This is a genomic window from Actinoplanes sp. NPDC021490, from assembly GCF_055562135.1.
On the sequence record NZ_JBVHFW010000025.1, the window covers coordinates 56,774 to 111,442 of the forward strand.

Consider the following 54,669-nt stretch of genomic DNA (forward strand, 5'->3'; position numbering starts at 1 on the left):
CCAGGTATCGCACACAGGTCGTCGGCGAGAACGTGAAGCCGGTCGGCACGTCGAACATGTGCGCGGCCGCGGCCTGCTTGACGTCCATCTCCTGCACCGAGGTGCCCTCGGGTTGCTGGGCCGGCGGCACGAGCACGGCCCTCATCCGGTCGGTCGCCGAGACCTGCGGCTGGGCGACAGCCGGCTTCTCCTCGGTCCGCAGGGCGTAGAACAGCCCGGTACTCACCAGCAGGGCCAGGCCGGTGAGCCCGGCCGCCACGAACAGCACTATCCGCTTGGCTGACATCGTCGTTCCTTTCGTTCCGGCCGAGAACGGGTCCCGGCCAACGGGGGTAACTCCGATATTGGCTTTCAACTATGTATTTATCAAGCGGAACGATCCTTTGGTTGCAGCAGGCGCTAATTGCTATATATTACTTAAGCATGAAGGGGATCGTATTGGCTGGTGGGACCGGAAGCCGGTTGTTCCCGCTGACCCGGGTGACGTCCAAACAACTGCTCACCGTCTACAACAAACCGCTCGTCTACTACCCGTTGTCGGTTCTGATGCTGGCCGGCATCCGCGACATCCTGATCATCTCGACGCCGTCGGCCATGCCACTCATGCAACGGTTGCTCGGTGACGGATCCCAGCTCGGCCTGCACATCGCACACGCCGTCCAGGACGAGCCGCGCGGCATCGCCGAGGCCCTGACGATCGGCGCCGGGCACATCGGCAACGAGCGGGTCGCCCTCATCCTGGGCGACAATCTGTTCCACGGCGCCGGCTTCGCCCAGATGGTGCAGCAGTGCGCGGCGTCCACAGCGGGCTGCACCCTGTTCGGTTATCCGGTCTCCGATCCCGAGCGTTACGGCATCGGCGAGATCGACCAGGCCGGCAATCTGGTCTCCATCGAGGAAAAGCCGCTCCGCCCCCGCTCCAACCACGCCATTACCGGGCTCTACTTCTATGACCACGAGGCCGTCGAAATCGCCCGCGCCCTGACCCCGTCGGCCCGCGGCGAACTGGAAATCACCGACGTCAACCAGGCGTACCTGAAGCAGGGCCGGGCGCGGCTCATCCGGCTGAGCCGCGGCACCACCTGGCTCGACTGCGGCACCCACGACTCCCTCCTGGCCGCCGCCCAGTACGTGCAGATCATCGAGAAGCGGCAGGGTGTCCGGGTGGCCTGCCTCGAGGAGATCGCCCTGCGGATGGGCTTCATCGACGCCGACGCCTGCTACCGCCTGGGCGAGCAGATGAGCCAGTCCGACTACGGCCGCTACCTCACCGAGATCGCGTACTCCCTGGGCTGAGCTCCTCGGGCTCCCGATACCGCCACCGGCGCGCGGCCGCCGTTCCGGTGCGGGGCCGCGCCCAGAGCAGGAAGACGACAACGAGCAGCGCGGCGCCGTCGATCACCAGCAGTACGGCGCTGGCCGTGTCGACCTGATGCACGTGCTGCTGAACCGACGCGGTCGCCGCGCTCCGAGCCGCCCCGGACAGCGGCGCCGGGGCCGACCCGGTGCCGGCGCTGAACCGGTACGCACCGGTACTGCTGCCGCCGTCGAGGAAGATGACGTGATAGGCGACCGTGATGTCGCCGGGCGCGGCCGGGCGCACCGGGAGCCGCAATTCGAACGGCCCGGACTGCTCGGCCTCGCCACCGGCCAGGTCCTGCCCGCCGGGGCCGGAGACACCGATGTGAGAGTCGGCCCGGGAAACCCGCTCGGCGAACCGGAGGACGACCGTGCCGGGCATCGCGTCCAGCACCTGCCCCGGCCCGGGTTGCGCCGAAACCGGACCGGAATCGGCGGAGGCGGCGCCCGGCAGCGACACCACGGCGATCAGCACCACCAGGGCGAGCCTCAGCGCATGCCGGCCCAGCCGTCCGCTGCCCGGTCGCGGGTCACGCCGCACGGGACGCAAGAGGAAACGCCGTACTCGGGCGTGCGGCACAGGAACAGCGCATGGCGTCCTGCTCGGCCGGGCTCGGACGCAGGTGCAGATACACCGCGACGATCATCGGAAGGAAGACGACCGAGTTGTAGAACAGGTGCAGCTCGACCCGCGCGAAAACCAGCTGCAGCAGGCTCGTCGGCACCGGCTGACCCCAGAACGCGTGCCCGCTCTGCGCCTGGATGAGCAGCAGCAGGTGTTCGATGTGATGCCAGAACTGGATGGCCAGCGCCACGGTCCACCACGTACGGGCCCGGCCGGTGAAGCCAGGAAGAAGCAGGAACAGGAAGGCCAGCATCACGATCGCATATCCGTAGTGCAGCCACTCCGAGGAGACCAGCCACGGATAGAACTGGCCGAGGATGCCGCGGGCCTGCGGGCGGGGCCGGCCCAGCACCCAGATCTGGTAGGCCTGCACGAGGTGCTCCGCCCAATGGGCCAGGGTGACCGCCATGAAGACACCGAGCGCGGCCCGGTGATGGCGTTCGTTGAGCCGGGCGAGCACCCCCGGCTTAGATACCGCGGCAGCCTGAGTCATGTCGGAATCCCTCCGGGAGGACGGCGGAAAACGGATCCTCCCGAAGCTATGCGAACGCCGGTCACGTTTCTGACTTCCACGTTGCGCAGTCGCTGCCATGTGCCGCCAGGCGCTCACGCCTCGTGGGCCTCAGGCGGTGGCGTTCGGGTTGCCGGCAGTTGCGTTCCGGGTCTTCTGCTCGCCGCGCTGCGCATCGACAGCCGCCTCGTCGCTGCCGCCCGGGCGCACAGCAGCGACATGGTCGCGCGGAACTTCTTCAGCCACACCGGGTCGGACGGCAGCAACTTCGTTACCCGCGAGGCCCGGGCCGGTTACACCACCGGCGCCTCGGCCGAGAACATCGCCTACGGCTACCGCACGCCGCAGGAAGTCGTCACCGGCTGGATGAACAGCGCCGGCCACCGCGCCAACATTCTCGACTGCTCGAGCGTCGCCGTCGGCGTGGGCGTGGCCCGCACCTCCGACGGAACCATCTATTGGACCCAGAACTTCGGCCGGATCTGAATCGGCGGCGTCGCCTGATCCAGGTCCGGCCGAAAGGTCACCGGTGGTCGTCGACGATGGACGTGGCGACGGCCTGCAACTGGCCGGCGTCCGGCTCGAAGGCGGCGGCGATGTCGGGGTGCAAGCCGTCCTTCGTCTCTTCCAGGAGTTCCTGAACCACTTCGGGAACGCTCTCGCCGGTGTAGTTGTCGTCGACGGTGTGCGTGGCGTTCTGCAAAGCCGAGGTGAGCTGCTCTTCCAGGGGCTTCTGCAGCTTCTGTGCTACCGGGCCGAGAGATTCGGCGTCGAGCGTCACGCGCGGGTTGATCATCGTTTCTCCTGATGAGATGGTGAGCCGGCGAGCTAGTGCCCAGACGTCGGGCCCGGCAATCACCGTACGGGGAAATAATGGCTCGGATCGCCGGGAAGTCCGGCCGGATCACCCGATCAAGCGCTCGTACAGCCGCAGATACTGGGCCGCCATCACCGCGGGCGTGAAGCGGCGAGCCGCCTCCTCGCGGCACTCGCGCTCGTCGATGACGTCCGCGGCCCCGACCAGATCGCCGAGTTCGTCCTCGTCGGTGGTGAGCAGACCGGTGCGGCCGTGCTCGACCAGTTCCGGCAGGCAGCCGCGGGCGATGCCGACCACGGGCGTGCCCAGGGCGAGCGACTCGACCACGGCCGTGCCGCCGGGCTCGTTCCAGCGCAGCGGGAACAGCGCCACCCGGGCGCCGGCCACCAGCTCGTCGCGGGCCTTGCCCATGACCGACCCGACCCACCGCACCCGGGTGCCGTCCACGTGCGGCGCGACCTTCTCCCGCCAGAAGACGACGTCCGGGTTCTGCTGGTCGGCGGCGGCCAGGTCCTCCGGGTTGTGGCAGGGCCCGACCGGGCCGGCCAGCACCAGGTCGAACCCCTTCTCGTGGGCCAGGCGGGCGGCCAGATCCTGGCCTTTGCCGGGGGTGACGCGACCCAGGACCACGGCGTACGGCTCCTTGCGCAAGGCCTGCCTGCGGTCGGCGCCGACGGCGAGCGGGGTGGCCAGGTGCACGTGACCGACCGAGTGCCGGCGCAGCGCTTCCGGGGCGTGGCTGAGCTGATCGGCGGAGACCCCGTTGACCCGGACGTGACTCTCGAACGTCCCGTACAGCTCGGGGTGCTTTTGCAGGTCCCAGTGCAGCGTGTGCAGCGACGGAAGGCTCAGCGAGGCCAGCGTGGTCAGCCCGGCCGCCTCGACATGGTCGTGCACCAGGTCGATGTCGCCGGCCGCGACCCGCCGGAGCACGGCGTGCTGGTGGGCCGGCACGACCCCGCAGACCTGGTTGTACGGGCGTTGCAGCTGAGGGAACTGGCCCTGCGGGAAGACCGCGACCCGCTCGTCGACCGGGAGCTCGCTGTCGGCGACCGTCGCCAGGACCACCTCGACGCCGAGTTCCCGCAGCTCGGGCACCAGCGTGGCGATGACGTTCTCGATTCCGCCGTAGCCACGCGGCGGCACCGGCAGCCACGGCCCGGCGTTCATCAGGACTCTCATGCCGCGCGTACCGCCTGCCGGGGCAGGGTGACCAGCGGCGGCCGTTCGTCGACGCCGACATCGGTCACCACGATGTCCCGGTTCAGGTGCGGCAGCCCGTCGCCGGCGCCGCGCTGGAACTGGGTGAGCAGGGTGTTCGGCGGCAGCGGCTCGGTGACCAGGCCGCGGCGGTGCAGCCGGCTCCACGCGGTCACCATGATCTGGGCCGACATCCGGCCCAGGGCGTCGATGCTCTGGTGCCGGTGGTGCCGCTCGCCCAGGTCGACCTGGGCCAGCGCGTCCAGGCCGACGAGGTCGAGCAGGTCGATGAGCATGGCGATCTCGACGCCGTAGCCGGAGACGAACGGGATGCGCTCGAGGGTGGCCCGGCGGCCGGCGTATTCCCCGGCCAGGGGCTGGACGAAGCCGGCCAGCTCGGGCCAGAACAGGTTGAGCAGGGGCCGGGCGCCGAGCTCGGTGACCCGCCCGCCGCCGTCGGCCTCGACGCCTTCGGCCTTGACGAGCGGCCGGTGATAGAAGCCCTTGACGAACTCGACCGACCGGTCGGTGAGCAGCGGGCCGAGCAGGCCCGTGACGAAGGACTGGGAGAAGTCGCGCAGGTCGCCGTCGACGAACGCGACGATGTCGCCGGTGCTGGCGGCCAGCCCGGCCCAGAGCGCGTCGCCCTTGCCCTCCATCCGCGGCAGTCGGCGGGTGATCTCGTCCTGGGCGACGACGCGGGCGCCGGCCGCGCGGGCGACCTCGGCGGTGGCGTCGGTCGAGCGGGAGTCGACCACGACGATCTCGTCGACCAGCGCCACCTGTTCGACCAGGCCGTGCCGGATGACTCGGACAATGTCGCCGACTGTCGCCTGCTCGTTGCGGGCCGGGATGACGACGCTGACCCTGGAGCCCTTCTTGCCGCGAGCCAGTTGCCCCGCCGTCCACTGGGCCGCGTTGCTGGTTCGATAAGTCGCCCAGGCCTCGACCACGGGCAGCGCGCTGACCTGCACCTGCTGCATGAAACCCCCGAACGTCCGTGATGGAAGACCATGCACTGCCCGATCGAAAGCGTGGTCAATCTTGATGTGAGATGGCGATCAAGTAACGGCGAGATGCCGGAACATGGTCTGAGGTTTCGGCGCGAGCCGAGCGGGGAGTTTGTCCGCTGGTCGATTGCCTTTTCAGGGCTGGGGGATCAATGACGGTGGTACGGGTCGGACTGGTGGGCGCGGGCGGGGTCGCTCAACGGCATGCGCGGGTGCTTTCGGGATTGCCGGATGTGCAGGTGGCCGGGGTGACCGACGTTGCGCCCGCCGCCGCGCAGGCGCTCGCGTCGGCGTACGGGGCCAAGGTCTTCCCGGACGTGGAGGCGCTTCTCTCGGACGGGGTCGATGCGGTGTACGTGTGCGTGCCGCCGTTCGCGCACGGACCGGCCGAACGAGCCGTGATTTCCGCGGACGTGCCTCTGTTCGTGGAAAAGCCCATTTCCCTTGATCGGGACATAGCAGCGGCCCTGGCCAAGGAAATCGCTGACCGTAACCTCCTCACTGCGGTAGGCCATCACTGGCGTTATCTGGCCATTGCCGACAAAGCTCGCGCTTTGCTCGCGGGCCGTGAAGTCCGGCTGGTCAGCGGCGCCTGGCTCGACAAGGTGCCGCCGGTGGGCTGGTGGCCGCACCGCGACCGGTCCGGCGGGCCGGTGGTGGAGCAGGCCGCGCACGTGCTGGACCTGGCGAGATATCTGGTCGGCGAGGTCACCCAGGTCAGCGCCGTGGGCAGCGGCATTCCCCCGGCGGTTCCGGGGGCCGACATCGACGGCTCGACCGTGGCCACCCTGCGCTTCGCCGGCGGCGCCATCGGCACGATCGCCGCCACCTGCGTGCTGGGCTGGAAGGAACGCGCCGGACTGGAGATCTACGCCGACGGGCTCGCACTCTCCGTGGCCGAGGATGGGCTCACCATCCGTTCCGGCGACGACATCACCACTGTCGACAGTGACCCCGAGTCGGCCCGGGTGGCGGTCGACGCGGCGTTCATCCGCGCGGTCCGCGGCGAGGAGCAGGACATCCGGGTCCCGTACGCCGAGGCCTTGCGCACCCACGAGCTCGCGCTGGCCGTGGCCGCGTCGGCCGCCTCGGGAAAGACCGTCGATGTCTGACCGCAACCTGATCGTCACCGCGCCCGGACAGCTCGGGATCGTCGACGAACCCGTGGCCGACGGCCCCTTCCGGGTGCGCACCCTCTACAGCGGCATCTCGGCCGGCACCGAGCTGAGTTACGTCAAGGGCACCAATCCGGCGCTGCACGAGGGGTTCGACCCGGTGCTGGGTCTGTTCGGCGGCGCCCCCGAATCGGCCTATCCGGTGCGGCGGCTGGGATACATGGAGGTCGGCCAGGTCGTCGAGAGCCGCACCCCGGCGGTCACCGAGGGCACCGTCGTGGCGATGACGTACGGGCACCGGACCGGCTGGACCGGTGACCCGCTGCGCGACCGCGTCGTCCCACTGCCGTCCGATCTGGACCCGCTGCTGGGCATCTACGTGGCCCACATGGGCCCGATCTGCGCCAACGGGCTGCTGCACGCGGCCGCCGACCTGCACGGCCCCGCGGTGCGCGGGCTCGGTGACGGGGTCGCCGGCCGACGCGTCGTGGTGACCGGCGCCGGTGTGGTGGGGTTGCTGACCGCGCTGTTCGCACGCCGGCACGGCGCCGCGTCGGTAGTGGTCGTCGATCCGACGCCGGCCCGGCGCGAGGTCGCCTCGGCGCTCGGGCTGGACGTGCTCGACCCGGCGGCCGGTGACCCGGCCGTGACGCTGAAGACCGCTTGGCGGCACACCGCCGACGACCGCGGGGCCGACGTGGTGTTCCAATGCCGGGGCCAGGCCGCGTCGCTGCACCTGGCCCTCCGGCTGCTGCGCCCGCAGGGCACGGTGATCGACCTGGCGTTCTACCAGGGCGGCGCGGACGAGCTCAGGCTCGGCGCGGAGTTCCACCACAACGGGCTGGCCGTACGCTGCGCCCAGATCGGCCGGGTGCCGCGCGGCCTCACACCGACGTGGGACCGCGAACGCCTCTCGGCCGAGACGATCGACCTCCTGGGCGCCTACGGTCCGGCGATCCGGAAGCACCTGGTCACCGCGGTCGTGCCGTTCGACGAAGGACCTCAGCTGCTCACCGATCTCGCGGCCCGCAAGCGACAGGAACTCCAGGCCGTGCTGCAGTTCTGACTTTGTGTCGTCAATCGGTCGCCCGCCCGCTCCACTGTGTCCGGTAATTTGCCGGGCATGCCTTTCGAATCGCTGCCCGATCCGGCCGAGGCGGTCCACGTCGACGACCTCGTCGAACGGCTGCGGTTGCTCAAGGCGTGGGCGGGCGATCCGTCGTACGGGGTGATCCTGGACCGGGTCAATGCGGCGTGGGCGGCGGCCGGGCGGCCGGCGGGTGAGCTGACGGGCCGGTCGACGGTGGCCGATTGTTTCCGGCCCGGCCGGCGGCGGCTGAACGCCGACCTGGTGCTGGCGGTGGTGTCCGCGCTGCACCCGAACGCGGACAATGTGGACCGCTGGCGGCAGGCGCTGCGCCGGGTCATGGGCGAATCCCAGGCGGTCTCCCAGGTACGCGTGCAGGATTCACTGCCGCAGGACTTGCCGGGCTTCACCGGCCGGGTGGGGGAACTGGACCGGCTGCGGCAAGCCCCGGTGTGCGTGATCGAGGGGATGGCCGGAGTCGGCAAGACCCAGCTGGCCGTGCATGCGGGGCATCTGCTGGGCCCGTTCGACCGGGTGTTGTTCGTGAACCTGCGCGGCTTCCACCCCGATCCGGCGCAGCCACCGGCCGATCCGGCCGCGGTGCTGGACGGGTTCCTGCGGTTGCTGGGGGTGCCGGGCCACCGGATTCCGCGCGGGCAGGCGGCGCGCAGTGTGCTGTTCCGGGAGCTTCTGTCCGGCGTACGGGCACTGGTCGTTCTGGACAACGCGGCCACCGAGGAGCAGGTACGCCCCCTGCTGCCGACCGGCCCCGACTGCCTGACGCTGGTCACCAGCCGGCGGCATCTGCCCGTCGGCCTGCGCCTCGAGGTGGACGTCTTCGCTTCCGACGAGGCGGTGACGTTCCTCGCCGCCGCGACCGGGAGCGTGCCGGTGGGCCCCGATCCCGGCGCACCGGCGCGGATCGCCGAGCGTTGCGGCCGTCTGCCCCTGGCGCTGAGCCTGCTGGCCGGCCACATCTCGGGCATGCCCGGCTGGACCCTGACCGACCACGCCGCCCGGCTCGACGACCGCCACCGCGACCGGCGGCTGGACACCGGCGTCGCGCTCGCCCTCGACCTGTCCTACCGGCACCTGCCGCCCGAGCAGCAGCGGCTGTTACGGCTGACCGCGCTGCACCCCGGTCAGGACTTCGACGTGTACGCGGCGGCCGCGCTCACCGGCACCGGACTGCCGGCCGCCCGGCAGCAACTGGAGGAGCTGCGCCGCGACCACCTGCTCCAGCCGGCCGCCGAGGGCCGGTACGTCCTGCACGACCTGGTCCGGGCCTATGCCGCCACCCGGACCCACGACGAGGACCCGCCACCCGCGCGGCGCGCCGCCCTGACCCGTCTGTTCGACCACTACGTCGCCACCGCGGCGGCCGCCGTGGACGTCCTGTATCCCGCGGAGACCTACCGCCGGCCGGAAGCCGCCCCCGCCGCGACGCCGGGCCCGGAGCTGACCGGCCCCGAAACCGCGCTGGCCTGGCTGGACATCGAACGGCAGACCATCCTCGCCGTCGCCGCGCATGCCGCGACACAAGGGTGGCCCGGCCACACCGTCGCACTGGCCAGCAGCTTGTACCGCCACCTCGCCGGCGGCTCTCAAGCCGACGCCCTGACCATGTTCGGTCACGCCGTCAACGCCGCCCGCCAGCGCGGTGACCCCGGCGAAGAGGCGCTGGCCCTCACCCACCTCGGCTTCGCGCACCTGCGGCTGAGCCGTCCCGGCGCGGCCGCCGACCACTTCCGGCAGGCCCTCGATCTGTTCCGGGAGTCCGGTGACCTCGGCGGCCAGGGCCGGGTCCTCTACAACCTCAGCATGGCGGAACAGCGGACCGGCGACTACGCCGACGCCCTCGACCACACGCGGCAGGCCCTGGAGTTGTACCTGCAGGCCGGAGACCCGGTCGGCGAAGTCAACGCGCTGTGCGGCCTGGGCATCTTCCTGGACCGCGTGGGCCGCTTCGCCGAGGCCGCCGACTACTGCCGGCAGGCCCTCGAACTCGCTCGCCGCCGCGGCAGCGCTGACGGTGAGGCGTACGCGCTGAACGTTCTCGGCGACATCGAGACCCGGATGGGCCGTCTGGCCGAAGGCGGCGACCATCTGGGCCAAGCGCTGACCCTCTATCGGAAGCTCGGCAGCCCGGCCGCCCAGGGCAACGCGCTGGACAGCCTGGGCCTGCTGCACACCCGCCTCGGCCGGCCCGGCGAGGCCGCCGACTTCCACCGGCAGTCCCTGCGGATCAACCGCGAGATCGGCTCCGTGATCGGCGAGGTGTGGGCGTTCAACGGTCTCGGCGAAGCGGCCCGGACGGCCGGCCGCCCGGCCGAGGCCCTGGCCCACCACACGGCCGCCCTCGCCATGGCGCCCGACGCCGACGACTTCCAGCAGGAGGCGCGCGCCCACGCCGGAATCGGCTGGGCCCACCAGTCGCTGGGCGACGACGTCCGGGCCCGTCACCACCTCGAGCAGGCCCTGACCATGTACACCGCTTGCGGCGCCCCCGAGGCCGCCGAGGTCCGGGCCCTTCTGGGCTAGGGTCCGGCCGGGTGGGGTGCTTCAGAGGGTGCAGGTCGCGCCCTCGCCGGGCAGTTTCAAGTCGATCAGGTAGTCGGCGGCCGCCTTGTCGACGCAGGGATTCGTGCCGGCCATGACGATGGTGTGCCCCTCGCCGCGGACCGTCAGCAGCGCGCTGCCCAGCGTCTCGGCGAGGCGGACGGCGCCGGCGTGTGGTGTCGTCGGGTCGCCGGTGATCGACACGACCAGCGTGCCGGGGAGGCCCCGCACGTCCTCGGCGTACGGGAAACCGAGGGTGGGCGCGGCCGGCCAGTGCTCGCATCCGTCGCGTGCCCCGGTGGACAAGCCGGCGCCCGGATCCATGAACGGCGCCGCCTTGAAGATCGCGGCCCGCAGCTCGTTGCCCTGCTGCTCACTCAGCCGCTGCTCGTCCATGCAGTTGATGGCGAAGTTGGCCTCGCTGAAGTTGGGCCAGGCGCCCTTGGCGTCCCGGCCGGCGAAGTCGAACCCGATCCGGGCCAGCTCGTCGCCGCGTCCCTGCCGCAGCTGCGTGAGCCCCTTGACGATGCGCGGCCACGCCGTCTGGGTGTACAGCCCGGAGATCACGCCGCCGACCGCGCCGTCGAAGTCCAGCCGGCCGCCCAGGGCCGGGACCGGCCGGTCGTACAGGGGCCGCACGAGCTTCTGGAACTCGGCGGTGGCCGTCTTCGGATCGCGGCCCATCGGGCAGCCGGCCTGCCGTGCGCAGAACGCCGCCATGCGTTCGAAGGCCGCCTGGAATCCGGTGTACGCGAAGATCCGCCGCTCGACGGTGCCCTGCCGGGAGTCGATGGCCCCGTCGAGCAGCATGGCGCGGACGTTGCGCGGGAACTGCTCGGCGTAGACCGCGCCGAGCCGGGTGCCGTAGCTCTGGCCCAGGAAGGTGAGCTTCTCGTCGCCGAGCACCACGCGCAGGACGTCCATGTCGCGGGCGACCTCGCGGGTGCCGACATGCGCCAGCGCCTCCGGGCCGCCCGAGCCCTTGGCGCAGCGTTCGACCACCGCGCGGGTGTCGTCCTCGGTCCACTGCACGGTCGTCCCCTGCGTGGTCAGCGGCACGTCGCCCCGGTCGGCCTCCGCGTCGGTGTAGCAGTCGACCGCCGGCTCGGTGGCGCCCACTCCCCTGGGGTCGAAGCCGACCAGGTCGAACCGCTCGACCAGCGGGCTCTTCGCCTTGTCCAGCCCGAGGACGGTGGTGGCCGCGCCGAACAGGCCCGACCCGCCGGGCCCACCCGGGTTGGTCACTAGCGAGCCGAGCTTGTCACCCTGCGCCGGGCGGCGTGCGACGGCGACCTGGATGGTGCGCCCGCCCGGGTCGTCATAGCTCAGGGGCACCTCCAGGCGGGTGCACTCCAGACCGTTGACCAGCGCCATCACCGCGCTCTCGGTCGCGGTCGAGGTGTAGTCGTCGCACTTCGTCCACTGCAGCGTCTGCTGGTGGAACCGTTCGAGCCCGGCCGGCCCCTCGGAGGTCGCCGGGGCCGGCCGCTCCGAAGTGCAGGCGGCGAGCGGCACGAGAAGCGCCGCGGCGAGCGCCCTGGACAGCTTTCCAGCATTCAGCAAAACCATGCCGGTCAGCACACCAGCCGGACGGCGACGCGATCAGGTCCGTCACGTCACCACAATCGATGACGTGGCGTCACTGGCCGACGGCCGGCGCGGCGCCTTACGCAGGGCCTGCCGGTCGTCACGCGGGGCCGGGCGGCGCGGGCGCCCGTGTGTCGACCCGGGACTTCCACGGGTACGAGCCACCCCCGGGCGTTGCGAGGCTGATGGGAAATCCCGGCTGAAAGGCAGTGCGCGCCATGACCACGATCGAACCGTTCACCGTGCAGTTCCGCAAAGAGGCCCTCGACGACCTGCGTCACCGGCTCACGGCGACGCGCTGGCCGTCCCGGGAACTCGTCGGCGACCGCTCCCAGGGTGTGCAACTGGCCACCATGCGGGCGTTGGGCCAGTACTGGGAGAAGGAATACGACCTGGAGCGGGTGCAGTCGCGGTTGAACGAGCTGCCCCAGTTCACCACCGAGATCGACGGCGTCCGGATCCACTTCGTCCACATCCGGTCGGAGAACCCCGATGCGTTGCCGCTGATCATGACGCACGGCTGGCCCGGTTCGGTCATCGAGATGCTGGACGCCGCCGGCCCGCTCGTCGATCCGGCCGCCCACGGTGGCTCCGCCGCGGACGCGTTCCACCTCGTGCTCCCGTCCCTGCCCGGGTACGGCTTCTCGGACGAGCCGGCCGAGGTCGGGTGGGACCTGGTGCGTACCGCCCGGGCGTGGGCCGAGCTGATGCGCCGGCTCGGCTACGACCGGTACGTGGCCCAGGGCGGAGACGTCGGCGCCGGGGTGACCGACGCGATCGGGCGACTCGGGCCGGAGGGCCTGGCCGGCATCCACACCAACCTGCTCGTGCCCGCGCTCAACGATCCGGCGTCGCTGCCCAGCGCCACCGAGGAGGAACGGGCGGCGCTCGAGGCGATCAAGGTCTTCCAGACCAGCGGGAACGGCTACTTCGTCGAGATGGCGACCCGGCCCGAGACGATCGGATACGCCCTTCTGGACTCGCCGGCCGCCCTCGCCGCCTGGATGATCGACCACGACACCGACGCCTATTACAAGATCGCCGGTGCGTTCGTCGACGACCGGCCCACCGGCAACCTCACCCGCGACCACATCCTCGACAACGTCACGGCCTACTGGCTGACCGGCACCGGGGCATCGACCGCCCGGTCGTACTGGGAGGCGTACGGACCGGACGCCCCCGCCGCGGGCCGGCCGCCCCTTCCGGATCCCCGGGTTCCGGTCGGCTTCACCACGTTCCCCGGCGAAATCTGGCGGACTCCGCGCAGCTGGGCCGAGAAGTCCTACCCCACGCTGGACTACTTCGGGGTGGCCGAACGGGGCGGCCACTTCGCCGCCTGGGAAGAGCCGGAGTTGTTCGCGGCGCAGGTGCGAGCCGCCTTCCGCTCACTGCGCTGACCCCCGATCCCCCCAAGAAAGTGATGCATGATGACTTCCGCGTCTCAACCCACTCGACGTCAACTGCTGCAGGGCACCCTCGCCGCCGGCCTCACGGTCGCCACGCCGGCCGCGCTCGGTGCGGAGCCGGCGAGCGCGGCGCCGTCCGGCGCTTCGGGAATCCGCCCGTTCCGGGTCGCTGTCCGGCCCGAGCAGGTAGCCGCGATGCGCCGCCGCGTCGCCGCGACCCGCTGGCCGTCCCGCGAGCTCGTCGGCGACCGTTCGCAGGGCGTGCAACTGGCGACCGCCCAAGCTCTCGCCCGCTACTGGACGACCCGGTACGACTGGCGCCGGTTCGAGGCCAAACTCAACGCGCTGCCGCAGTTCCGCACCGAGATCGACGGCGTCGACGTGCACTTCCTGCACATCCGCTCGCGGCACCGGGACGCGCTGCCGCTGATCATGACGCACGGCTGGCCCGGCTCGATCGTCGAACTGCTCGAGACCGTCGGCCCGCTCACCGATCCGACCGCGCACGGCGGACGGGCGGCGGACGCCTTCCATCTGGTGCTGCCGTCGATTCCCGGCTACGGCTTCTCCGGCAAACCGCGGCAACTCGGGTGGGACACCAACCGGACCGCACGCGCCTGGGCCGAGCTGATGCGCCGCCTCCGCTATGCCCGATATGTCGCCCAGGGTGGTGACATCGGCGCCGCGGTCACCGACAGCATCGGCCGTCTGGCGCCGGCCGGACTGCTCGGCATCCACCTGAACCTGCTCGTCACGGCGTTGGCCGGCACCGGCAACCTGCCGAAGAACACCGACGAGGAGAAGGCCGCCCAAGCCGCCCTGCAGGTTTTCACAACGACCGGCAACGGCTACCTCGTCGAGCAGGGGACGCGGCCGCAGACGATCGGCTACGCGCTCCTGGACTCCCCGGTCGCCCTGGCCGCCTGGATGCTCGACCACGACACCGACAGCTACCTCAAGATCTCACGGGCCTTCCTCGGCGGCCCGGCGTCGGGCAACCTCACCCGCGAACACGTCCTCGACAACATCTCGGTCTACTGGCTGACCGGCACCGGCGAGTCGGCCGCCCGCACCTACTGGGAGAGGAAACAGAGCGCCGGTACGGGCCAGAGCCCTCCCCCGGTGTCCGTCCCGGTCGCCGTGAGCGCCTTCCCGGGCGAGATCTTCCAGGCGCCGCGGAGCTGGGCTCAGATCGGCTACCCGACCCTCAGCTACTACAACAAACCTTCGCGCGGCGGGCACTTCGCCGCCTGGGAGGAACCGGCGTTGTTCAGCCGCGAGATCCGTGCCGCCTTCCGCTCGCTGCGCTGACCCGGCGGCCCCGCTCAGTCGTCAATGGTGAGGTCGGCGCGGAGGCGGTCGTAGAGGGCGCGGTAGTCGGCTCGAGCCATCAGGGCCCGTTCTTCGCGGGGACGGCCGTACGGCACTTCCACGTCGCTCCGCACACCGCCGGGTCCGAGCGTGACGACCCGATCGGCGAGGACGAGCGCCTCGGTGAGGTCGTGGGTCACGAACAGGACGGTCTTGCGGTGCGCCTCGTTGTCCCAGATGTCGAGCAGCATGTCGCGGATGGACGAGCGGGTGAGGGCGTCCAGGGCGGCAAACGGCTCGTCCATCAACAGCAGTTCGGGGTCGGAGGCCAGGGTCCGGGCCAGCGCGACCCGCTGGCGCATGCCTTGCGACAGCTGGGAAGGATACTTGCCGGCGACCGTGGACAGGTGCACCAGGTCGAGCATCTGCCGGGCGCGCTCGTGCCTGGCGGATGCCGCGCTCCCCCGCAGCTCCAGGCCCAGCTCCACGTTGGCGCGCGCGGTGCGCCAGGGCAGGAGCGCGTCGCGGGCGAACATGTAACACGCCGGCCAGCACGGTCCGGACGGACACCCTGCGGTGGTCCTCGTCGGTGCTAAGCGATGCTGGACCCGAGGGCGATCTTGGAGCTCTGCCCGATGCCGAACGCGACGAGGAAGACCGGTGCGAGCGCGATGCGCGGCATGCTGTTGACCGCGTTGAGGTACGGCGCCAGCACGGCCCACGTACGGGGCAGCATGCCGAGCAGAATTCCGAGCGGGATGCCGGCGACGGCCGACAACGCGCCGGCAGCAGGACGCGACTGGTCACGTCGAGCTGGTACACGAGCTGCCACAGGCCGACCACGACGGGCGGCACGGCGACGCGCCACAACCAGACGCGGTGCGCGGCCGCCCCGGCCGTTCTCATCGTGCCCGCCTCCGACCGACGTACGACCCGATCATGCCGTCGAGCAGCCGTCGACCACGTATTCGGAGAAGTCCGGCGCCACACCACCGGAGGCGGATCTCGCCTGATGGTTCCAGTTCCGCTCGGTGAAGGGCGGGATGTCCACGACCGCGGTCCGGTACTTCCGCCACGCCGTCCTCACCTGGTCGTGATCCGATCCGAGACCGAGCTGGGCGAACGCCCGTGGCCCCGCCTCCGGTTCCCGCCCGAGTGCCTGGAAGCCCTGGTTGAGCGCATGGCAGAACGTCACACCGTGTCGTGATGGTCGTCGGCCCAGGCGCAGTTCGCGACGGCGACCGACTGCCAGAACGGCCCCAGCGGGCTGTCCCGGCCGGCCAGATCCACCAGCCGGTCGAAGGCGGTGCCGCCGGCCGCGAGGTTCATCTCCAGCTGCGAATAGGACAACGCCGCGTCCACCCTCCCGGAGGCGAAGGCGGTCGCGGCGGCGGCACCGGCACCGATGGCCACCCATGTGACATAGGTGTCCGGGTTCAGCCCGGCCTCGGCCAGCACCGACCGGAACACGAGCTCCTGGGCGGCGCCGCGGGTGGGCACACCGACCGTGCGGCCGCGTAGCTGGGCGAGGGTGCCGGGGTAGGGCCGGGTGCTGTCGAGGCCGAGGCCGGGCCGGGCGATCACCCCGTACGACGCGCCCTGGGTCGGGCGGAGCACCCGGGCACAGGCGCCGTTGCCGATGGCGTCGTAGAGCTGCGCCGGACCGACGTTGGCCACCTTGAAGTCCCCGCTCACCAGCCCCTGCAGGATCACCGTCCCGCCCGTCGCCCAGGTCGGCGAGAACGTCAGCCCCTGCGCTGCGAAGAAGCCCCCAGATCGGCCGCGACGAACCCGGTCGAGCCCTGATCCCGCACGCCTCCATAGGAGACGGCCGTGATCCCGCCGGGCCCGCCACATGCGGCGAGCCCGATCAGGGCCGGCAGCGCCAGAAGCAGGACGACCGGGATGGTAGTCATGACCCGGCTCCTCACACGCCCGGTCCGGTCGGGCGGCGGCTCGGCAAGGCGCTCTTGAGGCCGCGTCGTGAGCTGATTCCCAGCTTGGTGAACACCTTGCGCAGGTGCCACTCCACCGTGCGGGAGCTGATGTACAACTCCGCCGCTATCTCCGGGTTGGTGTGACCGTCGCGGGCGAGCTGGGCGATGTGCAGTTCCTGAGGGGTCAGTTCCGCACGGTTGCCGTCCGGCCGGCGACGGACGTGTTCCCCGGTCGCGAGAAGCTCCCGGCGGGCCCGTTCGGCGAAACCGTCGGCCGGCATCGCCACGAACATGTCGTGGGCGGTCCGCAGATGTTCCCGGGCCTCGCCGCGCCGGTTTTCCCGGCGGAGCCATTCCCCGAACACCAGCTGGGCGCGGGCCAGTTCCCCGCGGACCCCGGCCCGGCCCAGCTCGTCGATCGCCTCCCGGAAGAGACCGTCGGCAACGTCGCCGTGGCTGAGCATGGCCCGCGAGCGCGCCGCGATGCCGCGGCCCCAGCCGTGCGCGCCGGGGTTGGCCGTGGACTCGAACTCCTCGAGCGCCGCCACGGCCACGTCCCGTTCCCCGCAGCGGATCGCCGCCTCGATGCGTTCGGGCAGCATCCAGGTGGAGACCAGGAGTCCGGGGGCGCCCGGGTCGGCGGGATGAGCGGCCGCCATCGCCTCCGGGTAGCGCCCGACGCTGTTGTTCAGGATCGCGGCGCTCCACCGTGCGTGGTCCACACCGAGCCCCTCGCCCCGGCTGATCGAGTCTTCCGTGGTCGCCGCGATGAGGGCGGACGCCTCCTCCACGCTCCCCCGATAACCGGCGAGCAGCAAGGCCCCGTACGGGGCGATGCGGGTCCCCGTCGCTTCCGTGACCGTGTGGTGTTCCGCCGTCAGCCGGGCCGCTGTCTCGAAGTCGCCCCGCCACGTGGCCACCAGGGCCAACCCGCTCAGCGGGGTCGGAAGCACGGCGAGCGCACCGAGTTCGCGGGCGAGGCTGACCTGCCGGCTGTTCACCGCGCTCCAGGCCTCCAGGTCCCAGATCGCCGCCGCGGCCGTGGCGGCCAGAGCCCCATGATGAAGCCAGTTCTCGACGGGCAGGTCGCTTGCGAACAGGGCGCCGAGCGCGTCGCGGAGCATCGGCTCGGACTTCGCCCGGCCGTCGGTGGCGAGGACGAGGAGCCCTTCCAGGACCCGGCCGAACGGGCGCAACGGAACGTCCGGCCGGGGACCCACGCGCGCCGCCCGGGACACCTCGGGCAGTTCGCCGCCCGGCTCGGCGAGGTGGCCGGCGAACATCGCGGCGCCCCAGGCATCCGAATAGGTCCGGCGGGACAGCGCGGTGTCGAGGCGTTCCAGGCGCCCGGCCGCCTTGAACAGCTGGAGCGGCGCGTCGCCGCCACCGTCGGACGCCGACGCCACCTGCCCCCGCAACAGCGCGACGCGGGCCACGGCCAGATCGTCCGGCGCCTCGGACTCGGCCGCGGCCAGCAACGCCAGCGCCGTGTCGAACCCGCCGGCACGCAGGTGTGACCGTACGGCCGCCAGTCTTCGCTCGAACCGCACGGCCGGCCGCACGGTCAGGCCCGCCGAGCGTTCCAGCAACACCGCGGCCGCGGCGAACCCGCCACGCGCCTGGGCCCGGTCGGCGCTGCGCTCGAGTTCCACCGCGACTTCCTCGTCGGGGCCCGCGCTGGCCTGGGCGCGGTGCCAGGCCCGGCGGTCGGGATCGGTCGCGGCGTTGGTGACCAGCGACAACGCCTGATGGGCGGCTCGGCGCTCGTCCACCGAGGCGGACCTGTACACGGCCGACCGCACCAGGGGATGACGGAACCGGACCTGCGCGCCGATCTCGAACAGCCCATCGGTCACCTCGGGCCGCGCGGCGTCGAACCCGATGCCGAGGATGGCCGCGGCCCGCCAGACGGTCGTGACGTCCCCGGTGCCGTCACAGGCGGCCAGCAGCATGAGCCGCTGTGTCGGTGCGGGAAGCAGACGGAGCCGTCCGGCGTAATGGCTCTCCACGCCGGCCGCCGCTCCGCCGGCGGTCGGCGGCCCGAACCCGGCCGCCAGTTCCGCGGGGCTCATGCCGCGTGGCAACTCCAGCAGGGCCAGCGGATTGCCGGCCGTCTCGGCCACCAGGCGATCGGAGACATGCGGGTCGAGGCGCCCGGGCACCACGGTGGCCAGCAGCGCCCGCGCGTCTTCACCGCTGACGCCGCCGAGGTCCATCACCGGCAAGCCGGTCAGCCGGCCCCGGCCCAAGCCGTCCTGATCGTCACGGACGGCGAACACCATGGCCACCGACTCGGCGGCGAGCCGGCGAGCGACGAAACCGAGGATCTCGCTCGAAGCCCGGTCGAGCCATTGCGCGTCGTCGACCAGGCAGATCAGCGGCCGGTGGCCGGCGACCTCGGCGAGCAGGCTCAGCGTGGCCAGGCCGACGAGGAAGCGATCCGGGGCGGTTCCGTCGGCGAGCCCGAACGCGACGCACAACGCCGACCGCTGAGGCTCCGGAAGCGCCTCGAGGTGGCCGAGCATCGGCGCACAGAGCTGGTGCAGGCCCGCGTACACCAGCTCGGCCTCGGACTCGACGCCGGCGATCTGGGCGATCCGGAAATGCGGCAGGGCGAGCTGAGTCGCATACCGCAGAAGCGCGGTCTTGCCGACGCCGGCTTCGCCGTGGATGACCAGAGCGGCACTCTGACCGGCTCGCACATCGCCGCACAGGCGTTCCAGCGCGCGGATCTCGTTGTTCCGGCCGTGAAGGCGAACAGAGCCGAGCCGAACAGAGCCGAGGTGGTTGGCATCGAGGTGTACGGAGTCGAGGCGTACAGAGTCGCCGGACACCTCCGCAAGCATAGTCGTTGATGCCGGGTTGGTCTGCCCTCGATTTCGTGACGCGTACTGGTCCCGCTCCGACCAGTGCCGTTCCCGGGTTCGCCGGGCCGGCCCCGTGCGCCATGGTCGTCGTATGACCTCGACGGACGCGATGACCAGCTACGACGTCATCGTGCTGGGTGGTGGCGCACCGGGCGGGCACTGCGCGGAGGTGCTGGCCGAGGGCGGCGCACGTGTCGCTGTGGTGGAGCGCGAGCTCCTGGGTGGCACGTGCTGTTACTGGGGCTGCATCCCGTCCAGGACGTTGCTGCGCCCCGGCGAGGCGCTGGCGGCGGCTCGCGAGGTGCCCGGAGCGGCGGAGGCCGTCAACGGATCACCTCTGGACGTGCGGGCCGCGCTGGCCTGGCGCGACTTCATGGTCTCCCACTACCACGACCACCGCCAGGCTCGGTGGGCCCGGGACGCCGGGGTCGACGTCGTTCGCGGACGCGGCCGGCTGGCCGGCCCCCGCGCGGTCGACGTCGACGGCACGACGTACCGCGCCGGCCACATCGTCATCGCGACCGGATCCGACCCCGTTGTCCCCGACATTCCCGGTCTGCGCGAGCTGCCCGGCATCTGGACGAACCGCGAGATCACCGCGCTCACCGAGCTGCCCGATCGGCTGGTGGTGCTCGGCGCCGGGCCGGTCGGGGTGGAAATGAGCCAGGCCCTGGCCCGGATGGGAGCGTCGGTGGTCCTGGTCGACCGGAGCGACCGGGTGCTGCCCGGCGAGCCACGCCCGCTGGCCGAGGCCATCGGGTCGGCGCTGGCCGGTGACGGAGTGGACCTGCGCCTGCGCCAGGAGGCGGCCAGTGTCCGGCTGGACGGCGCGGACTACGTCGTCGGCTTCGCCGACGGCACGGCCGTGCGCTCCGACCGGATCTTCGTCGCCACGGGCCGTCGCCCGCGGGTCGACCTCATCGGGCTGGAAACGGTGGGCATCGAGGCCCGGCCGCAAGGCATCCGGGTGGACGATCGCATGTCCTGCGGAGACGATCTGTGGGCCATCGGCGACGTCACCGGCCTCTGGAATCTCACCCACGCCGGGCAGTACCAGGGGCGGGTCGCGGCCGCCAACATCCTCGGGCGACCGCGGGCCGCCCACTACGAGGCCATGCCGAGGGTGGTGTTCAGCGACCCGCAGGCGGCGTCGGTGGGCGAGACGACCGGCGACTTCACCGCCACGGTCCCGCTGTCCGCGGTGGCCCGCACCGCGACGTACACGCGGGCGTACGAGGCCCACCCGGGCTTCGTCACCCTGGTGTCGGACGGCGAACGGCTGGTCGGCGCCTACGCGGTCGGGCCCGAGGCGGCCGAATGGCTCCAGCAGGCGACCGTGGCCATCCGGGCCCGTATCCCCCTGCTGGAGCTCCTGGACGTCGTCCAGCCGTTCCCGACCTTCTCGGAGGCGCTGTTCCAGGCCCTGCGCGATCTGGAGACCCAGCTCGTGCGACCGGCCTGAGCTCAGCGACCGTGCCGTACGTCGTTGGGCGGGTGTTCCCGCACGTACTCGTCGAGCCGGCCGCCGCGCAGCGCGGCGAACAGTTCCCGGCAGCGCGCCGCGTCGGGCACCATGACCGCGCCGACGCCGGGCACGTTCCGGTTCTCGGCGATCGGCAGGGTCAGGAACGTCAGATCCTTGGCGCGCAGGTGACGAAGCGTGAAGGCGAGGCGCTGCACCGGCATGTGCCGGTCGACGGTGAGCATCCCGGCCGCGGTCCGGACCAGCCGATCCAGCTTCTGCGGGTCGGTCAGCAGGTTCTGGTCGGCCATCTTTTCGGCCAGTGCCCGCAGGTACTGCTGATGCCGCCGGGACCGGTCGAAGTCGTCGTTGGGCAGCCCGCGGCGCTGACGCACATAGAACTCGGCGAGCTTGCCGTCGAGATGCACCCGGCCGGCGGGGAAGACGACGCAGCGGCGGGGCCGGCCCTGCGGGTCGGTGCACGGCGCCGACGGGTACGGGCTGTCCTCGGGCAGGAACCGGTAGGCGTCCACGCTCCTCTTGTCGATGGTCACGTCGACGCCGCCGACCAGATCGGTGAGCTTGCGGATGCCGGCGAAGTCCACGATGAGCGGCCAGTCGACGGTGATGCCGCCGAAGCGGTTGAGCGTCTGGACGAGCCGGGGCGCGCCGCCCCACGCGAAGGCCGCGTTGACCTTGTTGCGCGGCCCGCGCTCCCCGTCGGCCGTGGCGATCGGCAGGTACGTGTCGCGCGGTATGGAAATCACGTAGGCGTGGCCGGTCGAGGCGGGGATGTGCACGAGGATGACGACGTCGCTGCGCCCGTCACCCGGTTCGCCGTTGGTCCGGCTGTCCGACCCGATCAGCAGCAGGTTCATCGGTCCGCGCACCTTGGGCGGCTCGGTTTTGGCGCCCGCGGACCGGGTCGGGGCCGGCGGCAGGAGGTCGGCCCGGTCGACGGCGTCCTCGTAGCGGTGCGAGAGCATCCGCATCCCGGCGACGGCGGCCACCGACCCGGTGGCGAGCACCGCCAGAACCACCGTCAGCACCAGCCACCAGCGGCGTCGCCGACTTCGGCGTTCGGCCATCGCTCACACCCCCACGAATCGGTAGCCGGAATCGAGCAGGACGGGCAGAACACTGCGCAGAGCCTGTACGGTCTGGGACCGCTCGCCGCCACCGTCGTGAGTGAGCACGATGGACCGGTTGCCGACCTGGTCCAGAATCCTCGAACGGATCCGGCCCGCACCGGGATTGTCCCAGTCGCGGGGGTCCACGTCCCAGGCGATCGAGATCTGGCCGAGCGAGGCGCACGTCTGGAAGACCGTGCGCGACCAGCTCCCGTACGGGGCCCGGAAGAGCTCCGGAATCTTGCCGGTCGTCGCGGCGACGGTGTCCACCGCCCGGCCCACCTCGGTCCGCACGCGTCCGGCGGGCAGATGGCTGAGGTTCGCGTGCGACCAGCTGTGGGTGCCGACCGTATGCCCGTCGTCGACGATGGACCGCACCAGGTCGGGGTGGGCGGCGGCCTGCTGCCCGATCACGAAGAAGGTGGCCTTGACGTGATGTTTGCGCAGCAGCTTGAGCACCTGCCGGGTGTACGCCGGATGCGGTCCGTCGTCGAAGGTCAGGGCCACGACCCGCGAGCCCTTGACGGCCGACGCGGCCGGGACGACGTACCGCGGCTCCTTCTGCACCGGAATGCGCGGCAGTCCGGTCGGGGACGGTGGCGGCGGGGGCGGCGAGGGCCGGATCGTGGCCGGTGGCAGTGCGGACGATTCCGGCTGAGGCCGCGGCTGCGGCTCGGCGCAGGCGCTGAGCAGAGACAAACCACCGAGGGCGAGAAGCACTCGTCTGCTGCCGGTCCACTGTTGTTGCGTCATCGACGTCATCACCTCCGGCTCCGCGCGGTTGCCGCAGCGGGAGCGGCAGTTCGATCGCGAAGTATCGAAAGTGTGGTGACGAGATGTCAGGAACTGATGAGGCGCCCGTACGCCGCGGCTTTCTCACAATCGCGCCGCCGGGGTAACCGAATGGCCGGTTCACCACGTCGGCCCGGGAGTCAGGAGCCGATCACCGGTAGCCAGTCCGAGGTGTCGTCGCACCCGCCGAAGGTCATGTTCTGGATCATGCGCTCGAGGGCCGCGTACGGGATCGAAGCCCGGTCCTTGACTATGACGGTGATCCCGCACGAGCCCGCCTGGATCATCATGTGGCTGCCGTCCCGGCTGGGGAAGTTGCCGTCGTCGCCCTCGACGTACCAGGTCCGATGCCCCGCGATGGTGCGCACGGGCCGATCGGCGTAGTCCTCGCCCCACGCGGTCATGATGCCGTTCATCGGCAACGCGCTGACCGTCAGCGGAGTGCGATAGGGCATGGAGAAGAACGGGCTGGACGACTGCGGGACGGATTCCCCGGGGTCACCGAAACCGATGTCGGCCGACACCCCGTTCGCCGCCACGTCTCTGGTCTCGGTATAGGTGACCGGCAGATCGTTCGGCACCCAGCCGAACCGCACCGGGGCTCGCGCGGCGCGCGGCGCGGTCAGACGCACGCTCTCGGCCAGCCTCAGCATCGCGGCGCGATTCGCGCCCTCGTAGACGAGCACCCAGGCCCCGGACGCATCCTGCCAGCCGACCGCCTCCCGGATCCGGTAGGCCGATCCCCCCGGGCTGGGTCCGTCCGAGCCCGCCGAGCCGGCCGGTGCGGGCGGATCAAGCTCGTTGACGTAGTAGGCCGGATGGCCGTTCACGGTCACCTGCTCGCCGCGGCGCAGCCTGGTCGGGTCGAACGTGCCGGGGTCGTGGGCCGCGATGGTGCCGCCCGAGTCGGCTTGGACCGACTTGACCGGCCGGGCGATGAGGAACTGGGTCCGGCCCTGCGTGCCGTGGGTCATGGTGAAGTAGATCGGGCTCGGCGCCAGCTCCAGGGTCAGCTGGAACGGCTCGCGGTAGTAGGTCATCGGGCCGGCCGGGTTCGGCGGCGGCTCGGCCGAGAACGACCGGACGACCGACGGCGCGCTCACCACGAGAGTCACGGCGACGACGACGGCGGCGGCCGCGCGGATCCGGTTGCGGCGGCGCAGGCGTACGGCGCCGGCCCGCGCCTGCTCCACCAGGCCCGTGGCGTCGGGGGCGAGACCGGCGCGCTGTTCGAGGGTGCGCTTGAGCTCGTCGAGGCTCGTCACGAGAGGATCCTTTCGTTGATCGTGGGCTCGTCGAGCTCGATCCGCAGCGCGGCCAGCGCCCGGCTGGCGTTGCTGCGCACGGTTCCGGTGCGGCAGCCGAGCACCTCCGCGATCTCCAGGTCACTGAGGCTCTCGTAGTAGCGCAGGACGATCACCGCCCGCTGCTGGCGCGGCAACCTCATCAGCAGGCGCCACAGGTCGTCGTCGGGTTCCGGCTGCTCGGGCACCCGTGGCGCCGACGCCCCGTCGACCGTCTCCCGCTCCAGCGGCACGGTCCGCACCCGCCGGCGCCGCCGCAACGACAGGAACTCGTTGGTCACCATCCGCCGCACATAGCCGTACGGATCCTGCACCGACCCGATCCGGTTCCACTTCACCAGCGCCCGGGTCAGCACCTCCTGGACGATGTCCCGCGCCTCCTCGCGGTCGCCGCTGAGCAGCACCGCGTACCGCAGCAGCGAGGCCGACCGCGTCGCCGCGAACTCCTCGAAGGTCATCCGTCCTCCCCGTCCGGTGCCCGTAGCGCGTTTCATGGCTGGACCTGACGCGCCGGGCCCAGCCATGAAACGCGCCCTAGTTAAGAACGCATCGGTCGCCGGATCTGCTGCACGGGCCGCTGAGTCGCGTTTACCGGGTGCCCGGCCTCAGCGGTCCAGGGTGATGACCGCCGCCGAGCCCGCGGTCAGCTGGAGGGACAGGGTGCCGCCGCGGACCGGCGCCCGGGTGGGCCGGCCGGGCTGGAGGCGGCCGTCGCTGCCGACCGTCGCGCCCTGCACGGCCGTGTCCACGCCGGTGAGGCTGCTGCCGGTCATGGTGAGCACGTCGGCGCCGCGGTTGGACCCGCCGACCGCGATGGACACGTCGACCGGGCCGGAGGCGGGATCCTCCTTGCTGATCACGGCGAGACGCAGCCGGCCGTCGTCGCCCCGTACCGCGTAGGCCGTGAGGTTCCGGTCGGTGGTGAGGGTGGCCGGCAGGTATCGGCCGGTGCCCAGCCGGCGGGCCATCCACAGGCCGTAATAGATGGGCATCACCTTGTAGATCTGGGCCAGCTCGCCGGCCTTGCTGGCGGCGCAGATCGGCGTGTACAGCTGCCACTTGCCGTTCCAGATGGGCTGGTCGCAGACACCGAGGCCGCCGTGGAAGTTGAGGCCCGCGACACCGGCCTGGCCGAGCTGGAGGCTGTAGTCGAGAGCCCACAGCGCGGAGCCGTGCTTGTTGCTGACGCCGTCGATGCCACCGCCCCAGGCCGAGTTGGTCTCGTCGAGGCGCAGCGGCTTGCCGGCCGCCTTGGCCGCGTCGAGGTTCGGCGTGATGGAACGCAGCTGGCCGGCGTACGTCTCGGGGGACAGCAGGCGGGCCATGGTGCCGGTCGGGTCCATCGCGTACTGGTGCAGCATGACCAGGCCGAGCCGGGACTCGTCGCGGGCCAGGTTGGCCGCCCAGGCCGAGCTGGGCGACGCGGCGTCCGGGCCGGCCAGCGGGATCGACGGGCCCACCGCGGCCGCGCAGGCCTGGAAGTCCTTGCGGTAGTCGGCGTAAGCGAACCCGGCGGGGCGGAAGCCCTTGCCGACCCATTGATCGGGTTCGTTGCCGCATTCGGCCGCGACCAGTTTGCGGCCCAGCACCCTGGTCATGACCCGCGCCTGGTCGGCGGCGTCGGCCGCGTCCCACCGGCCCAGGTTGATGCCGACCTCGGTCTTCCAGCCGGTCTCGCCGAGGAATTCGTCGAGCCGCTCGATGTCCGAGCGGCTCACCACGTGCTGCAGCCAGTCGGGTTGCGGGCTGGGCAGCGCCTCGCCGTCGCGCAGCCAGATGCCGTCGCGGTCCAGGGTGTTGCCGGAGATGCGGACATTGCTGCGGCCGAGGGTCTGGAACAGCTGAGCCAGGTTGCCCTTGCGGGCGTCCAGGTTGCCGATGCCGAGTTCCCGCATCTCGAACGACAAGCCGACGAGGTCGGCCGGCAGGCGTGCGCCGGGGTGGGCGAGATCGACCGAGATGGCGGCCGTCGCCGCCGGCGCGGCCGCTCCGGGACTGGCGATGACTCCGAGGGTGGCCAGCATGGCCAGGCCTATGGCGGCGGCGCAGCTCGTGCGAAGAGTGCGGGTGCGCATGTCAACTCCTGAGGGCGGGACATTGATGACTGACAAAGTAACGCCCGTGACACGGATGCGAAACCCCCATCTGTAAGCCGTCTACATATGTGGACGCGTCTTGACGTCCGGCAGCGACCTCCTTAACATCGACCACCATCATTGGTAAGAGTACTTAACTATTCCCCCGGGACGGACATGAAACGACCCAGAGTGCGTACTCAGATCGCTGCCCTCACCACCGCCGGCCTGGTCGGCGCCGGGCTGGTCTTCATCAGCAGCGCCGACGCCGCGACCACGACCTTCGAAGCCGAATCAGCCACCATCACGGCCGGTGTCGTCGAGTCCAACCACGCCGGGTTCACCGGCAGCGGCTTCGTCAACACCGACAACGCGGTCGGCAGCGCCGTGCAGTGGTCCCCCCAGGCCACCGCCGGAACCGCCACCCTGCGCTTCCGCTTCGCCAACGGCACCACCGTCAACCGGCCGATGCGGATCACCGTGAACGGCGCCGTGGTCAACCAGGCTCTCGCCTTCAACGGCACCGGCGCCTGGACGTCGTGGCAGGAAGCCACCGTCACCGCCACCCTCAAGGCCGGCGCCAACACGATCCTGGCCACCTCGACCACCGCAGTCGGCGGCCCCAACCTCGACCGGCTGACCGTGACCGACGGCGCCACCACACCCCCGGCCACCGGCACCCCGGTCGCCGTCAACGGCCAGTTGCGCGTGTGCGGGGTCAAGCTCTGCAACCAGTACGGCCGTCCGATCCAGCTGCGCGGCATGAGCACGCACGGCCTGCAGTGGTATCCCAACTGTGTCAACAACGCCTCGCTGGACGCCCTCGCCGGTGACTGGGAGGCCGACCACCTGCGCCTGTCGATGTACATCCAGGAGGGTGGTTACGAGACCAACCCGCGGCTGTTCACCGACCGCGTGCACGCCCTCATCGAGCAGGTCAGCGCCCGTGGCATGTACGTCATCGTCGACTGGCACCAGCTCACGCCGGGCGACCCGAACTACAACCTCGACCGGGCCCGGACGTTCTTCGCCGAGATCGCCCAGCGGCACGGCAACAAGCCCAACATCCTGTACGACGTGGCCAACGAGCCCAACGGCACGCCGTGGTCGCGGATCAAGGCGTACCACGAGGCGATCATCCCGACGATCCGCGCGGCCGACCCGGACGCGGTCATTCTGCTGGGCACCCACGGCTGGGGCTCGCTGGGCGTCTCCGACGGCGGCAGCGAGACCGACGTCATCAACAACCCGGTCAACGCCACCAACATCATGTACACGTTCCACTTCTACGCCGGCTCGCACGGCGCCGAATATCTGAACACGTTGTCGCGCGCGGCCGACCGGATCCCGGTGTTCGTCACCGAGTTCGGCACCCAGACGGTGTCCGGCGACGGGGCCAACAACTTCGCCCGCTCGCAGCAGTACCTGGATCTGATGGCCCAGAAGAAGATCAGCTGGACCAACTGGAACTACTCCGACGACAGCCGCTCGGGCGCGGTGTTCACCCCGGGCACCTGCCCGAGTGGCCCGTTCGCCGGAACCTCGCGGCTGAAGCCGGCCGGAACCTGGATCCGCGACCACATCAAGAGCCCGGCGGATGACTTCCCCACGTCCTGATGGGCCGGCCGCCCTCCGTGCCGTGCGCTCACCCGAGCACGGCATGGAGGGTGGCCGCGTCGGCCAGCACCTGAGCCGGATCGTCGCCGGGCACGAACTCGAGGCCGGCGTACCGGTCGCCCGGCGCCTCGGCGGCCACCGCGAGCCAGTGCGCCCACCGCTCGCGATGCGCCGCCAGCGGCAACCGGCTCCGATCCGGATTCCAGGCGAAGACGTGCAGGTTGGCCAGATCCGGCAGCAGAGCCCGCAGATCAGCGGTGTTCTCCTCGGCGGACCGCTCGGGCTGCGGTTGCCACAGGCTGCGGACACCGGCCGGGCGCAGCTCGTCGAGCAGGGCGGCGGTCGAGGCGCGGGTGTCGGTCAGGGTGTCCCGGTGGTATTCGAGCACGAGGCCGATCCGGCCGGCCAGACCGGCCAGCCGCAACGCGTCGTCGCGCACCCGGGCCCGGTAGGCGGCATCGGCGGACGCGCTGCCCTGCCGGCCGGCCCAGACCCGGATCACCGGCGCGCCCAGCCGGGCGGCCGTGGCCACCACGGCCTCCGCGTCGTCGCTGTGCCCGAGCCGGTAGTAGGAGCCGTAGGCGGCGACCGTGAGGCCCGTCCGCGCGCTCAGAGCCGCGACCCGCGCCGCGGCGGCCAGATCGCCGTGCGGGACGTGGACGTCGCCGCCCCACTCCATCGCGGTCAGCCCGGCTTCGGCGGCGACGGCCGCCACCCGCTCGGGCGTCAGGCCGCGCAGGGTCACCGAGAGCAGCCCGGCCCGTACGGTCATCGGACCGCGCCGAGGATGTCGGCGAACAGTCCCTGGCGCCAGGCCGGCGCCAGCCCGAGGTGATAGAGGCCGAGACCGGAGGCCCCCGCGTCCACGACCGCCCGGGCGTGCCGCCGGACTTCACGCGGCTCGGCCTCGGACAGGACGGTGACGTAGGCGTCGACCGGTTTGCCGTACGCCGTCGCCGCCGCGACCACGTCGGCCGTGCCCAGCGGCCAGGCCGGCACGAGCAGAGCGTCGACGTCGGCGGCGGCCGTGGGAGTGAGCCCGGGTGACGGTCCGGTGGCCCACGGATCGGGGCTGGCGTGCAGCCGGATGGGGGCGCCGGGCAGCACGGCCCGTACGGCCGCAAGCACTTCGGCCCGGAGGGCGTCGGTGTGGGCTTGGCGGACGGGCAGCACGACGTCGTGGATCCGCTCGTGGCGCAGGCCGTCGATCACGTCCTCGTCGTCGACGCCGGCCTGCCGCCACGCCGCCCGGCACCAGCCGCAGCAGCAGACCGACAACACCCGGCGGCCGTGGGCGGTCCACGCGCCCGCGGTCTTCTCGTGGTGGCCGAGGTGGTCCACGCCCATCTGGCCGCAGGCTTCCAGCGAGACGGCGTCGACCGGGGCGTCGCGCACGGCCTCGGCGGCCAGGGTGGCCGCGTACCGGCGCACCTCCGGAGCGGCCGGGCAGAGCGCGTACGGGTAGAGCTCGCCGAAGCAGTTGACCACGGCCACATCCTGGTGGACGGCGCCGATCCGGGTGCTGTGGGTCAGCACGATCCAGGCGGTGATCCGCAATCCGTTGTCCCGCAGCACCTGGGCGGCGGCGCCGAAGGGGTCGGGTTCGCCCATCCAGTCGGCGGCGGCCGCCCACAGCCGCTTCCCGGTCCAGGCCTCGGGCCGGATCGGGCGGTACAGCGCCGCGTGCCGGGCGTCCACTGTGCGCCGGGCCGGGTGCAGCGGGGTTGCCGCCCTCGTGCTGTGGTAGGCCGCGGCCAGCGTGACGGTGTCCAGCCCCGCCTTGCGGACGCGCGCCGCAAAGTCCGGGTCGCCGAGCACGTCCCACGGATAGGCGTGCCCGGCCGCGCTCACCACCGCGGTCGCCGCTTCTCGAAGCCGGGCCGGAACTGCCGCAGATAGCCGGTGTCGTCGCGTTCCCGCAGGCCGCAGGCGAGGTAGTCGGCGTGCATCCGGGCCAGCGCCGCCCGGTCGAGGCTCACCCCCAGGCCGGGTCCCATGGGCACGGCCACCGCGCCGTCCACGAAGCTCAGTGGCTCGGTCACCACGTCGGCGCCCAGCTGCCACGGCGTGTGGGTGTCGGCGTCGTAGGTCAGGTTGGGGGTGGCCGCGCCGAGGTGGACCATCGCGGCCAGGCTGATGCCCAGGTGGCTGTTGGAGTGCATGGACAGCCCGAGCCCCCAGGTGCGGCAGACCGCGGCGAGCGTGGCCGATTCGGTCAGCCCGCCCCAGTAGTGGTGGTCGGACAGCACGACCTGCACGGAGTTCCGCCGGACGGCCTCGGGAAGGTCGCCGAACTCGACGACGCACATGTTGGTGGCCAGCGGCATCGGCGCCGCCGCGGCCACCTCGGCCATGCCGGCCAGACCGGGAGTGGGATCCTCCAGATACTCCAGCAACCCGGCGGCCTTCCCGGCGACCCGTACGGAGGTCTCGACCGTCCACGCGCAGTTCGGGTCGAGCCGCAGCGGATGCCGGGGAAAGGCGTCCCGCAGCGCCTCGACGGCCTCGATCTCGTCGTCCGGTGGCAGCACCCCGCCCTTGAGCTTGAGCGACCGGAAGCCGTACTGCGCCACCATCTTGCGGGCCTGCTCGACGAGACCGGCCGCGTCGAGCGCCTCGCCATAGGCGTCCGGCTGGGCGCCGGGGTGGGCGGCCCACTTGTAGAAGAGGTATCCGGAGAACGGCACCCGGTCGCGGACCAGGCCGCCGAGCAGCGCCCACACCGGCCGCCCGGTGGCCTGCCCTTGCAGGTCGAGCAGCGCGACCTCGAACGGGGAGACCACGCGGGCCAGCGTCTTCGCGGCGCTGGAGGGTCCGGTGAGCCCGTGCCGGTCCGGGGCGTCGGCCGCCCCGATCGCCGTCGCCGCCCGTGACCGCACACCGTTGAGGTCGAAGATGTCGAGCCCGTCGAGCGCGGATGCCACCTGGCCCAGCAACGCCAGATGCGGGGTGTCGCCGTAGCTCTCGCCCAGCCCCACCGACCCGTCGGCCGCGGTGACCTCGATGATCGACCGCAGCGCCCACGGCTGGTGGAGCCCGGCCGAGTTCAGCAGCGGCGGGTCGGGGAAGGCGATCGGCGTGACCCGCACCCCGGTGATCGGCAGGGTCACGCGGCCACCTCCGGTACGGCCCGCGGCGCGCTGATCCTCAGCAGCGCGGCGCGGCCCCGCTCCATCAACGCGGCCAGCTCGTCGCGGTGCTCCGCGGACACGTCGGCCAGCGGCGGGCGGACCGAGCCCATCGCCAGGCCGCGCAGGGTCGCGCCGGCCTTGGGCAGGCTGACCGCATAGCCGGCCACCCGGTCGCGAAGTTCCACGAGAGGAAGATAGAACTCGGTCAGCAGCGTGCGGGCGACGGCCTCGTCGCCGGTCTCGATGGCCCGGTGGAAAGCGACCGCCAGCTCCGGCACGAAACAGAGCGCGGCCGAGGAGTAGCTGGGCACCCCGATGGCCCGGTACGCCGCCGCGGACACCTCGGCGGTGGGCAGGCCGTTGAGGAACACCATCTCGGCGGCGCGCGGATGCCCGCTCGCCCGCACGGTGGCGACCAGGCGGTTCATCGCGTCCACGTCGCCCCGGCCGTCCTTGACGCCGATCACCGTGGGCAGGTCGAGCAGCGCGAGCGCGGCGGCCGGGTCGAGCACGGCGTTGGCCCGCTGGTAGACCACCACGGGTAGCGCGGTGGCCCCGGCGACGTAGGCGATGTGCCGCACGAGACCGGCGGGCGGGCCCGAGACGAGATACGGCGGGAGCAGCAGCAGCCCGTCCGCCCCGCACTCGGCCGCCGCGCGGGCGAAGCCGGCGGCCATCCGGGGTCCACCGCCGGCCCCGGCATAGACGGGCAGCCGGCCGGCGGCCTCCCGGACGGCGGTCCGCACCACGGTGCGGTACTCCTCGGGGCCGAGGGCAGTGAACTCTCCGGTGCCGCAGGCGACGAACAGGGCCGCCGGGCCGGCCGCCACCTGTTCGGCGACGTGGTCGGCGAGTACGCCGGTGGCCACCTCGTCGTCCGGGGTGAACGGCGTGAGCGGGAAGGAGAGCAGGCCGTGCAGAGGCATGGGTTTCCTTGTCTTCATGGTTCGCGGGCGTCAGCCCTTGACGGCGCCGGACGTCAGGCCCTTCATGAACTGCCGTTGCAGGGCCAGGAAGGCCAGCACGGACGGAAGCAGGGCGAGCAGGGCGGCGGCGAGCAGCACGCCCAGGCCGGCCTGCTCGTCGGTGCGCAGCGTCCGCAACGCCAGCGGCAGGGTGAACTGGCTGGCGTCCTGGGCCACCAGCAGCGGAAGCATGTACTGATCCCAGATCATGGTGAAGCCGAAGATGCCGATCACGCCGAGCGCCGGGCGCACCAGCGGCAGCACGATGGTCATCAGGATCCGCAGGTCGCCGGCGCCGTCGATGCGCGCGGCCTCCTCCAGCTCCATCGGGATCTCTTTCATGAACTCGGTCATGACCAGGATGGAGAAGGCCCAGGCGGCCACCGGGACGATCATGCCGGCCAGGGTGCCGATCAGGTTGATGTGCAGGATCGGCACGTCGGCGAGGACCAGCGACAGCGGGATGGCCAGGATCTCCTCCGGCAGCATCATGGTCGACAGGATCAGCAGGAGCACCAGGCGCATGCCGGGGAACTTGTGGCGGGCCAGGGCGTACGCGGCGGAGACGCTGACCAGGATCTGCAGCAGCAGGCCGACACCGACGACGATGAACGAGTTGAGCAGGTAGCCCAGCACGCCCCGGTCGAAGGCCGCGGTGAAGTTGTCGAAGGTCAGCCTGTCCGGCCACAGGGTGAGCCGGCTCGGGTCGGCGACCGGGCTGAAAGCGCCGACCATCAGCGCCACCAGCGGCCCGGCAAAGATGGTGACGAGCACGGCGTACAGCAGGATCTGCACCACACGGGCCAGCGGGCCGCGCAGCGAGGTGAAGCCCAGCGCGGAGTCGTACCGGTCAGCCCGGGTTCTCATCGGGCCTCCGGCGGCGTACGGCCTGCACGGCCAGGGTGAGCACGACGGTGGCGCCGAGCAGCACCATCGACCCGGCCGCGGCGATGCCGAGCTCGTTGCGTTCCAGTCCCAGCTTGTAGATCAGGGTCATCAGCACTTCCGTCGAGCCGTTGGGGCCGCCGTTGGTCAGCAGGAAGATCTCGGTGAAGACGCGCAGGCCGCGAATGGCCGCCAGGGTGAACAGGATCGCGAAGACCGGGCGGAGCGACGGCAGGGTGACGTGCCAGAGCCGGCGCAGTGGACCGGCGCCGTCGGCCGCGGAGGCCTCGTACAGGGTGCGGTCGACGCCCGCCAGCCCGGCGATGAAGATCATCATGTCGTACGGGGCGCCGCGCCAGATGCCCACGGCCATCACCGACCACAGTGAGGTGTCCTCGGAGTTGAGGAACGACGACGGGCCCATCCCGATCCAGCCCAGCAGGGAATTCGCGATCCCGTCGGGCGCCGGGTAGTAGATGACCCGCCAGACCTCGGCGACCACGGCCATCGCGGCGACCGTCGGCAGGAAGACCGCGGTCCGGACGAACCACAGGTGCCGCGCCGCGCCCTCGAGCAGCAGGGCCAGCACCAGACCGATGACGAGCGAGCCGCCGGTCTGGCCGACCGCGAGGACCACGGTGTGCCAGATCGCCGACCGGAAGGCGTCGTCGGTGACCACGGCGCTGTAGTTGTCGGCGCCGACCCACCGGTCACCCAGATAGGGGCGGACCTCGTGGAAGCTCATCTCGATGGCCCGCACCATCGGCGCGAACTTGAACACCGCGAACAGGATCAGCGCCGGCAGCAGGAACAGCCAGGGCAGCGCCCTCGCCCGCGCGCCCCGCCCCCGGCGCGCCGGCACGCCGGGGGCCGCGGCCCGCCGCCGTACCGGCGCCTCTCGCAGGGACGTCACCCCTTGACCTGTTGCTTGGTCAGCTCTTCGGTGTAGGTCTGCGCCAGCTTGTCCAGCGCCGCCTTGGTGTCCGTCGAGCAGTTCGCGAAGATCGTGTTGAGGGTGTCGGCGGCGCTCTGCCGGAACGGGGTCCAGTCCGGCACCGCCGGGGTGAACCGTCCGGCCTGCTTGAAGACGGTCTCGAAGGTCTGCCAGCGGGTGTCCTGGCGGACCGCGCCGAGCTGCACCTTGGTGTTGACCGGCAGCCGGACGATGGTGCCGTCGGTGTCACCGGCCAAGCCGATGGTCTGCCCCTCGGGCGACGTCGCGAACTCGGCGAACTTCTTCTGACCGTCCTCGTTGGCCGAGCCGGCCATCAGATAGACGTTCTCGCCCTCGGCCAGCGACGACGCCTTCGCGCCGGGACCCGCGGGCAGCGCGACGACCTCGTACTTGTCGCGTCCCAGGCTCTTGTCGAAGCGGGCCATGTTGTAGGGCCCGGTGAAGTAGATGCCGCCCTTGCCACTCTCGAAGGCCTGGTGCGCCTGGACGGTTTCCAGGGTGACGGCGCCCGGGACCACCGTCTTGTCGGTGCAGAACTGCGCCTTGAGGTAGTCGACCGCCTGGATCGACTGCGCGCTGTTGACCGCGGGGGTGAACTTGCCCGGCGACCCGGTGAGGAAGTCGCCGCCGGCCGACCACAGGAAGCTGGTGGCGTACCAGGAGGCGTAGCCCCGCTTGGTCGAAGCGGGAACCACCCACCCGTATGTGTCGGCCTTGCCGTTGCCGTCCGGGTCGCCGGTGGTGAACTTGCGGGCCAGCTCGTCGAGCTCGGCCCACGAGGCCGGGATCTTCGCGCCGGTCTTCTCCCGCCAGTCCTTGCGGATGAACAGGGCGAACGACTGCACGGAGAAGGGCGCCGCGTAGTACTTGCCGTCCGCGCCCTTGGCCGCGTCCCAGGCGACCGGGCTGAGGTCGGCCCCGCCGGCCAGGGCGGCCCGGTCGACGTCGCGCACCAGGCCCTGTTTGACCAGGCTGCCCAGCTGGGCGGTGTCGTTGATGACGATGTCGGGCAGATCCTTCTGCGCGGCGGCCTGCTGAAGCTTCGTCTCGAAGTCTTCGAACAGGGCGGTCACCTGGGCCGGCACGCCGCTGGCGGCGGTGAACTTGGCGGCCAGGTCCCGGGCGGTCTTCTCCGAGTTGGAACCGGGGGGCTTACGGATCCAGATCTGTAGTGGTGCGTTGGCGTCTTGTTCCGCGCCGTCGCTGTCGCCGCCGCAGGCGGCAGCGCCGCCGGCGACGAGGGCGAGGGCGAGCAGAGCGGCGAGTCCGAGGGGAGCGGTCCGGCGTATCACGCTTCTGCCTCCTGTCCATATATGTGGATGGCTTCCTGAAATGTGTTCACATGCAGGGTCAAGTTAGCGTCCGGTAGCATGACGGTCAACAGTTGGAAATAGACAAGCTTGAGGATGGATCCATGCCAGAGACCCGTCGACGCACCGGCGGCCGCCCGGTGGCGCACGTCCCGGACAACACCGCCGAGATGTCGCCGGTCAAGTCCGCGGAGCGGACGGTCCGGATCCTCGAGACGCTCGCCGCCTCCCCGGCGCGGCTCACCCTGTCGCAGCTGCAGGAGCGCACGGGCTACCCCCGCTCGAGCCTGCACGCCCTGGTCCGCACGCTGCGCGACCTGAAATGGGTGGAGACCGACGACGCCGGATCGGCCTTCGGCGTCGGCCCGCACGCACTCCTTGCCGGCACGGCCTATCTCGACCGTGATCCGGCGCTGATGTTCGCGTACGAGGCCCTGGAGGACCTGCGGGCCGAGCTGGGCTACACGATCCACTACGCCCGCCGCGACGAGAACCACGTGCTCTACCTGGCCAGCCGCGAGTCCCGCGACACCGTGCACGTGGTGTCGCGGGTCGGGCGGCGGCTGCCGGCCCACATGACGGCGCTGGGCCAGGCCCTGCTGGCCGACCTGACCACCGACGAGGTCGAGGCGCTGCTGCCGGCGATCCTGGAGCGGTACACACCGCACACCATCGTCGACCGGGCGGCCCTGCTCGGCGAGCTGGACGCGGTGCGGCAGCGGGGCTGGGCCTTCGAACGCGAACAGGGCACCGAGGGCGTCGCCTGCCTGGCCGCCACGGTGGGCTACCGGATTCCGGCCACCGACGCGATCTCCTGCTCGATGCCGGCCGCGGCGGCCAAGGGCCCCGAGCTCAAGCGGGTCACCGCCGCGGTGACCGCGCGCACCCAGGCCCTCGCGACGACGCTGCGCCGCGAGGGCATCCGCTGATCCCCGGTCAGCCGGCCTCACCGAGCGGCTGGTCGCACCACGTGCCCCCGATCCGGTTAAGGGCCGGGTCGGCGACCATGTCGGGCTCGCCGGACTCGGCGACGATCTTCTCCGCGTACTCCTCGGCGTCGTCCTCGGGGTAATAGCCGATCGCTTCACCCTCGGCCAGCGAGAGCCAGCGCCGGGTGTTGCGGCTGATCCCCCACACCTGGCGGAAACCCGGCCCGGGCACGCCGATCGCCGCCTCCACCAGCCGCGCGCAGTCGTCCGGGGACAACCACATGGCCAGGCCCCGGGGACCGCGCGGAGCCGGGAAACACTGCCCGATGCGCAGGCAGATCACATCGAGGCCGAACCGGTCGTGGAACAGGCGCCCGGCCGACTCGACCGCGACCTTGCTCCAGCCGTAGAGCGTGTCGGGGCGGGCTTCGATGTCGCCGGGCACCTCGCCCGGCTGCTCGCTCAGGCTGTGGAAACCGGCCACATGGTTGGACGAGCCCAGCAGGACCCGCGTCACCCCGGCCCGGCGGGCCGCCTCCAGCACGCAGTACGTGCCGTAGGCGTTGACCCGCAGCACCTCCTCGGCGCTCGCCTCGTGGCTCTGCCCGCCCAGATGCAGCACGGCGTGCACACCCTGCAGCGCCGCGACGAGCGCGTCGAGGTCGTCCACCGATCCCAGGACGACCTCCTCGGCGCCGGTTCCCGGCAGCGGCTGCGGCGCGCGCAGGTCGAAGAGCCGCAGCACGCGCCCGGGCCGGGCCAGCAGCGGCCGCAGCAGCGTGCCGACCCGCCCCGACGACCCGGTGATCAAGATCCGCTGGTCCGCCATCGCCCGTCCCGTCCGTCATAGGTATTGATCGATCGACATACTAGCGGCATTATCCTCGTCAATGAACGTGGAACACCTCGCTAATAGCCGTCTACATATGTGGACAGCCGTGACTCCCGGAGGTTCCCGTGCGAAGATCGCTCCCCCTCGTCGCCGCGCTGGTCGTGGCCATGGTGCTGGCCTCGGCCGGGCCCGCCCGGGCCGGAGCGGTGTCCAGTTCTGGCGCAAGTGACCGCGGTGGCGGCGGAGGACCCATGCGCACGACCATGACCGCCGCCGCGGCCTCCGGCCCGGTCCAGGTGCATCTGGCCGCCGCCCGGCCCGACGTGCGGCTCGACGACAGTGACCTCGGGTGGGCCGAGCCGCGGACGGTCACCGGCCCCCGGCCCGGCCGGTGGCCCGCCGACAAGCCTCACGGCCACCGTCAAGAGCCGCAGCGCGGTGCTGTTCACCTGGGCCGACAACGCCGCCGGCGAGGACGGCCAGCTGATCGAGGTGCGGACCGCCGGCCGTCCGGCCTGGACGGTGGCCATGGCGCTCGACCCGGACGTGAACTCGGTCGGGCTGATGGCCTCGGACACCGAGCGGCAGGCCTGGTTCCGGGTGCGGGCCTTCACCTACGGCACGAGCTCCGCCGTGGCCAGCCGGACCACCGGCCACTGATCCGACGCACACGTACAGAGAAGAGAATTTATGAACACCGGTACCGACCAGGGCCGCAACCCGTACACCGGGGAACCGGTGGGCGAGCCCGTGCCGCACACCACCGTCGCCGAACTGGCAGCCCTCAGCTTTCCCGGGCCGCTGCCGCTGACCGGCCGGGCCGAACTGCTCGAGACGGTCTCGGCCGCCCTCGAAGCGGCCCGGGACGAGCTGGTTCCCCTGGCCGACGCGGAGACCGGACTGGGCCGGCCCCGGCTCGACGGTGAGCTGACGCGCACCCGGGTGCAGCTGGAGATGTTCGCCGAGGTGGTCCGCGAGGGCGGCTTCCACGAGGTCGTCATCGACCACGCCGACCCGGCCGCCCGGCCGGCTCCCCGCCCGGACCTGCGCCGGATGCTCATCCCGGTGGGTCCGGTCGCGGTGTACGCGGCCAGCAACTTCCCGTTCGCCTTCTCGATCGCCGGCGGCGACACCGCGAGCGCGCTCGCGGCCGGCTGCCCGGTGGTCGTCAAGGCTCACCCAGGTCACCCCGGCCTGTCCCGGCGCACCGGCGAGATCGTCGGGGCCGCGCTGGCCCGGGCCGGCGCGGCGGACGGAACCTTCACCGTCGTGCACGGCCTCGACGCCGGGCGCCACCTCATCGAGCACCCGGCGATCCGGGCGGCCGGCTTCACCGGATCGCTGCAGGGCGGCCGGGCCCTGTACGACCTGGCCGGCGCCCGCCCCGATCCGATCCCGTTCTACGGCGAGCTGGGATCGCTCAACCCGGTCGTCGTCACCCCCGGCGCCCTGGCCGCACGCGGCCGCGAGATCCTGCGGGGCTTCGTCGGCTCGTTCACGCTCGGCTCCGGCCAGTTCTGCACCAAGCCGGGACTGCTGTTCCTGCCCGCGGGCCACGGCCGGGACGAGGAACTGGCCGGGTCGGTCCGGTCGGTCTCCGTCGGACCCCTGCTCAACGAGCGCATCCGCAAGGGCTTCGACCAGGTGGCCGGGGCGCTGGCCACCGCCGACGGCGTCCGCACGATCTCCGGCGGTGACAGCGCGGCCTCGCCGACGCTGTTCGCAGTGGCCGCCCGGAACCTCGGCCCGGCCCTGCTCGAGGAATGCTTCGGACCGGCCTCGCTGGTGGTCGAGTACGACTCCCCCGCCGACCTGACCCGAGCCCTCGACCTGGTGCCCGGCAGCCTGACCGCCACCGTGCACGCCGACCCGCCGAGCGAGCCCGAGCTGATCCGCGACCTGCTCGCCCGGTTCGCCGAGCGGGCCGGTCGGGTGGTCTTCGGCGGCTGGCCCACCGGCGTCGCCGTCGCCTGGGCTCAGCAGCACGGCGGCCCGTGGCCGGCCACCACCAACGCCCTGCACACCTCGGTCGGCGCCACCGCGATCCGGCGCTGGCTGCGCCCGGTGACCTATCAGGGCGTCCCGGACGAATTCCTGCCCGAGCCCCTGCGGGAGGACAACCCCCTGGGCGTTCGGCGTTGTCCACATATGTGAACGCTTTCCTTATACATGAAAACCATGCACAATCACGGATCACGTCCTCGTCATTAAGGAGGCTCGATGCGTCGCGTCGTGCCGTTCATCGCTCTCAGCACCGTCGCCGCGCTCCTGGCGGTGGCGCCGGGGCCGGCCACGGCGGCCACACCGCCACACCGGTCCGGCCCGTCGGCCGCACCTACCTCGTTCGCCACCGTCGCCACCGGCGTGGCGGCCCGCAGCGACCGCCGGCCCACCAACGGCGGCGTCCACGACCCGAAGGCCGGCAAGACCTTCATCTCCTGGGCGGGCCAGTTCGAGGACAACTACGTCCAGGCCTACGACCACCGCAGCAAGACCTGGTCCGCACCCGTCAAGGTGGCCGACGGCGGCAACGACACCCACAACTACCCGACCCTGATCCAGGCCGACGACGGGCACCTGCTCGTGTTCCGCGGCATGCACAACCGCGAGCTGTGGTTCGCGCGGTCGCCGCAGCCCCACTCGATCGAGGGCGCCTGGACCGACACCCAGATCCCGGAAGGCCTCGGCGCCACCTACCCGATGGTGTTCAAGTCGTCGGCCGGGCACATCTTCGTCTTCGTCCGGGAGACCGCGGGCGACCTCGACAAGCAGTACCCGACCGACTTCCGCCCGATGAAGTACGTCCGGTCGACCGACAACGGGCGCACGTGGCAAAGCTCGGAGACGCTGACCGGCGAGCGGTGGAACATCGCCCCGCAGACCCGCGCGGACAACATGAACGAGGTCTACATCGGGCAACTGCGGCACGAGCCGGCCACCCTGGGCCGCCCCGAGCGGGTCGCCGTCGTCTACACGCTGGCCGGCGGCGGCCCCGAGGGTCACCTGCACGACCGCTACCACAAGAACATCTACTACACGTACTTCAGCCCCCGGGACCTCAAGTTCCGGTCCGCGAGCGGCGCCGACCTCGGCGTCAAGATCGACGACGCCGACCAGGAGAAGTATCTCAAGGTCGCCGAGACACCCCTGCAGACGGTCAATCCGCGCTCGCCCGACTACATCCAGCTCGTCGGCTCCACCGCGCTGGCCCCGTTCGTCGTCTGGATGCGCCTCGACGAGCAGGGCCAGGTGCACACGCACACCGGTGTCCACACGCCGCTGGGCTGGCACAACCGCGAGGTCGCCGCGGGCTTCCGCGTCCGCGACATGGAACGGGTGAACGCGCTGACCTGGCGGGTCTACGCCACCAGCACCGACCCCGCCGTCACCGCCGTCTCGACCTTCACGCTGTTCGCCGGCACGCACTGGCGTCCCGAGTCGACCATCGCGATCCCCCGCGCCGTCCAGCGCATCGAGGTCATCGACGGCTACCGCGACCCGGCCCGGCTCATCCTCACCGGGGCCAGCAGCGCTCGTCCCGCCGACATCGCCGATGGCGACATCTACGTCGCCGGCGCCGACAAGTAGGAGTGGCAATGCCCAACATCACCGTAGAACTGCTGTCCGGCCGCACCCTCGACCAGCGGCGCGAGTTCGCCGAGGCGGTCACCGCGGCGGCGGTCGACATCCTCAAGGCCCGCCGGCCGTCGGTGCGCATCCGCTTCGACGAGATCGAGCGCTCCGACGTCGCCAACGGCGGAACCCTCGAGTCCGACAACGTCTGACAAACCGGCGGCGCCCCGCCGACCGGGGCGCCGCCGCACTACCCGGAAACAAGAAGCCGCATCACCCGGAAACAAGAAAAGGAAAGGCTCATGGATTCGCGACACGCGACAGCCCCGGAGCAGGTGGCCGGCATGGACACCGAGCAGCTGCGGCGGCGGTTCCTGGTGGAGGACCTGTTCGCCCCCGGCGAGGTGCGGCTGACGTACTCCCACGAGGACCGCATGGTGCTGGGTGGCTCGACCGGCGTCACCGAGCTGCCCTGCCCCGGCGAGCTGCGCTCCGACTACTTCCTCGAGCGCCGCGAACTCGGGGTCGTCAACGTCGGCGAGGCCGGCACGGTGACCGTCGACGGCGTCCGCCACGACCTGGCCGCCAAGGAAGTTCTCTACATCGGGCGCGGCGCCCGGCAGGTGTCGTTCGACGGCCGCTTCTATCTGGTCTCCACGCCGGCCCACGCGAGCTACCCCACCGTCAAGGCCACCCTCGACGACGCCGAACCGGTGCGGCTGGGCTCGCGGGACGGCTCCAACGAGCGCACGATCTACAAATACATCCACGCCAAGGGCATCCAGAGCGCCCAGCTCGTCCTCGGCGTCACCGTCCTCGCACCGGGCAGCATGTGGAACACCATGCCCTGCCACACCCACGAACGGCGTACCGAGGTCTACTTCTACTTCGACCTGCCCGAATCCGACCGGGTCGTCCATCTGATGGGCCGGCCCGACCAGACCCGCAACCTCGTCGTGGCCCCCGGGCAAGCGGTGATCTCGCCCCGGTGGTCGGTGCACTGCGGCTTCGGCACGCGCAGTTACGCGTTCGTGTGGGCCATGGGCGGCGAGAACCAGGCGTACGAGGATGTCGAGCCGGTGGCGATCGGGGAGCTGCGATGACCGGACCCGCCGGGTCCCCGTTCTCCCTGCACGGCCGCACCGCACTGGTCACCGGTTCACGCAGTGGGATCGGCCGGGCCATCGCGGTCGCCCTGGCCCAGGCCGGCGCCGACCTGGTGCTGCACGGCCACCACAACGATCTCGACGAGGTGGAGAGCGACGTCCGCCGGACCGGCCGGCGGTCCACCCGGTGGATCCTCGACCTCGCCGACACCGCGGCCATCCCCAGCGCCGTGGCCACGCTGCCCGAGGTCGACATCCTGGTCAACAACGCCGGCATCATCCGGCGGGCCCCGGCCGCCGAGCACTCCTTCGACGACTGGCGCTCCGTGCTCGACGTCAACCTGGACGCGGTGTTCCAGCTGAGCCGCACCGTCGGCGCCGGCATGCTGGCCCGGCGCCAGGGGAAGATCGTCTCGGTCGCCTCGATGCTGTCCTTCCAGGGCGGGGTGCGGGTCCCCGGATACACCGCGGCCAAGCACGGTCTGGCCGGGCTGACCAAGGCGCTGGCCTGCGAGTGGGCCGCCGAGGGGGTGCAGGTCAACGCGGTCGCCCCGGGATATGTCGCGACCAGCAACACCGCGGCCCTGCGCGCCGACCCGGCCCGCGAGGCCGAGATCAGGTCACGCATCCCGGCCGGCCGCTGGGGCCGCCCCGACGACATCGCCGGGGCCGTGGTCTTCCTCGCCTCCCCCGCGGCCGACTACGTCAACGGCCACGTGCTCGCGGTCGACGGCGGCTGGCTGGCCCGATAACCGGCCCTCCTACGACGCCCGGCCCGGCGGACCGGCGGGGCTCGGCAGACCACCCGGCGCCCGGCCCGGCGGGCCGGCGGGGCTCGGCAGGGCACCCGGCGCCCGGCCCGGCGGATCGGCTGCGTCCGGCAGGCCGCCCGGCGGGCCGCCCGGGGCCGGGATCACCGACAGGTCCAGCACCGGCGGGATCGCCGCCACCCCGGGCCCGCCGGCGTCGACCCACGCGACCAGGTCGGCCTCGACGGCCTGGCTGAGGACCAGCCCGAGCCAGACCGGCCGGGCGCCCCGCCGGCGGGCGGCCGGGGTCGGGTGCACCACCATCACGTTCGCCTCGGCGCACACGTCCAGGCACCCGCTCGTACGCACCCGGTGGGCCGGGGCGAGCGCCTCGCGCAGCCGGTCCAGCTGCGCGTCGTGGTCGACCGACGGATGTTTGAGGGCGTTGCCGCAGCAGCAGTCGCGGCACACGGTCAGGGTGCAGCCCTCCGGGGTCTCGCTCAAAGATCACACCTCACCCCGACACGGTAACCACGTCTGCGGTTCACCGGCGTGACCGGGCCGGTCGATGGGTATGACGTCGACGTGGCGGCCAGGCGTTTCCTACGGTGGATGGCGAGCGCCGGGCGACGGCTGCGTCGCCGGGTGCGGTGGCTCGATCACCTGATCCGGGCCGGCATCCGGTACGACCGGGCCGACGGCGGCCGGCTGGCCGCGGCGGTCACCTATTACGCGTTCTTCGCCACGTTCGCGCTGGGGCTGCTCGGCGTCGCCGTCTTCGGCTTCGTCCTGGACGACCCGGCTGTGCTGCGCTCGGTCGAGCGGTACGCGGCGGAGGACCTGCCCCAGCTCGATGTCCATGCGCTGCGCCAGGCCCGGGGCACCATCGGGGTCATCGCCTTCATCGGCCTGCCCGTCACCGGCTGGTTCTGGGTCGACGCGCTGCGGTCGTCGATCCGGCGGATGTGGGAGCTGCCCGAATATCCGGGCAACATCGTCATCCGGATCCTGATCGACCTTCTCGTGCTGGCCGGCCTCGGGGTGCTGCTGGCCGCCTCGCTGGGGGTGGCCTACCTGACCACGCTGGCCGCGAACCGGTTCATCGACGCGGCCGACACCGGGATCGGCGTCTCCCGCTGGCTGCTGAGCGGGGTCGGATTCACGGTGGCCATCGCGGTCAACACCGTCCTCGCCGCCGGGGCGCTGACCGGGCTGCCTCGCGTACGGATGCCGTGGCGGCGCCTGCTGGGCCCGGCGCTGCTGGTGGCGCTGGCTCTGGAGCTGCTCAAGACGCTCGGCCGGCTCTACGTGCGCGTCACCGAGGCCAACCCGACCTACCAGGTCGTCGCCGGGTCGGTCGGGCTCCTCGTTTTCCTCAACGCGATCAACCAGATGGTGCTGTTCGCGGCGGCGCTCACCGCGACGAGCACCATCGGCTCCCCCTCCGACCTGGCCGAGAGCGACGATGACGACGACCCCAAGGTCGAGCCGTCGGCGCCCCCGCCGCCCGCTGACCACCAGGGGCGGACGGCGGCCGCTCCGGACACCAGGTGATTCAATCGCGCGCTTTTGCCGTCCGCTCGGAGGCGGCCAGGCCGGCCAGCCACTGCGCATGCCCGCGGATGCGGGACCGGTCGTCGGGGAAGGAGCTCTCCCACGCGCTGTCCAGGCTCGTCCACGCGGCGGGCTGACCGGGCTCGGGCATCAAGGGGGCAGCGGGGTCGGCGATCGCGGCATAGGACAGCCCCAGGGTCACCGGGCGGGCGGGATGGTAGGAGCGGACGCAGACGGCGGCCGGGCGGGCGAGGAGCTCAACATCCAGTCCGGTCTCTTCGCGCAACTCCCGGCGCGCCGCTTCCCGGGGCGACTCCCCCGGCTCGACCTTCCCGCCGGGCGGAACCCAGCTCCGCCAAGGATGACTCACCAGCAGGATCTGCGACAGCTCCGCGTCGAACACCCACACCTCGGCCCCCAGCGAATCCACCGGACCGGCCTGGGCGGAAGCCACCCAGCCCGCAACGTCGTCGAAGGCGACCCGGGCCACAGCGACGTCGCCGAGCGCGGCTTCCAGCGTCTGCCGCTGCAACTCTTCAAGACTCATGGCGGCAAACTAGCGAGGGGGTACGACATTGCCGCGCGAGCGGGTCGCCACGAACGCCGCCACCCCGGCCACCAACCAGATCACGGCGTAGATCCCGAGCAGTCCACGGCCGTAGTGCAGCGGCAGCAACGACGGGTTGTCCGCGGAGCGGCCCCGGCCCAGCACCAGCGGCAGGGCCACGATCGTCACGGCGAGGCTGACCAGAAGCGCCGAGCGGATCACCGTACGGACCCTCAGCGGGACGAACCGGCCGAGCAGGGCGCCGACGCCGATGACGGCCGGCAGCAGCACCGCGTCGTGCCCGATCAGCACGCCGGCCAGGAACACCGCCGCGCCGGCTTTGACGTCGGCGTCGAGGAGCGCACCGACCAGGCCGTAGGCCATCACGAAGGCCCCGAGGGCGATCAGCGCTCGCCGTGTTCTTTTCACAGCTTTCCCCGTACGGTGATCCGACTGATCCACTTGGTCTGGAGCACACCCGGCCGGTTCGGGGCGATCAGCCGGGCCGGATAGCCGTGGTCGGGATGCAGCGGTTCGCCGCCGAGCCGCAGCGCGACCAGCGTGAACGGGTCGCGGACGTGCGGCGGCGGCACGGTCGTGGCCCGGTAGCGTCCCCGCGCCTCCAGCGATTCGACGTACGCCTCGGCGTCCTCGGGGTCGGCCCCGGTCAGCGCGACCAGGTCCCGCAGCCGGATCCCGGTCCACGTCCCGGTGGAGCTCCACCCCTCCACGCAGCTGATCGGCAGCACGACCGTGTGCTGGGGCAGGGCCTCGAGATCGGCCAGGGCAAAGCTTTCCGTACGTTCCGGGCCGACGAGCGTCAGCCGGTAGTCCGGCGCGAAGATGGTGTCGCGGACCCCGGCGCCCGCGGCGGTCTTGTTGACCGGCACCTGCTGGGGCCCGCTGCGGGGCCGGCGCGGGGCGAGGACGGCGACCGGGGCGAGCGGGCCCACGGTCTGCCCGGCCGTGGTCAGGGTGATGAGCCCGGCCGCGGCGCCGACGGTGGCCAGCAGGCCGCGCCGGCTGAGCGTTCCGGCGGGGGCGCGGTCCGGCGTACGGCGTCGGAGGGCCTCCCGGACGATCGGGAGCTTGACGCCGATGTGGGCGAGCAGGGCGCCGATCGCCAGCCAGGCCGACCAGTAGTGGCCGGCGGTGAAGAAGAACGGCATCGGGGCGTACCAGTGGGCGATGTTGAGGATGCCGCTGACCAGCTGGAACAGGGCGGCGGCGACGAGCGCGGCGATCCCGGCCCGCTCGATCGCCTGGGCCGGGTCGCGTACGGGCGGCCAGGCGAACAGCCGCGGGTAGACCGACCACAGTTTCGCGCCGAGCAACGGCACCGAGGCCAGGCCGGTGGCCACGTGGACGCCCTGGGTGACGCGGTAGAGGCCGACCGGTCGCGACGGCCAGCCGAACCACCAGGGCGGATGCTGGATGAAGTGGCTGATCAGGCCGGTGACGAAGCAGATCGTGAAGGCGACGGCGAGGGCGACGCCGAGCAGGCTGGTGAGCCGGGCCGAGCGCGTCCGGGAGTCGAACGCGTCGCTTCGCAGCGGCCCGCGGCGCAGGGCGGCCGGCGGTGGCGGCAGCGGCTGGAAGAGCCAGGCGCGGACCCGCGTCGTCACGCGGGTTCCAGGGTTGCGAACCATCGGCCGGCCTCCGTCCACGTGTGCAGGGGCCGCATGCCGCCGTCCGAGGCCGTTGCGGGCAGGTCGCCCGCGGCCAGCACGGCCCATCGGAACGGTTCGCTCGCCGGGTCGCCACCGGAGCTGATCCGGGCGGTTCCGGCCCAGCTGGGGGTGCCGGGCGGGGCCAGTTCGACGTGCAGACGGCCGTCCGCGGCCAGAAGTTCGGAGCAGCGGCGAAGCAGCCGGACCGGGTCGCCACCGATGCCGATGTTGCCGTCGGCCAGCAGCAGATGCCGCCACCGGCCCTCGCCGGGCAGGGCGCCGAAGACGTCGCGGCGCAGGGCGATCGCCCCGCGGGCGCGGGCCAGCTGGACGGCCGCGGCGCTGACGTCGATGCCGAGCGCCGCATGTCCGCGCCGGAGGAGGGCGTACGTGAGCCGGCCGGGGCCGCAGCCGACATCGAGGGCGGGCCCGCAGCAGCGGTCGAGCAGCGAGTCGTCGCCCGGCAGCCGGTCGCGGCACCAGGACGTGGCGTCGACCTGGTGCTCGGCGCCGCGATGGTTGCGGACGGTGAGGACGCTGTGCGCCCCGGCCACGGCGCGGGACAGCGCCGCGTCGAAGACCGTCAGCGCGGGCACCGGCCGGGTGAAGGTGGCGGTCATGCGGCCAGCTCCGCGGCGAAACGGCTGGTCGGGGGGCACAGCGCGGCGACCGCATACGCGTCGGCCATCGTGTCGACGTCGCTCAGTTCGGGCAGGGCGGCGACCCGCAGCCCGCGGCCGGTGAGCGCGGACAGGGTGAGCGCGCCGGTGTCCGCGGTCGACGTCGGAATGTCGCGCAGCACCCGGGCGTGGTCGGGATCGCGCAGGCCGAGCGCCCACCATCCACCGTCGGTGGCCGGCCCCAGCACCGCGTCGACGCCGTCGGCGAGCAGCGTGGCCAGGGCGGCGGCGAGCAGCCGGGGACCGGCCTGCGGAGTGTCCATGCCGATCAGCAGACCGGCCCGGCCGGGCACGGCGGTGTCGGCGTAGGCGTGGGCGAGCCGTTCGCCCAGATCGCCGCCGCGCTGCGGCACGCGGGCCCAGCCGGCCGGCGCGGGCCGGTCGCCGTCCACGACCAGGGTGCGGGCGCCGGTCCGGGTGGCGGTGACGGCGTCGAGGGTGTCGGCGAGGGCCGCGGCGGCGATCCGGGCCGCCCGCTCCGGGGTGCACGGCGGGCAGAGCCGCGTCTTGACCCGGCCCGGAACCGGGGTCTTGGCCATCACGAGGATCTGCGCGTTCATCGGGCCAGCACCGCGCTCATGTCGCGGATGGCCCGCATGGTGCCGCGGACCGTGCCGGTGACCTTCGATCTCGTTCCCGCGGCCCGCGGGTGGTAGGCGACGTCGACCTCGGTGACCGTCCACCCGGCCCGGCCCGCCGCCACGAGCAGTTCCAGCGGATAGCCGAAGCGGCGGTCGCGCAGGCCGAGCGAGAGCAGGTCGTCGCGGCGGGCCGCCCGCATCGGGCCGATGTCGTGCACGCCGAGGCCGGTGCGGCGGCGCAGCCGGTGGGCCAGCACGGCGTTGCCGAGCCGGGCGTGCGGCGGCCACGCCCGGCGGGTGGTGGGCCGGCGCCGGGCGACCGCGAGCCGGACGTGCCCGGCCCGCACCGGATCGGCCACCCGGGGCAGCTCGGCCGGGTCGAACGAGCCGTCGGCGTCCATCACGCAGACCACTCCGTCGGCCGGATCGGAGGCGAGGATCCCGGCGTGCACGGCCGCGCCGTAACCGGGCTCGGGCACGGTCACGACCAGGGCGCCGAAGGACCGCGCCACGTCGGCGGTGCCGTCGGTGGAGCCGTTGTCGGCCACGATCGCCCGGTAGCCGCCGGGCAGCCGGCTCAGGAGCCCGGGCAGGGCGGGCGCCTCGTTGAGACAGGGCAGAACTACGTCGGTCATGGACGCCGAAGTTAGCCCCGCCGGAGACGTTGCGAGGACGGAAACTGCTTACCGCCTCCTTACGTCCGGCCCAGTTCTTACGAACCGCTGACGTCCTGCTCAGAGCCCCGGCCGGCGAGCCGGCGAGGGCCTACGGTCGGACCCGTGACCCATGTTCTCGTGACCGGCGGCGCCGGTTTCATCGGCACCCACGTGACCGCGGCCCTGCTCGAGGCCGGGCACCGGGTGCGGGTGCTCGACTCCGCCCATCCGGCCGCGCATCGCGAGCCGCTTCCCCGCGACATCCACGGCGCCCCGCTCGTACGCGGTGACGTCCGCGATCGGTCCACTGTGGCCGCTGCGCTGCAGGGCGTCGAGGTGGTCGTGCACCAGGCGGCGATGGTCGGCATGGGTGTCGACCTCGAGGATCTGCCCGACTACGTCGGCAGCAACGATCTCGGGACGGCCGTGCTGCTGGCCGGGATGGCCCGGCAGGGCGTGCACCGGCTGGTGCTGGCCAGCTCGATGGTGGTCTACGGCGAGGGCGCCTACCGCTGCCCGGCCGACGGTCCGGTCCGGCCCGCCGCTCGCGACATCGCGGCCCTGGCCGCGGGCCGCTTCGAACCGGGCTGCCCGAGATGCGGGCGGGAGCTGACGGCGGAGCTGGTCGACGAGGACGCCGTACTCGATCCGCGCAGCGTCTACGCCGCCACCAAGCTCGCCCAGGAGCATCTGAGCGCGGCCTGGGCCCGGCAGACCGGCGGTTCGGTGGCCGCGCTGCGCTACCACAACGTGTACGGGCCGGGCATGCCCCGGGACACGCCGTACAGCGGGGTCGCCGCCATCTTCCGGTCGGCGCTGGAGGCCGGTGACGCCCCCCGGGTGTTCGAGGACGGCGGTCAGCGGCGCGACTTCGTGCACGTGTCCGATGTGGCGCGGGCCAATCTGGCCGCCCTCGATGCGACCGCCGCCGGCCTGACCGGCTTCCGGGCCTTCAACGTCGCCTCCGGCGCGCCGGCCACCGTCGGCGAGATGGCGGCGGCGCTGGCCGGCGCGATGGACGGGCCCGAACCGGTGGTGACCGGGCAGTTCCGGCCGGGCGACGTGCGGCACATCGTGGCCTCCCCGGCCCGGGCCACGGCCGAGCTCGGTTTCACGGCCTCGACCGGCCTGCGTACGGGGGTGGCCGAATTCGCGCGCGCGGCTCTACGCTGACGCCGGTCCGCCGGTGGCCGCGCGCGGATGTGACGGCGGCCGGTTCCGCCGTGCTGCTGCTCGGTGTGGCCTGTCTCGCCGGTGCGGTGCTGGCCCGCTCCGGGCATCCGGTGCATGCCAGTTCGGCCCCGCTGACCGGCCATTGGCTGCCGCACGCCGGCCCGGGCACGCCGCTCGCGCTCGCCGTGGCCGTCCTGGTCGTCGCGCACGGTCCGCGGCTGGCGGCGGTCCTGCCCTGGCGCCGGCTGCTCGCCACCGCCTACGCCGCGGCGGTGGCCTGGATCGTCACGCTGGCCCTGGTGGACGGCTGGCAGCGCGGGCTCGCAAGCCGGCTCACCACCCGCCACGAATATCTCAGCGAGGTCGGCGGCGTCACCGACGTGCCCGCCATGCTGCGCGCCTTCAGCGGCCGCATCGTCGACTTCCAGCCGGATTCCTGGAGCACCCACGTCTCCGGGCACCCGCCGGGCGCGCTGCTGGTCTTCGTCGGCCTCGACCGGATCGGGCTCGGTGGGGGCGGCTGGGCGGGGCTCGCCTGCGTCGCGGCCGGCGCCCTGTGCGCGGTGGCCGTGCCGGTGGCCGTCCGGGCGCTCGGCGACGAGGCCGCCGCCCGCGCCGCGGTCCCGTTCGTCGTGCTGTTCCCCGGGGCGGTGTGGATCGGGGTGTCGGCCGACGGGCTGTTCGCCGGGGTCGCGGCGAGCGGGCTGGCGCTGCTGGCCGTCGCGCTGACCGGCCGGCACGTGATGGCCGCGGCCGGGGCCGGGCTGCTGCTCGGCGGGTGCCTCTATCTGTCGTACGGGCTGGTCCTTCTGGCCGTGCCCGCGCTCGCCGTCGTCTTTCTCGCTTCCCGGGTACGCCGCATCCCCGCGCTTCATCTCGGAGTGGCGCTCGGCGCGGCGGCCGCGGTGGTGCTGGTCTTCACGCTGGCCGGATTCTGGTGGCTGGACGGCTACCACCTGGTCGATATCCGCTACTACCAGGGCATCGCGAGCGTGCGCCCGTACGTGTACTGGGTCTGGGCCAACCTGGCCCTGCTCGCCGTCTGCGCCGGACCGGCCGCCGCGGTCGTCCTGCGACGCGCGGCCATCGAGCCGAGCCGCCTGCGTCCCGTGGTTCTGCTCCCGGCGGCGGCGCTGCTGGCCATCCTGGCCGCCGATGTGTCCGGCTACAGCAAGGCCGAAGTGGAACGGATCTGGCTGCCGTTCGCGGTGTGGCTGATGGCCGGCGCCACCCTGATTCCGGTGCCCGGACGCCGGTTATGGCTGGCCGTTCAGGCCGCGGTCGCGCTGCTGGTGAACCATCTGCTGCTGACCACCTGGTGAGGCGTAAGAAACTCGAAAGGACTGGCCGCGTCCCGGGCGGCGCCGGGCTGGGTAGCGTGAGGTCGTGCCTCATGTCCTCGTCGTCGACGACGATCCGACCGTCAGCGACGTCGTCCGCCGCTATCTCGAACAGGACGGCTATCGCGTGCGCCTGGCCCCCGACGGCCCGGCCGCCCTGGCCGCCGTCGAGGCCGAGCAGCCCGACCTGGTGGTTCTCGACCTGATGATGCCCGGAATCGACGGGCTCGAGGTGTGCCGGCGGCTACGGCACCGCCGGCCCGACCTGCCGGTGGTGATGCTGACCGCGCTGGGCGACGAGGGCGACCGGGTGGCCGGCCTCGAGGTCGGCGCCGACGACTACGTCACCAAGCCGTTCTCACCACGCGAACTCGTCCTGCGGGTGCGGTCGGTGCTGCGCCGCCTGCCCGCGACCGGGACGGGCCTGCTGCGAGACGGCGAGCTCACCGCCGACACCGCCCGCCGGATCGCCCGGCTCGGCGCCCGGCCGCTGGCCCTGACCGTCCGCGAGTTCGACCTGCTCGTCTTCCTCCTGCGAAACCCGGCCCGGGCGTGGTCCCGGGCCGAACTGCTCGACCAGGTCTGGGGCTGGCAGTTCGGCGACCAGTCGACGGTCACCGTGCACGTGCGGCGGCTGCGCGAAAAGATCGAGCAGGATCCGGCGTCGCCCCGGCGGATCGTCACCGCCTGGGGTGTCGGCTACCGCTACGAGCCCGCCGATGACTGACCTGCTGCTTATCATCCTGTACGCGCTGGGCGCGGGCGCCGTCGTCGGAGTGGCCGGCATGCTGGTGCTGCGCCGGCTGGCCGGACGGTCGATCGCCGTGCACGTGTGTGTGCTGCTCGTCGTCACGGTGGCGGCGGTCGTGGCCGGTGTCGCCACCGTCGCCCAGGCCATGTTCCTGTCCGCCCACGACCTGCAGGTAGTGCTGCTCACCGTGCTCGCGGCGGCCATGGTCAGCCTGGCCCTCGGTGTCACGTTCGGCCGGCGCCTGGCCGCGGCGGCCATGTGGTCGGCGCAGGCCCGCGCCCAGGAACGCCGGCTCGAGGCCGGGCGGCGGGAACTGGTCGCCTGGGTGTCCCACGACCTGCGGACCCCGCTGGCCGGGCTGCGGGCCATGGCCGAGGCGCTGGAGGACAGGGTCGTGGCCGAGCCGGCCGCGGTCGCCGACTACCACCGCAGGATCCGGGTCGAGACCGACCGCATGACCCATCTGGTCGACGACCTGTTCGAGCTGTCCCGGATCAACGCGGGCGCGCTGCGGCTCGCCGTGGCCCAAGTGCCCCTGGGCGACATCGTCTCCGAAGCCATCGCCGCCACCGCTCCCCTCGCCGCGAACCGCCGCATCCAGCTGGTCGCCGCCGAGTCGGGCTGGCCGGTGGTGCTGGGCAGCGAGCCCGAACTGGGCCGGGTCGTCACCAACCTGCTGGTCAACTCCGTGCGCTACACCCCGCCCGACGGCACGGTGCACATCGAGGCCGGCCTGGACGACCAGGCCGCGTGGCTGTCGGTCACCGACACGTGCGGCGGCATCCCCGAGGCCGACCTGTCCCGCGTCTTCGACGTGGCGTTCCGCGGCGAACGCGCCCGCAGCCCCGAGCCCACCGGAACCTCCGGCGGCGGCCTCGGTCTCGCCATCGTCCGCGGCCTGGTCGAGGCCCACGGCGGTCAGGTCGGCGTCGGCAACACCGGCACCGGCTGCCGGTTCGTCGTCCGCCTGCCCGGCCGCCCCGAGCCGGTCAGCCGCCACCGGGCCGGCTCGGCCTTCTGACGGCGTACGGGGCCTGCGGCGTCAGGGTCGCGCCGCGTACTGATCCCAGCCCTGACCGAGGATGCTGAAGCCGGCGTCCAGCGTCGCCGAGGGGTCGGGCGTGGTCGTGGCCAGCAGCTGGATCTGCAACGCGAATCGGGTGTAGACGCGGATTCCCTCGGTCGGCCGGTCCAGTCCGGCTTCGGCCGCGATGGCTTCGGCCAGGGCGTCTTCGCGACGAAGCCACATCTGCGCCGCGTAGCCCTGCAGGGCCGGCGTTTCGTCGATCAGGGCCAGGAGCCGGCGATTGTCGGCCGCGTCGGGCCCGGACTGCATGGCGTTCAACTCGGCGCTGAAGTGGGCCCGCAACGCTGCCGACAGTGACGTGCCCGGCGGCCGATCGCGTACGGCGGCGAGAAGTTGTTCCTGCTGCTGCCGCTCCTGGTGGAAGACCAGGGCTTCCTTGCGCGGGAAATGCGCGAAAACGGTCGTCGGCGAGACGTCCGCCGCGTCGGCGATCTCGCGGACGGTGACGTCGTCGAAGCGGCGTTCGAGGAAGAGCTTCGCCGCCGCGCTGACGATCGCCGCGCGGGTGGCGGCCTTCTTGCGCTCCCGGCGTCCAAGCGGTTCAGCCATGGTCATCCGCCCATGCTACTGAACCTGCATCGAACTTGGATTGACCACAAAACTGGCGCGGGCTACAGTTTCGTAGTCACACCACCTCCGCACAGCTGAGAAGGAGTTCCGACCATGACCCTGGAAGCAGTTCAGGCCCGGCCGGGTTCGCGCACACAAGCCCGCCTGGCCGGCGCGATGCTCATCGCCGCCGGCGCGGTGTTCTTCCTCGCCGAGTTCATCGCCGCCGCGGCGTGGACCGACCCGCCGTACAGCTACACGCACCACTTCATCAGCAATCTCGGGGTGCACGGCCCCGCCGAAGCGTTCGGGCAGTACATGTATTCGCCGCTCGCCTGGGTGATGAACACCGGCTTCGCCCTGTTCGGGATCACCGCGCTGGCCGGCGTCGTGATGCTGCGGGCGCGCCGGGTCCTGCTCGCACCGGCCATCGCGCTGGCCGCCGGCGGCGTCCTGCTCGCCCTCTTTCCCGGTTCCGGCGAGGCGACCGCCGGAAGCGACTATCACGGGGCCGGCGCCTTCGCGACCATCGTCGGCGGCAACGTGCTCGTGATCGTCCTCGGCAAGACGCACCGGCTCGTCGGAGCTTCCCGCAGAACGGGGAGGATCCTGGTTGCCCTCGGCGTGGCCGGCCTGATCTCGCTGGCGGTGTTCATGGCCGTCGTCATGTCCGAAGCCGGCGCCCTCATCGGCCTGGCTGAGCGCGGCGCCGTCTACCCGTTCCTGATCGGCCTCATGTGCGCGGGCGTGGCGATCAGGAAGGCTCCGAATCCCTGAGCCAGGCCCGTACGGTCAGGACCGCGTCGGCGAAGGCGGCGGGCGCCTCCTGGGGCAGGTTGTGGCCGGCGTCGATCACCCGATGCTGGTGGCGCGCGCCGAACATGGGGGCGTCGGCGGCGGTGCCACCGGGTTTGAGGGGGTCGGTCGCGCCGTCCAGCGTCACCGCAGGCACAGTGATCTTCGGACGGGCGGCGAGGCGGGTTTCCCGATCCTCGTAGGCCGGATCGCCCGCGGTCCGGCCGAGCGCGTGACGGTAGGCGTGGACGACGACGTCAACGAAGTCCGGGTTGTCGAACGAGGACGCGGTCCGGGCGAAGGTCGCCTCGTCGAAAGCCCACCGGGGCGACCATTGGCGCCACAACATCCGGCACAGGTCCCGGCGGTGGGCGGCCAGGGTTCGGCGGCCGCGCTCGGTCTGGAACAGGTGCTGGTACCACACCAGGTACTCGATCTGCGGGTCGAAGTCGTGTCGTTGCCGCTCGATGTCGATGATGTCGTAGCCGGCCAGCGACACCAGCCCGGCCACGCGTTCCGGCCAAAGCGCGGCGGTCACGCAGGACGCCAAGCCGCCCCAGTCGTAACCGGCCACGATGGCGTCCTCCAGACGCAACGCGTCGACGAGCGCGATCAGGTCGGATCCGAGCGCCGCTTGCTGGCCGCTCCGCAAAGTGCCGGCGGAAAGGAAGCGCGTGGGACCGAAGCCCCGCAGATACGGGCGGATCACCCGGGCGCCGCGGACGGTGAGAAGCGGAACGACATCGTCATAGGCGTGGACGTCGTACGGGAACCCGTGCGACAGGACGACCGGCCAGCCGTCCCGCGGGCCGTCCTGAAGAAACGCTACGGACAACACCCCGGCGTCAACATGATCCATGTTTTCACCGTACGACTCAGTCGGCGGCCAGCAGCCTGGCGCGTTCGGCGTCGACGTCGAAATCGGGCTTGGGATACTTCGGGTCGAGTTCGGCGAACGTTTCGCGCAGCAGCGTGGCGACCGCCCAGTTGCGGTACCACTTACGGTCCGCGGGAACCACGAGCCAGGGCGCGGCGTCGGTGCTGCACCGGGTCAGCGCGTCCTGGTAGGCCCGCTGATAG

The 54,669-nt window shown here is 72.1% G+C and carries 57 protein-coding genes and 1 pseudogene (2 of these 58 only partly in view); 22 read left to right on the forward strand and 36 right to left on the reverse strand.

The features are described from left to right. A protein-coding gene (locus ACZ3I4_RS43930; protein WP_465388097.1) for a hypothetical protein crosses the window boundary here: on the reverse strand, positions 1-286 show its 5' portion. It extends 545 nt beyond the left edge of the window; only the first 286 of its 831 coding nucleotides appear in the window; its start codon is at positions 284-286; its stop codon lies beyond the left edge, outside the window. Between the two features lie 137 nt (positions 287-423). Here ACZ3I4_RS43930 and rfbA point away from each other — a divergent pair, with 137 nt between their 5' ends. Then, positions 424-1,296: a glucose-1-phosphate thymidylyltransferase RfbA gene (gene rfbA, locus ACZ3I4_RS43935; RefSeq protein WP_465388098.1), complete on the forward strand. Its 873-nt coding sequence runs from the start codon at positions 424-426 to the stop codon at positions 1,294-1,296. Here the strand turns inward: rfbA and ACZ3I4_RS43940 are convergent. Next, entirely contained in the window at positions 1,268-1,900 is a 633-nt protein-coding gene (locus ACZ3I4_RS43940) for a copper resistance CopC family protein (RefSeq protein WP_465388099.1), read from the reverse strand. The genes rfbA and ACZ3I4_RS43940 overlap by 29 nt on opposite strands. Then, positions 1,890-2,477, reverse strand: a complete 588-nt coding sequence (locus ACZ3I4_RS43945) for a hypothetical protein (protein WP_465388100.1) — start codon at positions 2,475-2,477, stop codon at positions 1,890-1,892. Before ACZ3I4_RS43945 ends, ACZ3I4_RS43940 begins: the two co-directional genes overlap by 11 nt. Positions 2,478-2,525: 48 nt before the next feature. On the opposite strand from ACZ3I4_RS43945, the gene ACZ3I4_RS43950 reads away from it, so the two are divergent. Continuing rightward, positions 2,526-2,981, forward strand: coding sequence for a CAP domain-containing protein (locus ACZ3I4_RS43950; RefSeq protein WP_465388101.1), 456 nt, complete (start codon positions 2,526-2,528; stop codon positions 2,979-2,981). A 37-nt stretch (positions 2,982-3,018) separates the two neighbouring features. On the opposite strand, the gene ACZ3I4_RS43955 is transcribed toward ACZ3I4_RS43950, so the two are convergent. The 3 genes from ACZ3I4_RS43955 to ACZ3I4_RS43965 form a co-directional block, all read right to left on the reverse strand. Continuing rightward, positions 3,019-3,291 (reverse strand): hypothetical protein, encoded by a 273-nt coding sequence (locus ACZ3I4_RS43955; RefSeq protein ID WP_465388102.1) that lies wholly within the window; start codon positions 3,289-3,291, stop codon positions 3,019-3,021. A 108-nt stretch (positions 3,292-3,399) separates the two neighbouring features. After that, the gene (locus ACZ3I4_RS43960) at positions 3,400-4,494 is read right to left on the reverse strand and encodes a glycosyltransferase (RefSeq protein WP_465388103.1); all 1,095 of its coding nucleotides are present in this window, start codon (positions 4,492-4,494) and stop codon (positions 3,400-3,402) included. Next, on the reverse strand, positions 4,491-5,495 hold the full coding sequence (locus ACZ3I4_RS43965) for a glucosyl-3-phosphoglycerate synthase (RefSeq protein ID WP_465388104.1): 1,005 nt from the start codon (positions 5,493-5,495) through the stop codon (positions 4,491-4,493). The genes ACZ3I4_RS43960 and ACZ3I4_RS43965 overlap by 4 nt, the downstream gene beginning before the upstream one ends. A 179-nt stretch (positions 5,496-5,674) precedes the next feature. Here ACZ3I4_RS43965 and ACZ3I4_RS43970 point away from each other — a divergent pair, with 179 nt between their 5' ends. The 3 genes from ACZ3I4_RS43970 to ACZ3I4_RS43980 are packed head-to-tail and all read left to right on the forward strand — an operon-like array spanning position 5,675 to position 10,265. Further along, entirely contained in the window at positions 5,675-6,634 is a 960-nt protein-coding gene (locus tag ACZ3I4_RS43970; RefSeq protein WP_465388105.1) for a Gfo/Idh/MocA family protein, read from the forward strand. Next, complete coding sequence (locus ACZ3I4_RS43975; protein WP_465388106.1) at positions 6,627-7,703, forward strand: zinc-dependent alcohol dehydrogenase; 1,077 nt, start codon at positions 6,627-6,629, stop codon at positions 7,701-7,703. Before ACZ3I4_RS43970 ends, ACZ3I4_RS43975 begins: the two co-directional genes overlap by 8 nt. Before the next feature lie 57 nt (positions 7,704-7,760). Next, positions 7,761-10,265, forward strand: a complete 2,505-nt coding sequence (locus ACZ3I4_RS43980; RefSeq protein WP_465388107.1) for a tetratricopeptide repeat protein — start codon at positions 7,761-7,763, stop codon at positions 10,263-10,265. Positions 10,266-10,286: 21 nt separating this feature from the next. On the opposite strand, the gene ACZ3I4_RS43985 is transcribed toward ACZ3I4_RS43980, so the two are convergent. Continuing rightward, on the reverse strand, positions 10,287-11,852 hold the full coding sequence (locus ACZ3I4_RS43985; RefSeq protein ID WP_465388108.1) for an alpha/beta hydrolase: 1,566 nt from the start codon (positions 11,850-11,852) through the stop codon (positions 10,287-10,289). A 236-nt stretch (positions 11,853-12,088) separates the two neighbouring features. Between ACZ3I4_RS43985 and ACZ3I4_RS43990 the strand changes: the two genes are divergently transcribed. Beyond that, complete coding sequence (locus ACZ3I4_RS43990) at positions 12,089-13,267, forward strand: epoxide hydrolase family protein (protein ID WP_465388109.1); 1,179 nt, start codon at positions 12,089-12,091, stop codon at positions 13,265-13,267. A gap of 27 nt (positions 13,268-13,294) precedes the next feature. After that, complete coding sequence (locus tag ACZ3I4_RS43995) at positions 13,295-14,587, forward strand: epoxide hydrolase family protein (protein WP_465388110.1); 1,293 nt, start codon at positions 13,295-13,297, stop codon at positions 14,585-14,587. A 14-nt stretch (positions 14,588-14,601) separates the two neighbouring features. Here the strand turns inward: ACZ3I4_RS43995 and ACZ3I4_RS44000 are convergent, their stop codons facing one another. From ACZ3I4_RS44000 to ACZ3I4_RS44025, 6 genes are all read right to left on the reverse strand, one after another. Continuing rightward, entirely contained in the window at positions 14,602-15,123 is a 522-nt protein-coding gene (locus tag ACZ3I4_RS44000) for an ABC transporter ATP-binding protein (protein ID WP_465388111.1), read from the reverse strand. Between the two features lie 56 nt (positions 15,124-15,179). After that, positions 15,180-15,419, reverse strand: coding sequence for a hypothetical protein (locus ACZ3I4_RS44005; RefSeq protein WP_465388112.1), 240 nt, complete (start codon positions 15,417-15,419; stop codon positions 15,180-15,182). Positions 15,420-15,524: 105 nt separating this feature from the next. Continuing rightward, positions 15,525-15,782, reverse strand: a complete 258-nt coding sequence (locus tag ACZ3I4_RS44010) for a hypothetical protein (protein WP_465388113.1) — start codon at positions 15,780-15,782, stop codon at positions 15,525-15,527. Further along, entirely contained in the window at positions 15,779-16,336 is a 558-nt protein-coding gene (locus tag ACZ3I4_RS44015; protein ID WP_465388208.1) for a PhnD/SsuA/transferrin family substrate-binding protein, read from the reverse strand. Before ACZ3I4_RS44015 ends, ACZ3I4_RS44010 begins: the two co-directional genes overlap by 4 nt. Next, positions 16,333-16,503, reverse strand: coding sequence for a hypothetical protein (locus tag ACZ3I4_RS44020; RefSeq protein WP_465388211.1), 171 nt, complete (start codon positions 16,501-16,503; stop codon positions 16,333-16,335). Before ACZ3I4_RS44020 ends, ACZ3I4_RS44015 begins: the two co-directional genes overlap by 4 nt. A gap of 11 nt (positions 16,504-16,514) precedes the next feature. Next, a complete protein-coding gene (locus ACZ3I4_RS44025; protein ID WP_465388114.1) occupies positions 16,515-19,358 on the reverse strand; it encodes an ATP-binding protein in 2,844 nt (947 codons plus the stop codon). A gap of 124 nt (positions 19,359-19,482) precedes the next feature. On the opposite strand from ACZ3I4_RS44025, the gene ACZ3I4_RS44030 reads away from it, so the two are divergent. Then, complete coding sequence (locus ACZ3I4_RS44030) at positions 19,483-20,853, forward strand: dihydrolipoyl dehydrogenase family protein (RefSeq protein WP_465388115.1); 1,371 nt, start codon at positions 19,483-19,485, stop codon at positions 20,851-20,853. 2 nt (positions 20,854-20,855) lie between these two features. Here the strand turns inward: ACZ3I4_RS44030 and ACZ3I4_RS44035 are convergent, their stop codons facing one another. The 5 genes from ACZ3I4_RS44035 to ACZ3I4_RS44055 all read right to left on the reverse strand — a co-directional run bounded on the left by ACZ3I4_RS44035 (position 20,856) and on the right by ACZ3I4_RS44055 (position 26,154). Further along, positions 20,856-21,941 carry an LCP family protein gene (locus ACZ3I4_RS44035; protein ID WP_465388116.1) on the reverse strand — a complete coding sequence of 362 codons (1,086 nt, stop codon included), beginning with the start codon at positions 21,939-21,941 and terminating at the stop codon, positions 20,856-20,858. Between the two features lie 3 nt (positions 21,942-21,944). Continuing rightward, positions 21,945-22,736 carry a polysaccharide deacetylase family protein gene (locus ACZ3I4_RS44040; RefSeq protein WP_465388117.1) on the reverse strand — a complete coding sequence of 264 codons (792 nt, stop codon included), beginning with the start codon at positions 22,734-22,736 and terminating at the stop codon, positions 21,945-21,947. 179 nt (positions 22,737-22,915) lie between these two features. After that, positions 22,916-24,040, reverse strand: a complete 1,125-nt coding sequence (locus ACZ3I4_RS44045) for a hypothetical protein (protein ID WP_465388118.1) — start codon at positions 24,038-24,040, stop codon at positions 22,916-22,918. Continuing rightward, complete coding sequence (locus tag ACZ3I4_RS44050) at positions 24,037-24,537, reverse strand: SigE family RNA polymerase sigma factor (RefSeq protein WP_465388119.1); 501 nt, start codon at positions 24,535-24,537, stop codon at positions 24,037-24,039. Before ACZ3I4_RS44050 ends, ACZ3I4_RS44045 begins: the two co-directional genes overlap by 4 nt. Positions 24,538-24,684: 147 nt before the next feature. After that, positions 24,685-26,154 (reverse strand): glycosyl hydrolase family 79 C-terminal domain-containing protein, encoded by a 1,470-nt coding sequence (locus ACZ3I4_RS44055; protein ID WP_465388120.1) that lies wholly within the window; start codon positions 26,152-26,154, stop codon positions 24,685-24,687. 192 nt (positions 26,155-26,346) lie between these two features. Here ACZ3I4_RS44055 and ACZ3I4_RS44060 point away from each other — a divergent pair, with 192 nt between their 5' ends. Then, positions 26,347-27,771 carry a cellulase family glycosylhydrolase gene (locus ACZ3I4_RS44060; protein WP_465388121.1) on the forward strand — a complete coding sequence of 475 codons (1,425 nt, stop codon included), beginning with the start codon at positions 26,347-26,349 and terminating at the stop codon, positions 27,769-27,771. 28 nt (positions 27,772-27,799) lie between these two features. On the opposite strand, the gene ACZ3I4_RS44065 is transcribed toward ACZ3I4_RS44060, so the two are convergent. Genes ACZ3I4_RS44065 through ACZ3I4_RS44095 form a run of 7 tightly spaced genes read right to left on the reverse strand, consistent with a single transcriptional unit; the run spans position 27,800 to position 34,999 of the window. Beyond that, the gene (locus ACZ3I4_RS44065) at positions 27,800-28,543 is read right to left on the reverse strand and encodes a sugar phosphate isomerase/epimerase family protein (RefSeq protein ID WP_465388122.1); all 744 of its coding nucleotides are present in this window, start codon (positions 28,541-28,543) and stop codon (positions 27,800-27,802) included. After that, positions 28,540-29,625, reverse strand: coding sequence for a hypothetical protein (locus tag ACZ3I4_RS44070; RefSeq protein ID WP_465388123.1), 1,086 nt, complete (start codon positions 29,623-29,625; stop codon positions 28,540-28,542). The genes ACZ3I4_RS44065 and ACZ3I4_RS44070 overlap by 4 nt, the downstream gene beginning before the upstream one ends. Next, the gene (locus tag ACZ3I4_RS44075) at positions 29,619-30,881 is read right to left on the reverse strand and encodes an enolase C-terminal domain-like protein (protein ID WP_465388124.1); all 1,263 of its coding nucleotides are present in this window, start codon (positions 30,879-30,881) and stop codon (positions 29,619-29,621) included. Before ACZ3I4_RS44075 ends, ACZ3I4_RS44070 begins: the two co-directional genes overlap by 7 nt. Next, positions 30,878-31,828, reverse strand: coding sequence for a 5-dehydro-4-deoxyglucarate dehydratase (locus ACZ3I4_RS44080; protein ID WP_465388125.1), 951 nt, complete (start codon positions 31,826-31,828; stop codon positions 30,878-30,880). The genes ACZ3I4_RS44075 and ACZ3I4_RS44080 overlap by 4 nt, the downstream gene beginning before the upstream one ends. A gap of 30 nt (positions 31,829-31,858) precedes the next feature. After that, positions 31,859-32,734, reverse strand: a complete 876-nt coding sequence (locus ACZ3I4_RS44085; RefSeq protein WP_465388126.1) for a carbohydrate ABC transporter permease — start codon at positions 32,732-32,734, stop codon at positions 31,859-31,861. Continuing rightward, the gene (locus ACZ3I4_RS44090; RefSeq protein WP_465388127.1) at positions 32,718-33,665 is read right to left on the reverse strand and encodes a carbohydrate ABC transporter permease; all 948 of its coding nucleotides are present in this window, start codon (positions 33,663-33,665) and stop codon (positions 32,718-32,720) included. Before ACZ3I4_RS44090 ends, ACZ3I4_RS44085 begins: the two co-directional genes overlap by 17 nt. Beyond that, positions 33,662-34,999, reverse strand: coding sequence for a sugar ABC transporter substrate-binding protein (locus tag ACZ3I4_RS44095; RefSeq protein WP_465388128.1), 1,338 nt, complete (start codon positions 34,997-34,999; stop codon positions 33,662-33,664). The genes ACZ3I4_RS44090 and ACZ3I4_RS44095 overlap by 4 nt, the downstream gene beginning before the upstream one ends. A gap of 122 nt (positions 35,000-35,121) precedes the next feature. Here ACZ3I4_RS44095 and ACZ3I4_RS44100 point away from each other — a divergent pair, with 122 nt between their 5' ends. Beyond that, positions 35,122-35,946, forward strand: a complete 825-nt coding sequence (locus tag ACZ3I4_RS44100) for an IclR family transcriptional regulator (RefSeq protein WP_465388129.1) — start codon at positions 35,122-35,124, stop codon at positions 35,944-35,946. Positions 35,947-35,953: 7 nt separating this feature from the next. Here ACZ3I4_RS44100 and ACZ3I4_RS44105 read toward each other — a convergent pair whose 3' ends face one another. Beyond that, positions 35,954-36,775 (reverse strand): NAD-dependent epimerase/dehydratase family protein, encoded by an 822-nt coding sequence (locus tag ACZ3I4_RS44105; RefSeq protein WP_465388130.1) that lies wholly within the window; start codon positions 36,773-36,775, stop codon positions 35,954-35,956. Between the two features lie 342 nt (positions 36,776-37,117). Between ACZ3I4_RS44105 and ACZ3I4_RS44110 the strand changes: the two genes are divergently transcribed. The 6 genes from ACZ3I4_RS44110 (at position 37,118) to ACZ3I4_RS44135 (ending at position 42,209) form a co-directional block, all read left to right on the forward strand. Beyond that, positions 37,118-37,438: a hypothetical protein gene (locus ACZ3I4_RS44110; protein ID WP_465388131.1), complete on the forward strand. Its 321-nt coding sequence runs from the start codon at positions 37,118-37,120 to the stop codon at positions 37,436-37,438. A gap of 30 nt (positions 37,439-37,468) precedes the next feature. Then, complete coding sequence (locus tag ACZ3I4_RS44115) at positions 37,469-38,932, forward strand: aldehyde dehydrogenase (NADP(+)) (protein WP_465388132.1); 1,464 nt, start codon at positions 37,469-37,471, stop codon at positions 38,930-38,932. Between the two features lie 66 nt (positions 38,933-38,998). Beyond that, positions 38,999-40,366, forward strand: a complete 1,368-nt coding sequence (locus tag ACZ3I4_RS44120) for a BNR-4 repeat-containing protein (protein ID WP_465388133.1) — start codon at positions 38,999-39,001, stop codon at positions 40,364-40,366. A gap of 8 nt (positions 40,367-40,374) precedes the next feature. Next, positions 40,375-40,563, forward strand: coding sequence for a tautomerase family protein (locus ACZ3I4_RS44125; RefSeq protein ID WP_221374950.1), 189 nt, complete (start codon positions 40,375-40,377; stop codon positions 40,561-40,563). A 90-nt stretch (positions 40,564-40,653) separates the two neighbouring features. Beyond that, positions 40,654-41,454 carry a 5-dehydro-4-deoxy-D-glucuronate isomerase gene (gene kduI / locus ACZ3I4_RS44130; protein WP_465388134.1) on the forward strand — a complete coding sequence of 267 codons (801 nt, stop codon included), beginning with the start codon at positions 40,654-40,656 and terminating at the stop codon, positions 41,452-41,454. Then, positions 41,451-42,209 (forward strand): SDR family oxidoreductase, encoded by a 759-nt coding sequence (locus tag ACZ3I4_RS44135; protein ID WP_465388135.1) that lies wholly within the window; start codon positions 41,451-41,453, stop codon positions 42,207-42,209. The genes kduI and ACZ3I4_RS44135 overlap by 4 nt, the downstream gene beginning before the upstream one ends. Positions 42,210-42,359: 150 nt before the next feature. Here ACZ3I4_RS44135 and ACZ3I4_RS44140 read toward each other — a convergent pair. Further along, positions 42,360-42,683 (reverse strand): annotated as a pseudogene (locus ACZ3I4_RS44140) (hypothetical protein); the annotation flags it as partial. 135 nt (positions 42,684-42,818) lie between these two features. Here ACZ3I4_RS44140 and ACZ3I4_RS44145 point away from each other — a divergent pair. After that, positions 42,819-43,760 (forward strand): YihY/virulence factor BrkB family protein, encoded by a 942-nt coding sequence (locus ACZ3I4_RS44145; protein ID WP_465388136.1) that lies wholly within the window; start codon positions 42,819-42,821, stop codon positions 43,758-43,760. Between the two features lies 1 nt (position 43,761). Here the strand turns inward: ACZ3I4_RS44145 and ACZ3I4_RS44150 are convergent, their stop codons facing one another. The 6 genes from ACZ3I4_RS44150 to ACZ3I4_RS44175 are packed head-to-tail and all read right to left on the reverse strand — an operon-like array spanning position 43,762 to position 47,873. After that, on the reverse strand, positions 43,762-44,307 hold the full coding sequence (locus ACZ3I4_RS44150) for an NUDIX domain-containing protein (protein WP_465388137.1): 546 nt from the start codon (positions 44,305-44,307) through the stop codon (positions 43,762-43,764). Between the two features lie 9 nt (positions 44,308-44,316). Next, positions 44,317-44,736, reverse strand: coding sequence for a hypothetical protein (locus ACZ3I4_RS44155; protein WP_465388138.1), 420 nt, complete (start codon positions 44,734-44,736; stop codon positions 44,317-44,319). Continuing rightward, a complete protein-coding gene (locus tag ACZ3I4_RS44160) occupies positions 44,733-45,932 on the reverse strand; it encodes a molybdopterin-dependent oxidoreductase (protein ID WP_465388139.1) in 1,200 nt (399 codons plus the stop codon). The genes ACZ3I4_RS44155 and ACZ3I4_RS44160 overlap by 4 nt, the downstream gene beginning before the upstream one ends. Beyond that, entirely contained in the window at positions 45,929-46,597 is a 669-nt protein-coding gene (locus tag ACZ3I4_RS44165) for a class I SAM-dependent methyltransferase (RefSeq protein ID WP_465388140.1), read from the reverse strand. Before ACZ3I4_RS44165 ends, ACZ3I4_RS44160 begins: the two co-directional genes overlap by 4 nt. Then, positions 46,594-47,217 carry a TIGR04282 family arsenosugar biosynthesis glycosyltransferase gene (locus tag ACZ3I4_RS44170; RefSeq protein ID WP_465388141.1) on the reverse strand — a complete coding sequence of 208 codons (624 nt, stop codon included), beginning with the start codon at positions 47,215-47,217 and terminating at the stop codon, positions 46,594-46,596. The genes ACZ3I4_RS44165 and ACZ3I4_RS44170 overlap by 4 nt, the downstream gene beginning before the upstream one ends. After that, the gene (locus ACZ3I4_RS44175) at positions 47,214-47,873 is read right to left on the reverse strand and encodes a glycosyltransferase family 2 protein (RefSeq protein WP_465388142.1); all 660 of its coding nucleotides are present in this window, start codon (positions 47,871-47,873) and stop codon (positions 47,214-47,216) included. Before ACZ3I4_RS44175 ends, ACZ3I4_RS44170 begins: the two co-directional genes overlap by 4 nt. Positions 47,874-48,017: 144 nt before the next feature. On the opposite strand from ACZ3I4_RS44175, the gene ACZ3I4_RS44180 reads away from it, so the two are divergent. The 4 genes from ACZ3I4_RS44180 to ACZ3I4_RS44195 all read left to right on the forward strand — a co-directional run bounded on the left by ACZ3I4_RS44180 (position 48,018) and on the right by ACZ3I4_RS44195 (position 52,179). Beyond that, entirely contained in the window at positions 48,018-49,067 is a 1,050-nt protein-coding gene (locus ACZ3I4_RS44180; protein WP_465388143.1) for an NAD-dependent epimerase/dehydratase family protein, read from the forward strand. After that, on the forward strand, positions 49,043-50,389 hold the full coding sequence (locus ACZ3I4_RS44185) for a hypothetical protein (protein ID WP_465388209.1): 1,347 nt from the start codon (positions 49,043-49,045) through the stop codon (positions 50,387-50,389). The genes ACZ3I4_RS44180 and ACZ3I4_RS44185 overlap by 25 nt, the downstream gene beginning before the upstream one ends. A gap of 64 nt (positions 50,390-50,453) precedes the next feature. Further along, positions 50,454-51,134 (forward strand): response regulator transcription factor, encoded by a 681-nt coding sequence (locus tag ACZ3I4_RS44190; protein WP_465388144.1) that lies wholly within the window; start codon positions 50,454-50,456, stop codon positions 51,132-51,134. Then, positions 51,127-52,179, forward strand: coding sequence for a sensor histidine kinase (locus ACZ3I4_RS44195; protein WP_465388145.1), 1,053 nt, complete (start codon positions 51,127-51,129; stop codon positions 52,177-52,179). Before ACZ3I4_RS44190 ends, ACZ3I4_RS44195 begins: the two co-directional genes overlap by 8 nt. 21 nt (positions 52,180-52,200) lie before the next feature. Here ACZ3I4_RS44195 and ACZ3I4_RS44200 read toward each other — a convergent pair whose 3' ends face one another. After that, positions 52,201-52,800 (reverse strand): TetR/AcrR family transcriptional regulator, encoded by a 600-nt coding sequence (locus tag ACZ3I4_RS44200; protein ID WP_465388146.1) that lies wholly within the window; start codon positions 52,798-52,800, stop codon positions 52,201-52,203. Between the two features lie 108 nt (positions 52,801-52,908). Between ACZ3I4_RS44200 and ACZ3I4_RS44205 the strand changes: the two genes are divergently transcribed. Further along, positions 52,909-53,571 (forward strand): DUF998 domain-containing protein, encoded by a 663-nt coding sequence (locus ACZ3I4_RS44205; protein ID WP_465388147.1) that lies wholly within the window; start codon positions 52,909-52,911, stop codon positions 53,569-53,571. On the opposite strand, the gene ACZ3I4_RS44210 is transcribed toward ACZ3I4_RS44205, so the two are convergent. Both ACZ3I4_RS44210 and ACZ3I4_RS44215 read right to left on the reverse strand, forming a co-directional pair. Beyond that, complete coding sequence (locus tag ACZ3I4_RS44210; protein WP_465388148.1) at positions 53,549-54,448, reverse strand: alpha/beta fold hydrolase; 900 nt, start codon at positions 54,446-54,448, stop codon at positions 53,549-53,551. The genes ACZ3I4_RS44205 and ACZ3I4_RS44210 overlap by 23 nt on opposite strands. A gap of 16 nt (positions 54,449-54,464) precedes the next feature. After that, a protein-coding gene (locus ACZ3I4_RS44215; protein ID WP_465388149.1) for a PPK2 family polyphosphate kinase crosses the window boundary here: on the reverse strand, positions 54,465-54,669 show its 3' portion. The gene runs 647 nt beyond the window's last position; 205 of the gene's 852 nt are visible here — the last part of the coding sequence; the start codon falls outside the window, past its right edge; its stop codon occupies positions 54,465-54,467.

Coding starts and splice junctions, on each gene's coding strand:
- ACZ3I4_RS44050 (WP_465388119.1), bottom strand. CDS start 24,537: ATGACCTTCGAGGAGTTCGCGGCGACGCGGTCGGCCTCGCTGCTGCGG.
- ACZ3I4_RS44145 (WP_465388136.1), top strand. CDS start 42,819: ATGGCGAGCGCCGGGCGACGGCTGCGTCGCCGGGTGCGGTGGCTCGAT.
- ACZ3I4_RS44200 (WP_465388146.1), bottom strand. CDS start 52,800: ATGACCATGGCTGAACCGCTTGGACGCCGGGAGCGCAAGAAGGCCGCC.
- kduI (WP_465388134.1), top strand. CDS start 40,654: ATGGATTCGCGACACGCGACAGCCCCGGAGCAGGTGGCCGGCATGGAC.
- ACZ3I4_RS44170 (WP_465388141.1), bottom strand. CDS start 47,217: ATGAACGCGCAGATCCTCGTGATGGCCAAGACCCCGGTTCCGGGCCGG.
- ACZ3I4_RS44105 (WP_465388130.1), bottom strand. CDS start 36,775: ATGGCGGACCAGCGGATCTTGATCACCGGGTCGTCGGGGCGGGTCGGC.
- ACZ3I4_RS44195 (WP_465388145.1), top strand. CDS start 51,127: ATGACTGACCTGCTGCTTATCATCCTGTACGCGCTGGGCGCGGGCGCC.
- ACZ3I4_RS43955 (WP_465388102.1), bottom strand. CDS start 3,291: ATGATCAACCCGCGCGTGACGCTCGACGCCGAATCTCTCGGCCCGGTA.
- ACZ3I4_RS44020 (WP_465388211.1), bottom strand. CDS start 16,503: ATGACTACCATCCCGGTCGTCCTGCTTCTGGCGCTGCCGGCCCTGATC.
- ACZ3I4_RS44135 (WP_465388135.1), top strand. CDS start 41,451: ATGACCGGACCCGCCGGGTCCCCGTTCTCCCTGCACGGCCGCACCGCA.
- ACZ3I4_RS43965 (WP_465388104.1), bottom strand. CDS start 5,495: ATGCAGCAGGTGCAGGTCAGCGCGCTGCCCGTGGTCGAGGCCTGGGCG.
- ACZ3I4_RS43975 (WP_465388106.1), top strand. CDS start 6,627: ATGTCTGACCGCAACCTGATCGTCACCGCGCCCGGACAGCTCGGGATC.
- ACZ3I4_RS44150 (WP_465388137.1), bottom strand. CDS start 44,307: ATGAGTCTTGAAGAGTTGCAGCGGCAGACGCTGGAAGCCGCGCTCGGC.
- ACZ3I4_RS44030 (WP_465388115.1), top strand. CDS start 19,483: ATGACCTCGACGGACGCGATGACCAGCTACGACGTCATCGTGCTGGGT.
- ACZ3I4_RS43945 (WP_465388100.1), bottom strand. CDS start 2,477: ATGACTCAGGCTGCCGCGGTATCTAAGCCGGGGGTGCTCGCCCGGCTC.
- ACZ3I4_RS44040 (WP_465388117.1), bottom strand. CDS start 22,736: ATGACGCAACAACAGTGGACCGGCAGCAGACGAGTGCTTCTCGCCCTC.
- ACZ3I4_RS43985 (WP_465388108.1), bottom strand. CDS start 11,852: ATGGTTTTGCTGAATGCTGGAAAGCTGTCCAGGGCGCTCGCCGCGGCG.
- ACZ3I4_RS44100 (WP_465388129.1), top strand. CDS start 35,122: ATGCCAGAGACCCGTCGACGCACCGGCGGCCGCCCGGTGGCGCACGTC.
- ACZ3I4_RS44080 (WP_465388125.1), bottom strand. CDS start 31,828: ATGCCTCTGCACGGCCTGCTCTCCTTCCCGCTCACGCCGTTCACCCCG.
- ACZ3I4_RS44085 (WP_465388126.1), bottom strand. CDS start 32,734: ATGAGAACCCGGGCTGACCGGTACGACTCCGCGCTGGGCTTCACCTCG.
- ACZ3I4_RS43960 (WP_465388103.1), bottom strand. CDS start 4,494: ATGAGAGTCCTGATGAACGCCGGGCCGTGGCTGCCGGTGCCGCCGCGT.
- ACZ3I4_RS43995 (WP_465388110.1), top strand. CDS start 13,295: ATGATGACTTCCGCGTCTCAACCCACTCGACGTCAACTGCTGCAGGGC.
- ACZ3I4_RS43950 (WP_465388101.1), top strand. CDS start 2,526: ATGCGAACGCCGGTCACGTTTCTGACTTCCACGTTGCGCAGTCGCTGC.
- ACZ3I4_RS43980 (WP_465388107.1), top strand. CDS start 7,761: ATGCCTTTCGAATCGCTGCCCGATCCGGCCGAGGCGGTCCACGTCGAC.
- ACZ3I4_RS44035 (WP_465388116.1), bottom strand. CDS start 21,941: ATGGCCGAACGCCGAAGTCGGCGACGCCGCTGGTGGCTGGTGCTGACG.
- ACZ3I4_RS44065 (WP_465388122.1), bottom strand. CDS start 28,543: ATGACCGTACGGGCCGGGCTGCTCTCGGTGACCCTGCGCGGCCTGACG.
- ACZ3I4_RS44165 (WP_465388140.1), bottom strand. CDS start 46,597: ATGACCGCCACCTTCACCCGGCCGGTGCCCGCGCTGACGGTCTTCGAC.
- ACZ3I4_RS44120 (WP_465388133.1), top strand. CDS start 38,999: ATGCGTCGCGTCGTGCCGTTCATCGCTCTCAGCACCGTCGCCGCGCTC.
- ACZ3I4_RS43970 (WP_465388105.1), top strand. CDS start 5,675: ATGACGGTGGTACGGGTCGGACTGGTGGGCGCGGGCGGGGTCGCTCAA.
- ACZ3I4_RS44210 (WP_465388148.1), bottom strand. CDS start 54,448: ATGGATCATGTTGACGCCGGGGTGTTGTCCGTAGCGTTTCTTCAGGAC.
- ACZ3I4_RS43990 (WP_465388109.1), top strand. CDS start 12,089: ATGACCACGATCGAACCGTTCACCGTGCAGTTCCGCAAAGAGGCCCTC.
- ACZ3I4_RS44115 (WP_465388132.1), top strand. CDS start 37,469: ATGAACACCGGTACCGACCAGGGCCGCAACCCGTACACCGGGGAACCG.
- rfbA (WP_465388098.1), top strand. CDS start 424: ATGAAGGGGATCGTATTGGCTGGTGGGACCGGAAGCCGGTTGTTCCCG.
- ACZ3I4_RS44175 (WP_465388142.1), bottom strand. CDS start 47,873: ATGACCGACGTAGTTCTGCCCTGTCTCAACGAGGCGCCCGCCCTGCCC.
- ACZ3I4_RS44055 (WP_465388120.1), bottom strand. CDS start 26,154: ATGCGCACCCGCACTCTTCGCACGAGCTGCGCCGCCGCCATAGGCCTG.
- ACZ3I4_RS44205 (WP_465388147.1), top strand. CDS start 52,909: ATGACCCTGGAAGCAGTTCAGGCCCGGCCGGGTTCGCGCACACAAGCC.
- ACZ3I4_RS44125 (WP_221374950.1), top strand. CDS start 40,375: ATGCCCAACATCACCGTAGAACTGCTGTCCGGCCGCACCCTCGACCAG.
- ACZ3I4_RS44000 (WP_465388111.1), bottom strand. CDS start 15,123: ATGTTCGCCCGCGACGCGCTCCTGCCCTGGCGCACCGCGCGCGCCAAC.